We start from the raw sequence: 57,671 nt of genomic DNA, 5'->3' as shown, positions 1-57,671 counted from the left end.
GCGATCGATGGTGCCAAGAGCACGATGGCGATATTGAAGATCAATGAAGCGGCTGAAACCGGGGAAACCGTTGTCATTCCGATTCTGGCCTAGGTATCACATAGGTCCGCTAGTAGAAAAAGGGCGGGATGATCCCGCCCTTCTGGTGCCTTAATGCTTCACTGCAATGTTTCCGAAAATGAGTGCATTTAAGCGTTATTGTCTTGTCCGGTGCGCAGCAAAGCCTCCATAATAGCCTCCCTGACGTACGGTGCAACGAGCTGCTGGCCTTCGCTATTCAAGTGAACGCCGTCATTCTTGTCCGTGAATGCCCGATTGTACCATTCATCATCCCACCCGACTGCTTCTCCGGTAATCGTGTTCACATCGATGAGTCCCGTACCTTTATCGCGGCTGACCCGTTTGACGATGTCACAATAACCGAGCAACCGGCTCTGATTGACATCCGTTCCCGCTACATTGACATGGGTGGCCGCGAATGGAGGCGTCATCAAGATCACCGCCTGTCTAGCTTGAAGAGATGGGTTGTCCCCGCCTATGGAATAGATCTGGTCGACCATATACCGCAGATTGGCTTCGTATTGTTCCGTCGATACCGCCGGAGCTTCAGTCCCCTTGTAGATCGCATGGTCATTCGTGCCTAGCATAATGGTAACGACTGTAGGGTTGAACTGAAGGCACTTGTTGTCCAGATCCGCCCTAACGTGCGCCGTATTCCAACCCGGCACTCCGCTGTTAATCATATTTGCGAAACCAAATTCTGCCCCATTCTCCTGCAATTGTTCAAAATACACCTTAACGCCTTGCCGATAAGCGGTAATCGAATCCCCTAATGCCACATAATTCATTGTACTCACCTGCTTTCTAAGTTTGCCAGCTTGTGATGTTGATAGACTTCCTTACCCACTACACTTCAGCAAAAATAACAATCGGTGCAGCTTCATCCTTATTTATATATAGCGCCCCTATTGCCTCTCGCCAAGCCTCGATCTCTTCTTCCACAAGCGACGCTATGACGTAACAAGACACTCTATCTTTCCCCACGCCCGTGATGGATTCCTGCTCCAGATACTCCAACTGCTCCCGTGATTGAATGTAGTGCTCCACATAAATCTGATGCAGGTAGGCTCGCTCCATCATGCGTTCGGCGACCCGACCCGAACCCAGCACATGTATGGTTGTGATACCCTGTCGCTGAATCTGCTGAATGAGATCGAACAAGATCGGTTGAATGCCGAATGAGTCGGACGAGCGCAAATAATAATTGTACAAATAATAGGGACTATGCCGGGTGAGCGTGCCTTGCGGCCAGTAGGCGTTTAACGTAGAAGGTCCGAAGTTGCAGGCTCGCAGAAACGCTTCTTCCCCCTCGGCAAACCATACTGCCGGAATAGGCTGACAGATCTCGCTGACTTCACCCAAGTAGGAGTCTTGATGCTTAAGGTTGCCCAGGTACCTCGCTTCCTCTGGCGAAGGCATCGTGATCACGCGGTGGATCGGCTTGTACCACTCTCTCGGATTGAGGATGTCGGTGACGTTAGGTTTGACTTGACGCAGAGCCTGACAGCTCGCCTGAAAAGCTAGCACTCCCCTGTGGCACGCCAGCTTATTGCGCAGCTCGGCAACGTCCTGTTCGAGAGGCGCCAACATGGGAACCACTTTCCCATCCACATCCCGCTCATACCCGATCGTGGTGCCGAAATCCCCCATCAGCAGCTCTTCCAGGAAAGCCGGGCTGCGGACAATCGCTTGTCCGAGGTCGCCGTTACGGTCAACTCCCCCGAGATGACACCGGACATCCATCCCACGCAGGTGAAGCTTCTCCAACCCAGCACCGCCGACGGCCAGCAGATGGATCATTCGCGAAGTATGGCCCCCTGATTTCCAGGCATACTCGATATTCTTCTGAATCGTGCCGTGGAACCCGATATCCACAGTTACGAGCTGCTCCGGGTTAGCACATTGCTGCTGCAAATACTCGTTCAGCAACCGGCGGTGGCGCTCCAGGGAACGCTGGATCAGATCCAGAGTACGCTCAGACAAGAAATAGCGTTCCACCAGGCCAATGACTGATTCACCAGCATTATCGATTATCGTCCTGCACTCGGACACGGTCAGATCCAGCCAGTCATGCAGGGCTGTACATTCCTCCTGAATATCCAGCACTCGGAACAGTTCTCCAATCTTGCAGTCCGTTCCCAGAAGCTGACCCAGCTCACGCGCTCCAAACCGCTCTAGCGATGCCAAGTAAGTCGCTTGTCTGGAAACGTACAGAGGCTTAACTGAGAGCGCCAAGCCCCTTTGTCGAGCAATCTGTTCCAATAGTGGTGCCAACAGGACGCCTTCGCGCATCAGTGGATGAACTTCATCACGCTGCTCTGCTATGCAAACATCGATAACCCACTCGCAATAGGACGTCAGCATAGGTCCCAGCGACCGTACTCCGAATTGGTAAAAGAACTGCTCCGACTCCGACCTACTGACGATATCTGGATCGATCGTACATTCCGTTAACTTGGTTAACGATTGAATGGAACGCAACACGTTACCGTGACGAATCACATCCCAATGGTAGGGGCGTTCGAATGTGCTCGGAATGACTTGGTAATGCAGAGCTTGGATCGCATGGATTGCTGCCCCGTGAATGTCCGAACGAAGCTGATCCCCGATATGGACAATCGCTTCAACCGGGACATTCGGGTACCGCGACAACAGCCGCTCGAACAACCCCCCGGATGCTTTGCTGCACTTCTCTTCGCTGGATACCAGCAATAGATCGTAGCAAGTCTCGTCCAGTCCCGACGCGTGCAACAGCGCCCTCAACTGTCGGGAGGACAAATACATGTCTGATAATAGCACGATCTGCATGTCTCTAGCCCGTGCCCAATCGATAAGGGACGCCATGTTCGGATTCAGGAAACAAGCCGATCGCTCCTGTTCAAGCTCCAGCTGCAGCAACTGCTCCTGATCCCCGAGGCTCACCGGCAGCTCCTCATAGATTTGCTCCAATGTCACCTCGTCGTACCCTGCCACGCCAAGCTTCTTCCCGCGCGCCTCTCTCTCCGCCTGCATGCGGATGAGCCGGAATTCGTCGGGTGTTCCCGCACTCTTCCATAGTCCGGCGCGTTCCGCTGCTTCCGCTGTCTTCACGAACACATCCGTCGGATCGGACACAGTGCGGAATAGGATGGTGTCGAAGATGTCCAGGGACAGCAGCTTCTTATGATGTAGAGATTCCTCCAATGCACTCAAGTAACAGTCCGATTTCCACAGCAGTGAGGAACGTGCTTGATAAAGGGATGACATGATTTGGCCTCCGGTTTTTTCCGATCCTAGTAGTGTGTAGAACCACGTTTATCTTTTTATTGTGACACAGGCAGAAGGAAGGATACAAGAGAAAAAAGAAGATGAAGGCTACTGCGAGCTTGATCGGCAGTACTGTTCTCCCCTCAACCGGGTTATAGGCAGTACCTATTACGATGATCATGTTCATATATTGGACTTATTAGGCAAATCGACTAGACTGAGATCTATACCAATGTTGGAGGAGGATGCGTCATGTTAGCTACACATTTATTATCCGCGTGTGGAATTGTGTACCGGGACAGTTCCGTATTGTTGGTTCAGGTCAATTACGGCAGGAACAAGGGCCAATGGATGCTCCCGGGTGGATTCGTGGACCAAGGTGAATCGTTGGAGCAAGCGGTTGTGAGAGAAGTTGCCGAAGAAACCGGACTTCTAACCGCCCCCAAGCGGATCGTCGGCCTTCGGAACGGAGTTAGACGAGTGGTGGATAGACAGGATAATGTAGAGAAGGATGAGACGAGCGTCTACGTTGCCTTTGAAATGACCTATCTCTCTGGAGTGCTGCAAGCCCAAGATGACCAAGAAATATGCGGGGTGGCCTATGCGCCGATCGCCGAGGCGTTGGCCCGTCCAGACGTCATTGAGTTAACTAAAGTTTTCCTTACCTCTGCCATTGAATCGAGTGCAGGATTATCCCCTTATCGCCGACCGATTCAGACTCGAACCGACTACCAATCTTACGATGTGTACGTATGTGGAGATGCTTACAAAGACTGACATACCTGCCGGATTTTTTGTTTGACAGGAGCCGAAAAATCAGTATGATAATAAAAGTACGCTTCAACCCGTACAGGCTGATGTAGCTCAGAGGTAGGCCGTGTAAGATAGTAGCGACATGGTCATATACTACTCAGCAAGCCCGGTTAGTTAAACGGTATAATAGATCACTCGTAATGATCAGTTGGCAGTTCGATTCTGCCATCGGGCATAAGGAGGCGGCCAATGTAATTTTGTGGCCGCCTCTTTCCTTTCTAAAAATCATAAAATTTGATCAAGCCTATCCGTCCCTCGTTTTAGTGCAGCAGACCATCGATCGAGTTCGCGGCTGTTCAATTTATCGTTGTACAATAAATATATTTACTGTTGGAACCTCCGCAAAAGGGTATGCATGGTTTGTTACTTCCCTGTTTATTTGGCTACAATGTTGTTATAGGTCAAGAAACGGAGGCAACCTCAACATGAGAATTCAACTGGGCCGCTGTCTGCTTCATGAACGGCTGCTTGAATCCGGCATGACGAAAGAAGCACTAGCGCAAGCTTTATTTTATAAGCCACAGCGCATAACTGACTATATGGAAAACAAAAGGGTTATGCCGCTCCAAGTAGCGATCACAATTGCCGATGCCGTCGGATGTGACGTACACGATCTGTACGAAACGAACCGAATAAACCAATCCGTTCCGAACCCGTAACTAAGCGGCGGGCTCTCCGATACATGATCTAAAATGGCCATCCTTTGCAGGAATGGGAGCAACCGCCCGATAAATCCCCGGATACACCGCCCAGAGCTTTTTAGCAGTGCTTGTAACGTTGTATGCAATGTGTCCCTGTCAAGGGACTACGGCAAAATCTACAGCGTTTTCCGCATGAATTCCATAATATACTTTTCTTTAAAGCTAAGGCTGTCATACAGATTTCTGGCATAATTCCCGACAACACACCAGAGGTCGACTTTTGCACAGCCACGCTGATAGATCTCGTTGCATAAATACATAACAAACTTTCTTCCGATCCCAAGCCCCTGAAAGTCTGTACGGACGGAAATACTGCTGATTTCATTACCAGAAATGCAGCTATAAGCGACCATTTCCCCATTTATTTCGTAAACAAAACGGTTTTCCGCATCCTCTTTCCATGCTCTTCGTTCTTTTTCACTGGGCTGGGCAATCACAGAATCGGGAAAGCACCCCGACACGGACGCGCATTTCATGAAAAGCTGTGGCATACAGCGACTGACTGGTAAGATAGTCTTCGTCCGTATACGGCCTCACCGGAAGCTTCTCCAGGGGAAAGGGATCGCCGGTTCGCTGCAGTAAAGCCGATGAAAAGTATTTGTCATAACCGAGCTTGCGCGCAAACGCAAGAGATGATGGATGACCAGCACGAAAGGAACTCCTGACTTTTTGGGTTCCGCCCGCCCGCAATTCGGTTTCAGCATACTTTACCATTGCAGAACCTATTCCTTGCCTGCGAAACTGTGGAGCAACAAACACAGTTAAATAGGACTGAGACCCAGGCTCGTTCACTTGAGCCAGTGCAACAAGCTTATCATCAATAAACGCGGTAATAAACAATTCCGGCTCTTCAGCAAGCACCCGAAGAATGTTTTCACCCGCGTCGACGTCATAGCTTAATAATTCTCTTACGACATTATTATCTTTTTCACTGAAGTGTTCGTATCGGATACCTGCAATATTCATCAGCCTTCTATTCCTCCATGTCACCCCTCTCCTTTGTTTGGCGACGCCCACACCAAATGAATGGTATTAAACTTGTAGCGTTCCATATGATGTATATGAATCGGGGACTGCTGAAAAATATGGATCATATTACGATCCAGATGGCAGCCGACAACGCGTAGGAATACCGGCTCGATGATCTTTTGGGTGCTGCCAATCAATCGGTTTGAACTGAGACCATGCTCCATTAACAAAATTTGACCGCCCGGCTTGCACCACCTGCTAAAAGATTCCAACACTCTAACAGGATATTCGTAACCGCAAAAGGATAATGTCGATACGATGGTATCAAATGAGTTTTCAGGAAACGAAATAGATTCAATATCGGATTGAATGAATGTGGCACGAACTTTGCTAGCCGTGGCGGACTCTCTTGCCTTGGATAACATAGCACCGCTGAAATCGACAGCAGTCACATCCACATCTTTGGGGTAAAAGTAAAAATTCGCTCCGGCACCAACAGCTACCTCAAGAACCTTCCCCTTTGCACTCCCGATCAATTTTTCCCGCCATTTCCGTTCCGACTGCTTCTTCCTTCTCATTTCGTAAATATTGGATTGATTATCGAATTTACGGATGAGTTTCTCTTTGTCCATAGTACCCTCCTCCAATAAGCGACGATCAGACTTTGAATAACTTAAGCAGAAATGACTTGGCTCAGTTCATCCATGCTTAACGTAGTCAGCTTCTCCCGTAAAGTTTATGAACGAGAGACCATTTGTTTTTCTGTCTGACAGTAGCGTATCATCAATATTGTCTTCTTATTGAATTTCTTGCATGTACAATTAATTTAATTATTCGTGAAGAGATTAAACTATCCTGCCCGTGAAAAGCAACGCACTCTCGTAATGCGTAGGTCGTAGGTTCGACTCCTCTCATCAGCATCGCACCACCTGGGCAACAACGCGGCTTCTCGTCAACGAGGTGTCGTGCTGTCAAGCCAACATTTCATCACAACATACATTCTAGACTTCACACATAACCAATCTATACCTAGGAAGGGGGAGCACAAATGGACAAGCTGGACTTAATCTTAGAAAAGCTGGAATCCATGGATACCAGGTTGGATTCCATGGATACAAGACTCGATTCACTGGAGCAGTTCAACCAAGTCTTTCAAGTAAAATTGGATGCACTGGACGAGCTGAAACAAGTGGTTTACGCCCTGCGACACGGTCAAGAGGAGACAAATGCCAAACTGGATGGCTTGACGCTAGATGTTGCTCGAGTTCAAGTTGACGTCGTAACGCTCAAGGAATCACAAGATCGCCAGAATAAAATTCTGGAATCGCTCGCCTTACGGTCACTGGAGCAAGAAACGGATCTACGTGAGTTGAAAAGGGTGAAGTGATTCAAGTCCTCATTGCTGTTGATTCATCAGGTGAGCAGTAAGCAAGCGTGCAAGTGTCTGCAACTGACCTACTGTAGCTAACAGGATTTCCTCCATATAAATTAACCATATACATCTGATTTTGCCCTATTAGATGGAATTCCTCCCGCTAATTGTTCCAATTTGCGCTTAATAACCACTCCTCCTCATCCGCTGAAATAGATGGAGCTTTTCCAGTTAACTCGTCGTGAGCGCGCACCCGCCCGACAATGTTGTCTCCACTCAATACAACATCCAAGCAGCAGAAAAAAGAAGCCTCGCGGCTTCTTTTTTGTTGATGTATATTTTACGGACTGAAGGAGATGTTACAAGGTTGACAGTCACTCGCTTGGAATCCTAACGACGACCTGCCAGGGATTGCTCAGCGATTTGTACAAGTTGCTTAGTGATTTGACCTCCAACCGAACCATTTTGGCGGGAAGAAGTATCAGCACCCAAGCTAACGCCCAGTGTGCTAGCAGCTTCCATTTTCAATTGGTCGATTGCATTTGCGCTTTGTGGTACGAGCAAAGTGTTATTTGCCATGTGTAGTCACCTCCTTTCTTGCTAATGTTTTTATATTTTTGTTTCAAAGCCCCTATAATATGCATGAGGGTATCGAAAATTTTTTTCCAATTTTTGAAAATGCATGTTCGGACTGTGCGGAGCCTGCCTTTGCTATGGTACAATGAGTCCATTAAAGCCAGATGCCGCAAGGAGGCCCCATGGAAATAACGAAAATTTCACCCCGTAAAATATACGAGGAAATCGCCGAGCAGATCAAACAGCAAATCGTGAATGGTCGCCTGCAGCCCGGACAGAAGCTCCCTTCTACTCGCGAATTGACGGAGAGCTATCAGGTAGGACGTTCCACGATGCGCGAAGCGCTGAGTATGCTAAAGGCGATGGGATTAATTGAGATCCGCCAGGGTGAGGGTTGTTTCGTACGAGGCATGGACGATCGGGAGCTGGAAGTTCCGCAATTCGAGCATCTATTCACGAGCATGGAGGCCGTATTCGATCTGCTCGAAGCTCGCAAAGCATTAGAAATGGCGAATGCAGGATTAGCTGCGGCCAAACGTGATGACAAGGATCTGGAACGGTTCGAGCACATTCTCGCCGATATGGACAGTGAGCTGGGAACGGAGGCTGTCGGGGAAAAGCAAGATATGCGCTTTCACCTTGCGTTAGCTGAGGCTACACACAATCCGATTATGGTGAAGCTGTTGGAAACGATTTCGGCCCAGGTTGAAGTCACGATTCGGGAAACCCGTCGATTGCAGCTATACCGCAACAAGTCTTTGACCCAACGGTTCTGGCTGGAGCACAAAGCGATATTCGAAGCCATCCGTGATCAGGATGCAGCCCGCGCCCAAGCGGAGATGCAAAGCCACCTCCTCTACGTCGAGCAGCAGATTCGCGAATATTTGCAAGGAAAGAAGCAACCGGAATGAGGAGAGTAGGCGATCGCCTAGCCTAGAAGGGGTAAAAAAATGCAACAAACCTCTTTTCAATTCACCAGTTGTCTGATAACCTGATAATAATATATATAACAGTCGGTCGGTACCAACCAAGCAAAGCTCAAGCAAAAGTACAAGTCTCAACATACCCGACCGTTAACATAACAAGGAAAGCAAGGTGGCGTACCCTATGAAAGTTTCTCTGTTCATCACTTGTCTCGCCGATCAGCTGTATCCGGAGGTTGGTGAAAGCGTTGTCCGCTTGCTGCATCGCCATGGCTGTGAGGTTGACTTTCCCGAGATGCAGACATGCTGCGGCCAACCCGCGTTCAACAGCGGTTACCAGGATGAGGCCCGCGAAGTAGCCCGACAGTGGATCCGTGCTTTTGAACACAGCGACTATATCGTCTCCCCCTCTGGCTCCTGCACCGGCATGGTCCACCACTACTATCCCGATCTATTCAAGGATGAGCCGGAGTGGCATCGCAAGGCAGTTGCGCTAATCGAGCGAACGTATGAGTTCTCGCAATTCCTCGTTCAAGTGCTTGGAGTGAGTGATCTGGATGCGAAGTTCCCGCATAAGGTGACCTATCATCCTTCCTGCCACGCTATGCGACTGCTCGGTGTCCGCGAAGAGCCACTCCAACTGCTGAACAATGTCAAGGATATGCAGCTCGTTGATCTTCCGAAAAAAGAAGACTGCTGCGGCTTCGGCGGTACGTTCGCGGTGAAGATGGCGGATATGTCCGAAGCTATGGTATGTGAGAAAGCGGCGCACGTCTGCGAGACCGGTGCTGAGGTGCTGGTCGGAACGGATATGGGTTGCCTGATGAACATTCAAGGCCGATTGAATAAGGAAGGTAAGCCGATTCAGGTCATGCACCTGGCCCAGCTTCTGGAAGAGGGGGTGAAAGCGCGATGAGTGTGTCTGCGAACACCGGTCATCATCACAAGGAACACAAAGCACCCTCTGAGCTGGAATTGATCGGTTCGGGGTTGAAAAAAAGGACGGAGCTCGCGTTAGACGATCCCTTCCTGCGCAAAGCGGTCGCGTTCACTACCGACAAGCTGAAGAGCGGTAAGCAGGGAGCTACCGACGAACTAGGCAATTGGGAAGATTGGCGGGAACGCGGCCGCACCATCCGTGAGCATGTCGTGTCCAACCTCGACTACTACTTGTCTCAATTCGCGGACAATGTGGCAAAGGCTGGCGGGAACGTGCACTTCTGCCGGACCGGCGAAGACGCAGTCCAGACGTTCATGGGCATTGCGAAGCAGCACAATGCCAAGCTCGTCGCCAAGGGAAAGTCGATGGTGTCCGAGGAAATCCACCTCAACCACCGGTTGGAGGAGGAAGGCATCGAGGCGATCGAGACCGATCTTGGCGAATACATTCTGCAGCTGGCGCGCGAGACGCCCTCCCACTTGATCATTCCGGCGATCCACAAGAACAAGCAACAGATCGCCGATCTGTTCGGCGAGGAGGCCGGACATGAGTTCCCTGCCGAGACGAAGCCTTTGGCCGCGTATGCCCAGCAGCGGCTGCGCAATTATTTCCTCGAGGCCGACATCGGCCTGACCGGGTGCAACTTCGGCATCGCCGAATCCGGCACGATCACCCTCGTCTCGAACGAGGGCAATGCCCGGATGGTGTCGACGCTTCCGAAGGTGCACGTGGTGGTCATGGGGATGGAGCGCCTCGTGCCTACATTCGCCGACGTGGAGGTCATGCTGAACCTGTTGGCGCGCAGCGCCACCGGGCAGAAGCTGACGACGTACACGTCGTTCGTCACCGGCCCACGTCGCGAAGGCGACCTCGATGGGCCGGAAGAGCTGCATGTGCTCATCCTGGACAACGGCCGATCCGCACAGCTGGGCGACCCAGTGTTCCAGGAGGTGCTGCATTGCATCCGCTGCGCAGCGTGTCTGAACGTATGCCCGGTGTACCGCCACGTAGGCGGGCATACGTACGGCTCCGTGTACAGCGGCCCGATCGGGGCCGTGCTGACCCCTTTGCTGCAGCAGGACATGAAGGAAGCCGGGCAGCTGTCCTACGCCTCCAGCTTATGCGGAGCGTGCTACGAAGCTTGCCCGGTCAAGATTCCGCTGCATGACATGCTCGTGCAGCTGCGTAACCGCAAGGTCAAGATGGGATTGACGCCGGCGTTAGAAAAGCTGGCCTTCAAGATATACGCCACTACATTCGGCAATGTGAAGTTGTACCGCACCGCTACGAAGGCGGCTTACTATATGCAGATGCCGCTCGTTCAACAGGGCTCGATCAAGAAAGGCATCGGTCCATTAACCGGCTGGACGCAGTCCCGCTTCATGCCGATGAAGCCGAAGAAGTCGTTCCGCGATCGCTGGGCTGCACTTCAGCAAGAGCTGAAGAACGGCGACGCCTCATCTGAGCCGAAGAAAGGAGACGAACACCGATGAGCGTGAATTCAGGATCAGGGCTTGAGCAAGGAAAGGCGTCAGAATCAGGGCAGGCACAAGCCCAAGGCCAACGAGCAGGCGTCATACATGGGCGTGATGCTTTCATCGGTCAATTAGCCAAACAGTTGGGCCGCCAAGCCCCCTTGACGGCACCACCCGTACGGACTGTGACCGGGGTTCCCGAGCATTATGCCGCAATCCGTCCTGATCAACAGCAGAAGATTGAGTTATTCACCCGCAGCTGGACAGCGCTGACCGGCAAAGTGTGGGTCGTCTCTGCTGCCGAGGCCGCCGAAGCCATCCCTGCGCTCGTGCGCCAAGTGTGCGCCGAGCTGCAGATCGACCGGGTGACCCGTTGGGAGCACCCGGACCTGCAAGAGCTGCCGCTCGACGCAGCGCTCGCGGACGCAGGCATCGCCGTCGTGCCATGGCGCGCCGACGGCGCAGACCACTTGCACGCGCCGCATACCGTCGGCACGTCTGCCTCTAGCGCCGCAGCGGATGCCAGCGCAACCGCAGACGCGTCCGCACCTGCACGAACAGCTACGGACGCCCCGCCGACCTCCACGGGCGCCGTGCCTTTAGCGGCCACCGCCAGCCGCTGGAGTGCACGCAGCCCGCTGCTGCAAGCCGCCGAGCGATCTCGCCTCGGCGTCGTGTGGGCGGACTACGCGCTCGCCAACACAGGCACGCTCGTGCTGAAGGCACACGGCGGCCGCGGTCGCTCGGTCAGTCTACTGCCCGAAGCCCTGTTCGCCGTGTTCCACGCCGACAAGTTAGTCACCCGCATGGGCGAGGCGCTGGAACGAATCCGGGAGGAGTATCCCGACGTAGTTGACCTGCCCTCTTCCATCAATTTGATCACTGGTCCTAGCCGAAGCGCCGACATCGAGAACGATTTGACAATCGGCATTCATGGGCCTGGAAAAGTGTTCGCGGTTATTGTCCAATCCTGATGMATCGTCTATACTGATAAACATGAAATCATCTTTTTACGAGTCGAAAGGAGATTTGAAATTATGAAATTGGTTACGATTCAAACGAAACAAGGCTCCCAACTCGGAGTCAAAACTTCTGAAGGCATCCTGAATGTTGTCGAGGCACTCTCCATCGTCTCAGACTCTAACGCTCCGCAAACGACACATCAGGTCATCGAAGGCGGCGCAGCGGCCTTGAAAGCTCTGCAATCCTATGTGGATCTAGCACTTGCTGCCTCCGCTTCCGATAAAGCCAAATTCATCAAGCCTGAATCCAACATCACCTTCGGTCCATCCGTACCCAAGCCTAGCAAAATCATCTGTGTAGGGCTCAACTACCGCCGACATGCCGAAGAAACGAATGCGAAGATCCCTACATCGCCGATTTTATTCAACAAATTCGATAACACCTTGACAGGCCATCTGGCTGATATTCCTTTGCCTAGAACGTCCAGTAAAGTCGATTATGAAGTCGAACTGTGTATGGTAATCGGCAAAACCGCCAAGTATGTAACCAAGGAGCAAGCACTTGATCACGTATTCGGCTACACCGTCGTGAACGATATCTCGGCCCGCGACCTGCAACTGCGCACGTCCCAATGGTTGTTAGGCAAGAGCTGCGATAGCTTCAGCCCACTTGGCCCTTACCTGGTAAGTGCAGACGAAGTCGGCAACCCGAATGACCTCAACCTGAAGCTCAGCGTCAACGGTGAAGTTCGCCAAAACTCGAATACGTCCGATATGATCTTCCACTGCGACGAAATCGTGAGCTATATTTCCCAGCACATGTCGCTGTATCCAGGAGACATCATTCTGACGGGTACGCCGGAAGGTGTCGTGCTTGGTTACCCGGAAGAGAAGCAAGTGTACCTGAAAGACGGCGACGTTATGGTCGTGGAAATTGAGAAACTCGGAACCTTGCAGAACCGTATGGTGAACGAGCAATAATCTGCACAACACATAAACCCCCTTCAAGAGACAAGACGTGCTGACTGAACAGCGCCTTCGTCTTCTTGAAGGGGATTTTTTATATACCACTTGCAGCAGCTGCCTCGTCAGTGTTAACAGTATATTCATGACGGGAACGAGCCATATTATGAACATGGTTCTATTCAGTTACTGAGCTCGGAAAATGTGGCACTTATTGCAACATTTCTGGTCTGAATTGTGTGGAAAAGAGGAAATGTGGAACTTATTGCAACCTCACCTACCGCTTCCCTTCCAGCAATGTTTGCTCGAACAGCTCTGCGGGAAGCGGCTTGCCCAGCTGGAAACCCTGCACCTCGTCGCACTTGTGCGTACGCAGTACCTCGATCTGCTCCTCCGTCTCCACGCCCTCGGCCAACACGTTCATTCGCAGCGAGTGTGCCATCTCAATGATCGATTGAATAATCGTCGCTTCTTCGGCCAATCCTTTCAAATCCCGGACAAACGAACGGTCGATCTTGATCGTATTGAACGGATATTTGCGCAAATTACTGAGCGAAGAGTAGCCTGTTCCGAAATCGTCGATTGAGATTTGGATACCCAGCTGCTTGATCATTTGCATCTTCTCGATGACTTTCTCTTGATTGTGCATCGCTACACTTTCTGTTATTTCCAGTTCCAGGTATTGCGGAGACATCCCGGTCTCGCGCAAAATCCGGATCAGCATTCCAATCAGGTCATCCTGTCGGAATTGCAGCATCGATAAATTCACCGCCACCCTCATAGGCGGGTAGCCCTTATCCTGCCACGCTTTATTTTGCCGGCACGCCGTCCGGAGCGTCCATTCCCCAATCGGCACGATCATGCCGGACTGTTCGGCAAGTGAAATAAATTCGTTCGGAGAGATATAGCCCAACTCGGGATGCTGCCAGCGAATTAACGCCTCCACACCGACAATCTCACGCGTGTCCATCTTGATCTTCGGCTGATAATGCAGAAGGAATTGTTCATGCTCAACAGCTCGGCGAAGTCCTTGTTCCAGCTCTAATTTGCGTGAGGAGGTTGTGTTCATGTGGGGATTGTAGAATCGGTAACTGTTCTTCCCTTGTTCCTTCGCCTCATACATGGCCGTATCCGCATTCTTGATGAGCAACTCCGGCGTGTCACCGTCATCGGGATATAGGGCAATGCCGATGCTCGCTGTAACGAAGATGGTCTGATCCTGGATAATGAACGGCTTGGCAATATTGGCCATCATCCGCAAAGCCACAATAGCAGCTTGTTCATGTGTTGTATTGGGCAACAGCACGATGAATTCATCCCCGCCCAAGCGGGAGATTGTATCGGTATCCCGTACGCTCTCGGTGAGCCGATAGGCTAACTCCTTCAACAGCAAATCCCCTACCGGATGTCCCAGCGTATCGTTAATGTGTTTGAACCGGTCCAGATCGATGAACATGATCCCAACATGAAGCTGATGGGTGTTGGCCAAGCTCAAGGAGTGGCTGACCCTATCATTGAATAAGTTCCGGTTCGGCAGTCCGGTCAGCACGTCATAATAAGCCATCTGCTTGATGGCATTGTCCGCACGCTTCTTCTCAGTTATATCTCTCGCGATCGTCTGGATGAACGATTTCCCTTCATTCTGGATCAGGATGGAATTCGCTTCAATATCGATCGTCTCTCCATCGAACCGCGTGATCCGGATTTCCATTGGACCGACATCTTCCTCCGCATACTCGATCGCATGCAGCCATTTCGTAATGTCCTCCTTGCGCTCGTCCTCCACCCATTCATAGACCGATCTTCCTACCAAATGCTTGCTGTTGGCTACTCCCACGGTGCGGGCAGCGGCTTCATTAGCGAATATTATTTTCCCATTGCGATGTACAATAATCGCCTCTGGTGAGAAATCGACAAGCCGCCGGTAGCGCTCTTCGCTTTCCTTCAGCGCCTCTTCCACTTGCTTGCGCTCGGTAATATCGCGAATGTAAGCTGTATATTGAGGCGTACCATGATTCTTTACTCGAGTAACGGTAAGCTCGACCGCGAACTCATAGCCATCGGTATGCAAGGCATACGTCTCGAACCGATTGCTCACAACACCGTCCACGAGCAGCGCCAGAAACTCCCGAATTCCCCCATACATAGGATGTTTGGAAAGCACGATCAATTGATCGAGTTTCTTACGGAGAAGCTCTGCTCGGCCATACCCGAACGTTCGCTCCACGGCTGGGTTAAACTGAGTAATGTTGCCGTCCGCATCCACCATCAGAATACAATCCACGGCTGATTCCAGAATGGAACCGTTGAAGGCAACCTGTTCGGCCAACCTTTTGTCAGCAAAGTAAGAACTGATGAGGACGATCTTCAATACTATCATGCTTCCGATCGCAATATACACAGCCAGCACCGATGGATCCAGTGCCAGATTAGAATGGTTTGGCATGGTTGGTGATTCCGTGAAAGTAGCCGCAGCCATACCTATATAATGCATGCCAATGATGCCAAATCCCATAATGATGCCGCTGCCAATCTTGATCAGATGCATGAACAGGGAGAGGTTGTCCCTGAACCGAAATGCAAGTAGTAAGGCTACGAGCGACGCGCTAACGGCAATCACAATCGAGAGTGCGAACAGTCCCGAAGAATATCGGATGCTGACCCCCTCCATTGCCCCCATCCCGATATAGTGCATACCACCGATCGCTCCGCCCATGAACACGCCACCGACGAGAAAACGTTGTAAGCTAAATGTAGAGCGACTCGCCGCATACAGACCTCCTAAGGAAGCGACTATCGCAACGGCGATGGAAACTAGCACTAGCATCGTGTTGTATGTCACCGTCACAGATATCTGAAATGCCAACATAGCAACGAAGTGCATCGCCCAGATGCCAACGCCCATAGCGACAGCTCCACCCATCAGCCATGTTCTGCGCTTCCATCCCTCTGATAATGTTACCCTTCTTGCCATATCTAACGCCGTGAAGGACGACATGACCGCAATCATGTAGGATAAGACGACTAAGTATACATTGTAATTCCCAGTTAACTCGGAGTGGTCCATCCGGCATCCCTTCCATTCTACCTTCGACTATCAAACCTCCCATAGATTTGAAGATGACTCCCAGCCCCTAGCCAATCTCGCATGCGATTGACAATGACTCTCAGTCCCTATTAGTAGATGTTAAAAAGGGTGCGCATGTGCTAGACTGTTGCACGATTTTAATAGATTTGCTCGTTTGGATTGTGGTTCGGGCACAAAGAAACCCCCAGCTTCTTGAGCTGGAGGCATGTTTACCACATTATACTTACATCCCTAGATTCCTATACTCATGGTCAACAATCGAATAGAGGAAGGAATTGCACCATTGGCCCTTCGAGAACATATGCTCCCGCAGCAACCCTTCCCGTTGCATCCCGATCTTCTCCATCACTTTGTATGATCCGGTATTCCCCGGCCGACATGTCGCATAGATGCGGTGCAAGCCGAGCTCGCCGAAGCCGAACTTAAGCATCTCAGTAGCCGCCTCCGACGCAAAGCCTTGTTGCCACACCGTTCGGCTGAAGCAGTATCCGATCTCGCCATTACTGCCCTCCGCATGAATGCCGCAGCCACCGATCACCTTGCCATCTTCCTTACGGACGACAGCCAGTTCGTAGCTTACGCGCGGCATCTCCTGCTGCATACGCCAGACACGGCCCAGGAAGTCATGCGTCTCCTGCTCCGTATTCGGTCCCCATAGCATAAACCGGGTTACTTCGGGGTCGGAGGCGTACTCGTGCAGCGCAGAAGCATCCTCAGGAACGAAATCCCGGATGAGCAATCGGCCCGTTTCCATACTGAATCCATTCGCCATCCTGCCACCTCTCCCCTGTAGTCCGGCCATTTCACCAACTTATAATTCGAACGAGCTCTTCAATGAGACGATCCGATTGAACACGATATGATCAGCTGTCGAATACTTCGAATCTACATTAAAGTAGCCGTGGCGGAAAAACTGGAATTTGTCTTGCGGTTGAACGTCCTTCATCCCGGGTTCTATGTACCCTTCCACAACTTCGAGGGAATTCGGGTTAAGTCGGTCCTTCAGCTCTGCATCTTCATCCGCATCTTCCTTCACTAACGCTTCGAACAAGTAGAACTTGGCCGGAACCGCAAGACTTGCTTCTACCCAGTGAATCGTTCCCTTCACCTTGCGCGCATTGAAGCCCGACCCGCTCTTCGTCTCCTTATCGTACGTACAACGCAGCTCGATTACATGACCGTCTTCATCCTTGACGACTTCCTCGCATTTGATGAAGTAAGCATTCTTCAAGCGTACTTCGTTACCGGGGAATAAGCGAAAATATTTGTTAGGCGGGTTCTCCATGAAGTCGTCTTGCTCGATGTAGATTTCACGCGAGAACGGGATCATGCGGTTGCCCATCTCAGGATTCTCCGGGTTGTTCTCGGCTTCCAGCATCTCGACTTGACCTTCCGGATAGTTCGTAATGACGACTTTAAGCGGCCGCAGCACGGCCATCGTACGAAGCGCCTTCAGCTTAAGGTCTTCGCGGATGAAATGATCCAGCATCCGTGGATCGACCAAGCCATTGCTGCTCTTGGATACCCCTGTCTCCCGACACAGATCGCGAATCGCTTCCGGGGTCACCCCTCTGCGCCTCAACCCGGACAACGTCAACAGACGAGGGTCGTCCCATCCGTCGACAAGACCTTCCTCGACAAGCTGACGCAAGTACCGCTTGCCCATAATCGCATTCGCTAAGATCATCTTGGCGAACTCATATTGGCGCGGCTGTACGTCCATCTCGCATTCGCGGATTACCCAGTCATAGAGCGGGCGATGGTCTTCGAATTCGAGCGTACAGATGGAATGGGTAACACCCTCCACGGCATCCTCGATCGGGTGAGCGTAATCATACATCGGATAGATGCACCATTTGTCACCGGTATTGTGATGATGTACATGTGCAATCCGGTATAAGGCCGGGTCCCTCAGGTTGATGTTCGGGGAACCCATGTCGATCTTGGCGCGCAGCACCATAGTTCCGTCCTTGAACTCGCCCTTGCGCATCCGTTCGAACAGATCAAGGTTTTCTTCCACTGACCGATTGCGGTATGGACTATCCTTACCCGGCTCCGTCAGTGTTCCGCGCATTTCACGCATTTGCTCCGCTGTCAGCTCATCTACGTACGCTTTGCCCCGCTTGATCAATAGAACCGCACGGTTATACATCTCATCGAAGTAATCGGAGGCGAAGTATAGCTCTTCCCAATCGAAGCCCAGCCACTTCACATCTTCCTTGATCGCTTTCACGTATTCGACGTCTTCCTTCACCGGGTTCGTATCATCGAACCGCAAGTGTGTTCGGCCGCCGAACTCGTCTGCCAGTCCGAAATTAAGCCAAATCGATTTGGCGTGCCCGATATGCAAATATCCGTTCGGTTCCGGAGGGAAGCGCGTCACGATCTGGTTGACTCTACCTGTGTTCAGATCGTCCATTACGATGTTTTTTATAAAATTTGACGATGTCGGTTTTTCCATGTTTCCCAGCCTTCCCCTTCCTCAAAAATGAATATACCCACTATCATACACCAAACTAGCACCAAATAAAAAGAAAAAAGGTGACCCTTAGACGCCTTCTCTAAGACATTTCCAGCCGTTCCATGTCCATGCATATTTCATGCTGCCACTCCGTGTCGTTCGTCATGGAAGCAAGCAGCGACAAATTGGCATACGAGGCCGCCTTCCATACATACGCCGCATTCGCAGCCATACAATGCTGCAATTCCAGCGTCTCCGCCGCAGTAAGCGGACGGCTCCGTTCCAGGATCCACAGCTCGGCGAGCCTCTGGTGAATCGCCTTCACTTTCATCGTCTTCTCCCCCTCTCCCTAGCGTAATTGTTGTTATTACCATCATCGCCAGCAAGAGGAGTGCCTAAACGCGATTAATAAGTCATAATACGACGGTACATCGTCTTATCCTTCAGCTTCTTGAATAACGCACGGGATGGGATAAAGTTGGCTTCAATGATCCATATCCTTCCCTTCGAATCCAGGCCGAAGTCGATTCCGACTGATTGGATGTCCTCGAAGGAAAGCTGAAGATTGTGTACCAGATGAAGGGCTATCCGGTCGAGCTCTTGCTGGATACCGTTCATATTGCCAGTGTCTATAGATGAACGACGCAGCGCCGTTTCCAGTGGGAGCACATAGCCACTGCTTCTCTTTGTATTCGTAATAATGAACCCTTTGCCACCGACCTTGACCAGCATCCCGGTCACATTCCACTTCGATGCTCGCCCGGTATGCCTCTGAACCATGACACGGAGATCGAACAGTCGGTCATCGATGTTCGCCAGATCAATACGCTGCTGAATAATGTAAGAACGCTTGATCTTCTCGCTCAACCACGCGTACAACTTCTCAAAATCATCTATCACGTGAGTCGCCTGATCGGCCTGAATTTTGAACTTGTTGGCGTTCTGCTTGCGGATCAGCATGACACCGTCCCCCCCGGATAAGCCGTTGGGCTTCAAGATACATTCCGAAAACTTCTCTGTCGCCTTCCTTAGATTAGCTTTATTGAACCTGAAGGTCTTTGGCAAATACTTCTGCAGCTCCTCGCTGCCTCGCATCACTTTGTATTTGTTCCATTTTGTATATAACAGTCCCATGTAATTCCTCCATTTGATGTACTCTACACCTGATTACTCATCGTAAGTATTATATGAATGGAGGCTTGATCGAGAAACAACGCAGGAGCGGAGTATGCAGCAGAAGAAAAAAGGCATCCAAAGGGAAATCCTTCCCTTCGATGCCTATTTGACGAAAATGCTATTGTGTAACCTCTATAACTTGGTGCTAACAACGTACACAACCGAAACGACGAGAAACGCCGTGACGAACATCGAAGCCGCGAATCTGGAAGTAATGGCGGATGGGACCGAAACAGTAGATGCAGCAGTTCCAGTAGTACTTGCAGCTGACAGCTTCTTCAGCATCTTGCGGCCGAGAATGGAAAGAACAACGATGGACAGCAATATAATCATGCCGCCTCCCCGTTCCATGTAGACCATCCAGAAAGGTTTATCATCGCCTAGACCCATCTTCATAATCATCAAGCCTCCACTGAGGAGAACAATGAACGAACTTGGGTGGGTCAACAAATTGAATGCTTTGACGATTTTGCGCACAAGCACTCTGCTCTCTTCCGAATGAAGCTGACGCCCTAGCATGATCAGCATGATGCCGACCGCAATCAAGGAACCTAGCCACACCGCCATACCTGACAAATGAAGAAATAATAAAAAGCCGAACATTGAGAACCGCCTCCTAAAATCGTCCTTAAACTAATCACCCTCACATTAGTCACACATGACTATATGAGCACAAAAAAATTATGCCATCTTTTGACCTCATAGTCAAGCATGACTATAATGGGAGTATTACGTAAACGAAAGGAGCATGCCGAATGGATGAACGGGAGTTGTTAATTCTAGGGCTGTTGATGGCTCAGAGTCAGCACGGCTATCAAATCAACGATTTTATCGAGCGGAATTTGGGCCGGGTATCCGATATGAAGAAGGCGACCGCCTATTCGCTGCTCAAACGTTTGAATCAGTCCGGCTACGTCCATGTTACCGTCGAGCAGGAAGGCAACCGCCCTCCCCGCCAAGTATATACAATTGCCCCTGAAGGCGAGAAGCGCTTCTATGACCTGCTCCATACCGCTCTGTCCCATACCGAAGATATGACCCCCTCCGGTGACATTGGGCTAATGTTTCTGGATCATCTTCCGCTCAAGGAAGTCATTGACAACTTGCAGAAGCGAGTGGATAAACTGGAACTGGTGCTGCAGACATATGCCCGCGGAGCTAAGCACGGCAATGGCCTTGGAGTTGATCTGTCGATCGAGCATCGGGTTTACCTGATGCAGGCCGACCGAGATTGGCTGTTGACTGTAATCGGGCGGCTGAAGGAGCAGGGTGCTTAATAGTCAGGCGAAATCTAACCAGTTTACGTAAGGAAGGGAGCTCGCAACGCGAGCTCCCTTCTTCGTAAGCCAATCAAACATTCGATAAACAATCCGAATCCGCCCTCTACTTCCGAAAAGTTGTAAAAGTGCAGGATTTTCTCCCCCTTCCTGTTCAGGGCTAATGGATTGCTTAACAATATTGAACTTTCGGATGCAAACGGATCAAAAATCATATATTTTTGCAGGATTCGTACGAATGAGCTCCACAACAATCGGGCAACCTCCGGTTCCCCCGAAAACTTAAACTTCTATAATACGCAAAAAAACCCGACGCTTGCGCGCCGGGTTCTTTATTCGGGTCTTACAGTTTTACTACGTTCTCAGCTTGTGGACCACGGTTGCCTTGAACTACGTTGAACTGTACGCGTTGACCTTCGTCAAGAGTTTTGAAGCCGTCTCCTTGAATAGCGGAGAAGTGAACGAATACGTCGCTTCCGCCTTCAACTTCGATGAATCCGAAACCTTTTTCTGCGTTAAACCATTTAACTGTACCTGTTTGCATTTGTAAAACCTCCAATAAAGTTTTTAACATGTAATTCCTATTTACGCGGAGCAAATAAAAAATTCACACATTGGAAAAGGTTCCATACCAACCTGATGATAACCCTTTACATTATGCGAATTAGGCCCTCATATTATGCGATTGAGTTCATTGTAGCACAACCTCCTAAGAATAGCAAATCCTGAAATGACTTTAAAAACAACTCTCCGGCAGACACCGAACCACGCAACTTCAAGCCATCTGCCGCCCTTTCCTACCCACTACTTCACTGCCGCAGCACGCTCCATCACCTTAAGCGCCTCCCGCTTGCTAAGCGGAGCAAGTGGATGATTCGCAACGAAAGTGCGAACGGGATCCGGTGCAGTCTTGGAATATTCTCGCAGTGCCCATCCGATCGCCTTTTGCAAGAAAAACTCCTTGGACGCCGCACACTTCAAGATCATCGCGAACAATAGCTCCACATCGGTCTGTTCCTTGTACTTCAACTGAAATAAAATCGCGGTACGCTGCAGCCATATATTCTCACTATGTATCCATTTGTCCGAGTAAGGCCTGATCATATCCGGGTTCTTCGCGAGCAATGGACCGATTAAGTTCGATGCCAGTAAATCAACTGTGTCCCACCAGGAATTGGTCGTGATCGTATACTCCAGCAATTCAATGCGTTCCCTTGGGGCATTCTTCCTCAATCGCATCAACAGGCCCATGGCGAAATATTGATACTCCCGTTCAGGAAACTGCCATAGCGTTCGGACGACCGCTTCCACTTCCGATTGATCAGGCAGCCCATGCTGCTTCAGGAAACGATCGGTGACGATCTTGGCCTGCGGGGTTGGAATACCCAGGAACTCGAACTGATCACGCATGTATCGCTTCATGGAAACTGCCCGTTCTGGATCCGCATTCCCTTCCATCTCGTGGCGAAGTGCTGCGATATATGCGTTCTCCATCCTATGATACCCCTCTCGAATTCTTCCCAAACCATCGGTCCTTATTGAATTCTCCACGTCGCCTTCAAATCCTGTCTGAAGTAAGGTAAGATTAGAAGGTAGTTCACAACCTTAACAAAGGAGTTGCTCGAACGATGCACAATGACGCTATATTCAAACAAGCACAAATGATCCGTAACATGGTGCTTGGCAATCTGGTAGATGTGACGGAAGAAACAGCGAATCACATTCCTCAAGGCTTCCGCAATCATTTGCTCTGGCAAGCAGGACATATCCTTACCTCCCAGGAAGGGATGGTTCTCGGCTTGGCTGGCCTCCCGCAGCAGCTTCCGGAAACGTACAAAGCTCTATTCGGCACTGGCACGAAGCCTGAAGATTGGACAATCGAGCCACCCACTCTTGGAACCGTCCTTGCCCAACTGCGTGATCAACCGAGCCGATTGAAGGAACTGCTTGCCGACAAGCTGGACCAACCTACAGCCATTCCTTTCAAAATCAAGGAAAATGCTTTGGATACAATCGGTGAAGTCTTGATCTTCTCCTTGTTCCATGAGGGCATGCACGCTTCGTCCGCACAAGCTCTGAAGAGAGCAATCGCCGCTGAAACCGGGGCTTGATCCAGTCATCCGTCTAATAAAACCAGGGACTCTAACCGAGTTAGATGGTACATTCCATCGATCGGCTAGGGTCCTTATACCTTATGGACTTATCCCTTCCTCCCCGCTTGCAGGGCGGCTTCAATCAGACGGTTCACGGCCTTCACGTCTACACTGGATACGGGACTATCCTCCACCCCGTACTTATCCTTCAGCTTGGCAATACGATAGACGCTCTCATCCAACCGTTTCTCTGATATCGTCCCGTCCGCCACGCGCTCCTTCAGAGTTCGAAGAACACTCAGCTGTTGCTCGTAGTCATGGCCGACCAACACGATATCGCTGCCAGCCAATACGGATTTCACGGCTGCAGCGCCGATGTCTTGATGCTTGGTTATGCCGCCCATCGTCATGTCGTCGGTAATGACCACCCCGTTGAACTTCATCTCTTCGCGCAGCAAGCCAGTGATTACTTGTGGTGACAAGGACGCAGGATTCTCCTCGTCAAGCTGCGGCAACAGCAGGTGACCAATCATGACGGCATCCGTCTGCTGCTTGACCGCTTCCGTGAATGGCTTCAATTCGAAAGCTCTCAGCTCCACCAGGCTCTTGCGGATGACCGGCAGATCGAGATGCGAATCGACGGACGTATCTCCGTGGCCAGGAAAATGCTTCACGACCGGTACAACTTGCTTCGATTGAAGTCCCTTCATAACCTGTAGTCCATGCTTGATGACTGTCTCAGGATCAGCCCCGAAAGATCGGTTACCGATGACAGGATTGTTCGGATTGCTGTTCACGTCCAGCACCGGGGCGAAATCCATGTTGAAGCCCAAAGAGCTCACTTCATCTCCTAACGCTTGTCCAATCTGGTAGGAATACGCCGACTTATTCACCCGTCCGACTTCCTGAGCCGTTGGAATCTTCACGTACTCTGCCGGAAAGCGGTCGACTCTTCCCCCCTCCTGATCGACACTAAGCCATAGTGGTAGCGCGTTGGATCGATTCGTTTCCTTCAATTGGTTAAGTAGAGCTTGGGTTTGCGCAGCGCTGGTGATGTTGTCTTTGTATAAAATAAACCCGGTGACCCGATACGATTCGATCATCTTGCGGGCATGTTCCTGCATTGTGGTCCCGTCTAGACCGACGAGTACTAGTTGACCGATCTTCTCATCGACCGTCATCTTAGCGATCCTCATCTGAATCTCATCGACAGGCGTCGGAGACGGAGTCGGGAGCGGTGTTGTGATGGGGGTTGGACTGCTTGCCGCAGGACCTGAAGGACTTGAAGGCACTGCACCTGTACCCGATTTCCCACAACTGATGACGAGCAAGCTAATGAGCACGAAAAGCATTATGGCGATGTAGACAGATGAAGCTTTGTGTATTCGTGGCATAAGTTTCCCTCCTTGGGAGCAATATCTCCACAATCGGTCTTTCCCATACCGGACATTATAGAAGAACCCGCACAGCGCTGCAACGATGCCATGCAGCAGCTAGACGTAAACAACGTTCGTGAACATCCCTCCGGCATACGTTTTCCGTAGCACTTATCCCCTTTGTTTGATAAGATAAGAAAATGAATAAATTGATATGGTTGGGATGCTTGTCGTACTTAATCAACGGACTCGCTCACGTAGTAATCGGCCCTGTACTGGAGCCTATGATCAGCCATTACGGGGTCAATTACTCAGATGGCGGGCAGTTGATAATGAATCAGTTTTTTGGCTTTCTTATCGGGGTGCTGATCTCGCCGCAGATTCTGCGCAGATTGGGCCGACGCATGACGATCGTCATGGCGCTCGGCTGTCTAACTGCAGCCGAGACGGTATATAGTTTCCTTCCTCCATGGGGATGGATGCTAACGGTCAGCCCTGTCGCCGGGTTCGGCTTCGGGATCGTAGAATCGGCCGTCGGGGCCATGATACTTTCGGTGATCGTAGAGAAAAAAGCTTCGGCCATGAGCCGAGTGGAAGTGTTTTTCGGTGTTGGGGCATTAGTGATGCCCGGTATAGCTGCTATCTTGCTTAGACAAGGACTGTGGGAGTTATCGTTTCCCTTCGTTGCCGTCCTGTCATGCATTACGATGTGCATGTGGCTCTTCATGCCGTTTGGTAAAGCGACAGACCGGATGCTGCAAGCCGGAGCTGTTACCGCAGCCGATATGTCGGACACAACAAGAGAGGGAATAACCGAGAAACCGACAACGGTTCGCCCAGAGAGGAGATATACGCTTTCCATGCTTATTGCGGGGTCTCTGTTCTTCTTCCTCTATGTAGGCACGGAGATGAGCTTCGCCAATTACATTCCGTCCATCCTTCAAACTACGTCCGGTCTGAACGAGTCTACCGCAGCGATTGCCGTCAGCTTGTTCTGGGGGGCGATGGCGATCGGCCGCTGGTTGCTCTCCTTGATTGCAGATGGGATTCGGTATACTCGGTTCCTATTGCTTACTTGTGCCGGAACGGCAATCGGGCTGGGGCTAATCTCGCTAACTAGTTCCGCTCCTCTGAACCTCACGCTCATCATCATACTCGGCCTGATCATGGCTGGCATGTTCACGATGGGACTGATCTTCATCAACGAGGCATTACCAGGGACGACCGAACGTACGACCAGCATACTCATTGCTTTCGGCGGTTTGGGTGGCGCGTTTCTGCCCAAGATGACAGGTTCGATGATGGATCATTTTGCACCTGAAAACTCACTCTTGCTGCTGTCCGGATGCGCTCTAGCGATGCTGATCGTCGTAGGAGTTGCCGTACGATTCGCCCGTAAGAAGAGTGGCACACCTCTAGTGCAGGAGCCCCAATCGTATATTGCTGCAAAGGATTAAACGTGGTACAATAAATTAATTGGTATAAAAGCCTAAATTTCTCGTATACTAAACATGTCCTTATAGAACTGCCCTGATCGGGCAGTTCTTTTACATTAAAGTCTACGCCAGAATGGCAGGCCAAAGGAGGAAGTTGACTTTGTACTACTCGAAGAAGAATGTGGAAGAAGTTCAACAAGAGGAAACCAATGTATGGATGTGCAGTACCCCAGGCTGTTCGTGCTGGATGCGTGAAAACTTTTCCTTTGTCGAAACTCCGCTTTGCCCGATTTGCAAATCAGAAATGGTCAAAGATATGAAGATGCTTCCTGCGCTTCTGAATACGAACAAACGTCATTAACTTCCGGCATAGCGCCCCTTACTCACACAACCAGATTTGACGGGTCAATCTGCCTTTCCGTATCTCACTGCGATCCAGGATGTGGAAGCCGGCTTGAGCAAGTTCCCGATCAATGGATTGCGTGGTAATAATGACGACGCGACCTGCGATCCTGCGAACACATGCCAACAGCTCCAATTGATCTGCATCGCTAAGCACCGAACATACATTATAGGGCAGATCGACAATGGCCGCATTATAGGCACCAACTACGTCTCGCATGTCCTGCAGTCTAACAACATCGGGATACCCGAAATGCGCTAAATTCGCCCTTGCCCCTACGATGGCAAGCGGATTCAGATCGCAGCCTACGATATCGATGCCCATCGACAACGCTTCTACAATAACAGTCCCGATGCCACAACATGGATCGATTACTTTCATTCCCTGCGGACGAGGGACCGCAATATTCGCAACGGCTCTAGCCATTCTGGTGGTTAGGGCCGTTGAATATTGACGGGGCTTATCTTTGTGCCGCAGCCATACCGCCTCGTTGTCCCGGCAAACTCCCAGCAGCCAACGCCCATCTACGGTGCGAATAACCCCATATCGCCGATCCGGCGTGCGCATCTCTGCCTTCCCCCGAACCTGCGCTCCGATCGATCGTTCAATCACTCGTTCCTCCTCGTACGTGACTGCAACGTCTCCTCCGCTTGCTACGTATTGAATCTTGAACGTCGCTCCTTCCAACTGCAAGGCACTCGCCTGATCGGCCAACTCCTGCACCGAATGGCCTTTCAGATCAACATCTATCCGTTGCTTGACGAAGGGACTGCGGCTCGGATCGAGCTTGATCGAACTTTCTACATAGCCTCCTTGTGGTTCGAGGCCGAATAAGGTTCGCAGTTCCATGCGACACAAGGGCAGCTCGTCTTCATGGCAGACGTACGTGTAGATGTAGACCGGCTTATTGCTTGGTTCAATGACCATCTGAAACGACTCCTTCTGACCCTGACAGCCTGGTTCTCGTTATTTGTACAACCCTATGGAATATGCGACAATACAATAGATATGGAACCCTTCGAAGAGGAGCACCTCAGCATGAAACCAAGATTCGCCGCCATCGTAAGCGCCATTCTGCTCGTATACGTTGGCATTCATTATTTTGTAGGCTGGAATGTGCTAGTGTTTCTGAACCACGTCTTCCATCTGGAGCATACCGGATTGTATTGGCTGATCTTCTGGTTCATCTCCTTCACTTACTTGTTGTCCCGTCTAGCCGAACGTTTCCTCCCCCACGCTCTTGTTACGTTGTTCAAAATAATAGGGTCGTGCTGGATGGCCGTGTTGTTCTACCTGTTCCTGCTACTACCTATTGCGGATCTGGCCGCGCTGATTCTTCATCTCGCATCGGTCGACGCTTCCACTTATGTCCCGGTGCTAGGTACCATCGTCAGTATCGCCATTCTGCTCATTGTTATCCAGGGCGTATGGAACGCATGGACACCCATTGTTAGAACGTATGAGATTACAATCCCTAAGGCGACCGGCGATCTGCAAGAGCTGCAAGTCGCGGTAGCTTCCGATCTTCATCTGGGCGCGCTAGTGCGCAAATCCTACTTGAACGTGCTCGTGAGGCGGATGAATGCCATGAAGCCTGATCTCATCCTGCTGCCGGGAGACGTGCTCGACGATTCCCTTGAACCGTTCATCCGGCAAAACATGGCTGACTCCATGAAACAATTAAAAGCACGATTCGGCGTGTATGCCGTCTTGGGCAATCATGAATATTTCGGCGGCCATATCCAGGATTATGTGCGTCGCATGAAGGAGATCGGCATCGAAGTTCTGTTGGACCGCGTCGTCCGCGTAGCCGATCACTTCTATATAGCCGGTCGGAAGGACAAGACAGCTGAACGCTCGACGTCAGAGGGGCGATTAAGCCACGAAGCGCTGCTAGCCGAGACGGACAAGGCGCTGCCCATCCTCATGATGGACCACCAGCCGTTCGGCTATGACCTCGCTGCTGCCAGCGGTGTTGATGTACTGTTGTCCGGCCACACCCATCGCGGTCAGATGGCGCCGAATTTCTTGATCACCCGTCGGCTGTTCGAGCTCGACTGGGGCTACAAGCAGAAGGGCAATATGCACGCGATCGTATCTTCGGGATACGGCACGTGGGGACCGCCCATACGAATAGGGAGCCGATCAGAGATTATTCGATTGGTGATTAAGTTTGAGGCACCCGAGTAATCGCAGTTGTCAAGCTGAGGGATAGAAACCTCGGGTCGCTCTGGATGTGTGGGACAGCTCCAGCCGTTGTTGAAATCGTGTTTCCTTGGATTGGATTGGTTGGTTGGAACACGATTTCAAAGACGGCCCGTTCCTTTCCGCTTGTCCCACACATCCTTCCGCTCTCGGTTTTCACCTGAGCTTACTGCCAGCACCCGATTATTCGGGTGCTTTGTTTGTTTAGGGAGTAGTAGTAGAATGGCCGGGCTCGGACGCCTTCGGTTTCTTGGTGCGCGGGGCGAAGCCCACGGCGGTCGCAATAAGCGCGACGCCGTTCAGGATGAAGACGATAGGAATCGAGATCCAGCCTCCAAGCGCACCACCAGCGATAGGGCCTGCCATCGTCCCTATCTGATTGGCCGATTGATTCAAACTGAACGCCCGGCCGCGGAATACGGCTGGCGTAGCCTGCACGATCATGGCGTTGATCGACGGGTATACAGCTGCGAAGAAGAACCCGTAGACGAACCGGAGCGCACCGAATCCGATTAGACTGTGGAAGAAATATTGCAGCACATTGCCGATTCCGCCTCCGATCAATCCGATGAACAGCGTGTTCTGGTACCCGATCCGCGCCCCGATCTTCCCCCATATCGGGGCGGCTAGCACGGTCGAGATCCCCACAGCGGAGAAGATGAAGCCCGCACTCAGCGATGCTGTATCGTGCGACGCCCCCAGCTTCAGCACATAAATCGTCAGCAGCGGCTCCAGCACCATGACCGAGGCTGCGATGATCATACTCATCCCGAGCAGCCGCATGAACCGGCGGTTGGCCCCGGCTTCCTTCAGATCATCCAGTACGCCGGACCGTGTGGCGTTCCGGTTGAAGTTCGTCTCCTTCGCGCCAATCCAGGCGATTAATGCTGCCACAAGCACGACGACACCAGACAGTACGTACGATTCGCGATATCCAAAAAAACGACTACTCACACCGCCGACCAACGGTCCGATAATCCCTCCAGCCGCCCCCGCCGTCGATATAATGCCAAGAGCGTAACCGACTTGCTTCTCCGGTGTATTCGTTGCAACCAGAGCGATCGAGGATGGAACGAACCCGGCCAGCAAGCCCTGTAATATTCGGACGCCCAACAACTCATAAGGATTGGTTACGAAATAAGTCAGCAAGTAAAGAACAGCCAAGCTGAAGCCAGACCGTAGAATCATCGGCTTGCGCCCGTATTTGTCCGCGAGTGAGCCCCAGTAAGGGGCAATTAAGGCGCTAGCCAGAAACGTAATGCCGAACGCAAATCCCGACCATGTCTCCAAATGGTTCTCCACACCCAAATCCCGGTTCAAGAACAGCGGGAGAAAGGGAACCGACATGGAGTAGGCCATGCTGCAAAAAAAGATACCCGTCCATAATACGTACAAATTGCGTTTCCAAGACAGTTCCATAAGCCCTCCTGCATTTAAAGCCGTCTGTCCATTATAGCACCTTCGATTGCAAAAAAACTCTATGAATCCCCGTCTGGAGAAATCATAGAGTCTTATTCGAGTCTAAGTACACAGCACTTTCTCCACAATCTCAGCCAGCTTCGGTCCTTCGAACGGCTTAACTATGTACGACTTCGCCCCGTGCTTGATCGCCTCAAGCACTTGCTGCTTATGCCCCATCGCCGAGATCATCACGACCTTTGCCGCCGGGAACGATTTGAGCAGTATTTGCAGCGCTTCGATCCCATCCACACTGGTCATACTGATATCAAGCGTAACGAGATCGGGTTTATGGTTGATGTAGATCGGCAGCACTTCGCGCCCATCCGACGCTTCGGCAATGATTTCATGGCCGGCGCGTTCCAGGGCTGACCGTATGTTTTTGCGCATAACTGCTGAATCGTCCACTATCATTATTTTTGCCACTGTACGCCCTCCTAACAATTAGTCCAGGTGCACCGCCAGAATACTGGCTAGCTCCGCTTTGTGCTCCATCGGAATATAAATAAGTCGAAACGAACCGTCCTGCGACCCATACGCTTGTACGTAGGATCGTTTGCATTTGGCGCGAATCTCCGCTTTGGTGGTCAGAATCATTAAAGGGTTCCCTAAAAAAATATCACGCAGCTCCCGGTCTGTCAAAGCATTCCCCGTGATCACATTCGCTACTTCCGCCACGACTTCCGCCGCATACTGAGCTGCCTCGATGTCCGTGATGCTCTCAATCATGAACTTCCTGGCTATGCAACGGGATAACCCTTCCTCCACGGTGAACAGAAATCCGCCTTGCATCGCGCCGCTTATCTGGATGAACGCTGTTACATCCTCGAGCTTATGCTTACCTTCTGTTGCCGTTGCTTGGATCTGCTCGATGGAACCCAGCCCGAGTTGCTGCAAATACCGTTCTGTTGATGCTCGAAATAGCTGGAACAGCTCGACTTCCTGTTCTACGCTAGTGTTGCTTTCCAAGTGTGTTCTCCCCCTCATTCCCTTGATCTGGAAGCAGGAACACGAATGATGTTCCGGCCCCCGCAACGGTCGTCACCTGAATCTCGCCACCCAGGCGGTCGACCTCTTCCTTCACGGCAGACAAGCCGATTCCCCGGCCCGCCCACTCCGATACTTTCTTAGCCGTAGAGAACTGCTCCCGGAAAATAAGCTGCAGCACCTCGTCGTCCGTCATATTCGTCTGCCCCAATCGATCACCCTGGCGGCTTGCCTTCAACCGAAGGGCAGCCAGATCGATGCCTCGACCGTCATCACGGATTACGATGCGGAGTTGGCCTCCTTGTCGGGACACCTCGATCGATACCGATCCACGCCCATCTTTCCCGGCAGCAAGCCGTTCCTCCTCGCTCTCAATGCCGTGAATCGCGATATTGCGCACCACGTGCACGAGCGACTTGGCGAAGCCATAGTAGCGCTCCGTGTCGACCTGGACGTCGCCTCCGTGCAGTTGGACCGCGTGAAGCAGAAGACCCTTGCGCTCCGCCAGCTCCTGCAAGTACGGTGGGTACTGCTTCAATAGCGTCTGGATCGGTTTGTACCTCCAGGCATTTATTTCTGCCAACAAGCGGTAGTCTTCATCCGTACTTGCTTTCGCTTCTACCCAGCGCTCCAGCTCCCGCCATTGCTTAATCGCGATCTTGACCGACTGTCGCTGCCCCAACCCCTCGAACGCGTCGCCCAGCATGCCCTTCAGTACCGCTTCTTCATCCTTCAGCCACGTATCCATCCGTATCGAGCTGATGCAGGTAGCTAGCTGGTCCGTTGTGAACCCATCCGGTCTGCCTAGCAGCTCCTGCAAATCCGATTCCAGATCGTGCAACCGGGATACCATTCCATCAATTCGCAGGAAGCCGAAGCTGCCTTTGAACGTATGTACGGCGCGATAGAGTGCCAGCGCCTTCCCTTCCGGGCTATCCTCGCCGGCGATCGTCTCCGCCGCTTCCGTATGATGGAATCGTTCGAAATCCCGAGCGATGTCCGCGTAATCGTCAGCATGAACGACCGCCTGCACCATCATCTTCAGCCGATTTTGTTCTTCCTGCATCTGGAGCTCCAACCGCCGTTTGTCCGTAACGTCGGTCAGCATGAACATGAGCGACGCCACGAGGCCAGTATCACCCGAAGGAGCAAACGGCTTCACTTCCACAAGCAACGTGCGGTCCATGATCGTCACCTCATCTGGCAACAGCGATAACATCAATTCTCGCTTTATCTCGTCGGTCTCTGCGAAATATTCGCTTAGAATCGAAGTCAGTACCTCATCTTCTGACGAATCCCCAGGACACAGAAGCTCCGCAAGTAACATCCCGGCAATATCCTTCGTGAACATACGTGTGCATTCCACACTGTACTCGTCCTTCACTTTCAAATCCGGCCCAATGGACAAAAATCCTTGGTTCGCGTTGTCCAGCAAACTGCGAATCGCGGCCGTACGCTGCTCCACCGTGTGCTCCAGCACTTGATTCCACTGCATAATTTTCTGGATGGCAATTACGATCTCCGCTTCCGCGTGCAGCACATGCTTCGGAATCGCTTCGACCGAACGACCAGCGGCGACTTCTTCCAACGATGCAGTAAAATGGCGGAGCGGCAAGATGATACGGTGCCGGAGCAAATAAATGACCAGGACGAGCAGCAGCACCAGAATGCCAAGCGAGATTAACCCTATCGTACCGAGTCCGTCCACCGCCTGCGCGGTAGATACAGACTCCACTTGTGTATGAATGATGCCGATCGACTGACCTGCCATGTCTTTGAAGGGGGCATCGACTTTAACGAGATAATGTTCCCGTATACGCTCCATCGAGAATTGCTCTTGATCCGCTTGACCACGGCCTAATTGTAGTTGCAGCGTCTCTTCACTGATTTGTTCCGAGGACGTGATATATTGGCCGGTCTGGGTTAGTAGAGCAATATCAGTCTGCAGCCTATGCCCAAGCTCCTTCATAATATCATCGTCCAGGAAACGTCCGGTGATGAGTAATCCAACAGCCTCACTCTCGCCTTGATCTCCCGTTACTTGCGAGACGGCTACAACCGCCACCCCTTTAGAAGTTTGCAGGATGCCGGAGAATGCCTTCTCTTGCTTGAACCGCTCCAGCAATATTCCGTACTGCAGCTTGCCTGTGAATTCCTTGACATCCCCTGCCTGCACAAGTATGTTACCCTGCAGATCGGTTTCTGCAACGAAGTTCACGTTCGGCACGACATCCGTCATGTCCCCGATGTTCTTATTCAGCCAGGCAATATCGTGAGTTAACACCGCTTGCCTGTTCGCTTCCCAGTAGCCGTTCGTAATGGTGACGCCTGATATCGTCTCCCCTAAGGTTTCAATCGACATTTGCGCCGCATGGTTGGCCAGAATCGACTTTTCTTCCTCTACCTGCTTCAGTCCGGCGAACGTATGGATGTAGAAATACGCGAACAACGCCATGATCGGAACAACGACTAACAGCACGATCCATAGTAACAGTTCCACGGTAAAGGAACGCTTTCGGCGGACGTGTTCTTCCAATCCAATCCCCCCGAATCGAGTCAGATCTATATCTATGTACCCAGATATATATTCTACACCCCTATCCACAAACCCTTTTAATCCATCAAAAGTCCTATTAAAAGTCAATCATTCGACTAAATACGGCATAGCAGAGAAATACGAATACCTCTGAAGCAGATCACTCCAGAGGTTCATGGTGTTCGAATTTAGTTGGGCACATAACGTCTACACTTAGTTCGCTCTTCAGTACTTTCTCCACAAAAGAAAGTGGAACGAACACGTTGCCATCCTTCAGCTCAGGCGCTTTGCCAAGCTTGATAAGCATCTTCGCGAAGAATTTCAACAGCGGTGGAGTACCATCCCTTTCACCAAATAACCCAACAATGAATAACTATTCACGGATTAGCTTACGTCGGACAGACTCCTAGCGCTTAGGGTGTGCCTTGAGCCAATCCAGCACGTCTTGAATGTTGTTCACCGGGACGATTGTCAACCGTGCAGACCCCAGTCTTGCCTCAGTTTCTTGCCCGGAGGGGACGAAGAAGACATCAGCTCCAGAACGGTCGATTGTATAAGTTTTCTGTTCAATGCCGCCAATGCGTCCAATCGAACCATCCGGATTAATCGTTCCTGTTCCCGCCATCTTGTTACCGTTCGCTATACCTCCCGGGGTCAACTGATCGATGATTGCGAGTGTAAGCATCGCTCCATGAGAAGGGCCGCCTTCATGAGCCAAGTAGTCGTGGAACGTTACTTTGCGAGGCAGATCGTACTCCAACTCGTCCTCGATCTGTATACCGAACGCTGCCTGATCGGCATTGTCTGGATGTACCTTCGTACCTACGCGCAGCAATTGCTGTTTGCCGTCCCGCTTCACGCTAAGCGACACTTCCTCCCCGGGACGAACGCCGAGCATGAAGGTGGTCAACTCTTGCGACACCGTGATGCTGCGACCATTCACTTCGAGGATTACATCCCCCGGCCTGAGCTTCCCTTCCGCTGGCCCGTCGGCCAGTACGGCGGACACCTTCACTCCATGCGGCACCGCACCCTTCCCAAGTCCCAACTGACTGAACGCAACCGCACTGCCCAGTTTGTCAGCCTCTGTCTTCAGGTCCCGCACGAGGCTGTCGTAGGCACCGAGCGACATGCCCAGCTTCTCCTTCGGCTCGAACTTATAATGCGGGAACAGCTTGGCGAATAACCAATCCGCTGGAAAAGCTGGCCGCTCGAAGACGAGCACGCCAATCATCGGGCCGTGCGCGGTCCCGCCCTCGGCGGCGGCATACCGGCTCATGTTGATTGTGATGCCGGGGTACGTCACTATGTAGGACGTCGGCCATCCCAACGCCAGCAAGAGCAGCGCGGTGGCGGCCGTTGCGGCGAGGCTGCGCCATGGGATGGCGCGGCGCCGTCTCTCTGTCAGCGCGAGGTCGAGCGCTGCGAACAGCCAGGCCGCGCCGAGCAGGCACGCGGCCCACACCAGCCGGCGCGGCTCCATCAGGAGCGCGCCGAACACGGCGGCGGAAGCGGCGAGAACCGCCGCTTTCGCCAGTACTGCCGCTCCGGCTTCGAGCCGGGAGCGGGGGGTTGCCGTCGCCGCGGCGACGGAGGCGGGCGCGGCGGCGCGGGCCGCAGGCGCGCGGGCGGCAGCAGCCGCGCCGCCGCGGCGCAGGGCCGCGAGGCCGAGGATGGCGGCAGCCATCCAGGCCAGCGGGACGAGCAAGATGGCGTAAGCCAGCGGGTCGATCAGGTCGATCCAGAACAGCTGCTTTCCCCCGCCCAGCCGGATCGGATCAGGAATCCAGATCAGTTCGCCCAGTAAGAAAATAAAGATGGCCCACGCCATCCCGAATATGTATAACCTCGTAATTCGCCTTGTCCCGCGCTCCATAGATCGTTCCTCTATTCGCAAAATTTATTGTTATTTGGTTCAACACAATAACCAGATCATAACGTGATTAAGCTTAACCCGAACGGACACAGAAGCTCTTATTTGTTGATTTTAGGGTCGAATCGCTTCCTATCGGACCCTGGATCCCTTATTTGCCTGTCATGCAGCCCTAACGCATGGAATTGTGTGAAATAAGGACTGCTGAGTCCGTAAGGATCGTGCAACAGATGGGTATACATCAAATAAGGTCTCTGGTGTCCGTTCATTTGGTCGAGATCTGATTTAGGTTTTGAGCCTCTTCTTTTCCACTTAATCTCATTGTAACGAAGTACGGTGCCTTTGACCATTTCAAGTGGAGGATGCGGTATAATACTTGTAGAAAGCTGTGTATGAGAAGGAAGAAGTGGAGGCGATACGATGCAAGTACGCACCCCGTTGAACCAACAGCAGAAACAGCAGAAACAGCAACAGCAACAACAGCAACAACAGCAACAACTGCAGCAGGGCCAGCACTTGCTGATGAAGCTAGCGCTCACACCGGAGCTTCGACAATCACTTCACATCCTTCGGATGTCCGCCACGGAGCTGGATAGCTATTTGCAGGAGCAGGTGCTGGACAATCCGATGTTGGAATATATGCCTACTTATGCGGCTTCATCCGACTTTTACAGTCCGGTCGACAGCACGCTGGAGCAGTGGCTGATCGATCAATTACACCTAATTCCGCTCTCCCCCGCTGTTAGGAGGACCGCCGATTATATAGCAGGCAATCTCGATGACAATGGTTACTTGCCGTTATCGCTTGAGGAGATTGGCTCCGCTGCCCGCCAGCCCCTGGCCGTGGTTGCCGCCGCTCTGGAAGTCGTGCAGTCACTTGAGCCCGCTGGCGTTGGCGCACGATCCGCGAAAGAATGCCTGCTGCTTCAGATCCGTAGAGATCGTGATGCCGCGGCTGGTGCATACGAAGCTGTGAACGAGCACCTGCACACAATCGCGCAGGGCAAACTCAAGGAGCTGGGCGACCGACTGGGCTTCCCTATTGAGCAAACGCAGGCTATCATCGAGTATATCCGTTCAACGTTGAACCCGCGTCCGGGACTCGCCATCGGCAACGTTAGCAAGTCGGAATACATCGTACCGGACGCTTACATTCGATTATCAGAAGCAGGCATCGAGGTTGAGATCCATAGACAGGCCATTATTCGTCTGACCGTCAGCACGCAGTTGGATGCTGCAGGCCAAACATCCGATGACGATGTCTCCCTGTACATTCAGGAGCGGACTCGGGCCGCCCGTGCTGTTATGCTCGGATTGGAGCAGAGGGTCACTACATTGACACGGGTCGTCGTGGCACTGGCCGAGGAGCAGGCCGCCTTCCTCGAACACGGCCCTATCGCGTTAAAGCCGCTTCAATTGAAACAGCTCGCCTTGAAATTAAATTTACACACCTCTACAATTAGTCGGGCCATCCGGCAAAAGTATGCACAAACACCCTATGGATTATTTGCGCTCAAGCAGTTTTTATCAGGTGGTGTGCCCACCTTCAATACAGAGGTTGCAGTATCCTCCAGTCAGGCTATGGAACGCATTCGTAGCTGGATCGCCGCTGAGAACAAGAAGAAGCCATACTCCGACCGCCAGCTGGCGGAATTGCTGGCTCAAGAAGGCATTCGCCTCTCTCGTCGAACCGTTATGAAGTACCGGGAAGCACTGCGCATCCTCGCTTCTCCATATCGCAGGGTCCGGTAGTAGGTATGAAACAAAAGCTGTGCTCGCCATAACATCCACACTCAAGGCCTCTTGGCTACCCTCGAGTGCGCCGAGATTACTGCAGCTCGGTTTTTCCGCGCTATTCGCGTCCACACAATAAAAGCCTGTAAAGAGCGGACACACCGCTCCTTACAGGCTTTACTTCCCTTCCGTGCATTAGCCCACCATCATGTGAATTTCCGCTGGCTTCTCGCCGCCGGCCGCTGCATTCTTAGGCTTACGCAGCAACAAAGCAATAAGCGCACCCACGATACCTACCAAGGTCAATACAAGGAACGTATCGCCGAATGAGAAAGCCCAAGACTGGACAGGCGTATTGGCCGTATCAGCCGTATAGGTCTTCATCCGGCTCATCACGATCGTCGACAAGCCCGCTACAGCGAAGGAGGTCATCACCTGCTGCGCGGCGTTCGTGAGCGAGGTAACACGACCGACGAGATTTTGCGGGGCCGACTGAATCAAGTGCGTATTCAGAGGCATCATGGAGATCCCCATCCCGGCTCCCAACAAGGCGAGCGGAATCATCATGCTGACAACGCCATCTTCCGCATTCACGCCGGACAACAAGTAAGCAGCCCCGGTCGTAATCAGCATGCCGATTACGACGAGTGGACGCGCGCCTAAGCGGTCGAACAGCTTACCGCCGATCGGCATGAACAAGCCTGCTGTGATCGCTTGCGGCAGCATGATCAAGCCGGTATCGAAGGCACTGTATCCCTTGGCTTGCTGCAAGAACAGCGGCACCATGAACAGCGTTCCGAACAATGCGATCTGCGAGATCCACTGGACAATGATACCTTTTGTGAAGTCTCCAGAACCGAACACACGCAGTTCTAACAAAGGCTGCTTACGACGCAGCTCGGCAATGGTGAACAAGATCAAGGCCACTCCACCGATGACAATACCTGCAATCGTCTTCGTCGAAGTCCAGCTCGTTCCTCCTTCACTAACCCCGTAAGATAAGGCCGCGAATGCGAGCGGAGCGAGCAGCATGCCCAGTAAGTCGAGTGTCGCTACAGATTGCCGTTCAATACTAGGCAGCGTCTTGATCCCGATAATTACGCCCACGATTCCGATGGGAATGTTAATGATGAAGATCCACTTCCAGCTGGCATAATCAACCAACCATCCGGCCAACACCGGACCAAGTGCAGGAGCGAGCAGAATCGGGATACCCATCATCCCCATTACAGCCCCAACCTTGCTCGGAGGACTGAGTCGGTAAGTAAAAGCCATAGCGATCGGCATAACCATCCCGCCGCCCAAGCCTTGAATAATTCGGAAAATAATAAGCTGGGTAATATCTGTCGCCAAAGCGCAGAGCAACGACCCTGCTGTGAACATGGCCACGGAGAGCAGGAAGATCCGTTTCGCTCCGAATCGGTCCGACAACCACCCCGCAAGCGGGATGACCGCAGCTTGAGCTAGTGCATAACCCGTCACGGTCCACTGTACGACCGATAACGTACTTTCAAATTCCTGACCCAATCCCGGCAAAGCAACATTGACGGCGGTCCCGTCCAGAATAACCATGAATAAGCCGACGATGATGGCAATCAGTGGTGCAAGAATGCTCTTGATAGAGAACGATTCATCGGCACCCGAAGACCCTTTCACAGTACTTGTTGACATCCAATCCACTCCTATCCGATTGTCCCGCTACACGCGCTGTGATCTCTCTCATCCATTGACCGCCCCCCCAATAGAGGGTACAATATAGACACTCGGATCTTTACATTCCACGTCAGCTTATGACTTTTCCGGACAATTGTCCGTTTAATCTGGATGTTACCGGACAATTGTCCGGTTGTCAATACGGAACCAAGCTATTTTACAAAAAATGAGAGGTGGGGCCATGACGATGCGCAAAGAACGAAAAGATGCTGTCGAACATCGTGCACTCATCCTGAAGACCGCTCAAACCTTAATCGCCGAACATGGCTTGGACGGAGTCAGCATGCATCAAATCGCCAAGTCAGCTGGGATCGGCCAAGGGACGCTATATCGGCGTTATGCGAACAAGAGCGATCTCTGTCTGGACCTGATTCAGGACAGCAGCCAGTGCTTTATCGAGCAAATAGCTGACACCCTGAAGCAGTCGGAAGCGCTTCCTGTCATGGAACGAATGGGCTTCGTTCTGGATGGTTGGTTGGACTTCATCGAGGAAAAGTCGCAATGGCTCGGTACCATTCAGTCGTCCATTGGCTGTGAGGATCGTAAGTTCTACTATCAATCTCCTATCTATGTGTTCATGTATGACACTTTGAAGCGCCTGCTAACCGAATATGCCAAGAAGTATGATCGGCCTGACTTGAATCCAACATTCACTGCTCACGTCGTCCTTTCTTCCTGGGATCCGAACTTATATGTACTTTTGCAACAAGATCTCGACTATACGCCCGAGCAGATCAAGCTCAGCTTCCGGCAGCTATTCCTGAAATCATTGGCACCCTAATACGAGAGGACGGCAACGATGCAACCTTCTTTCAAGTGGAAATACGTCGCCTCTCTAGGTTTGGTCGGAATTACAGCTCTGCTGTTCGTATTGGCCTATATGCGTGAACAGGAACCTCTGCCCACTCAGCCGTTAAGCGGTCAAGGTACGGAAGCGATTGTCGCCCTCAAGCCCAACCCCCAGGATATAGTCGCCTTCTGGAGTGATCAAGTGAAGAAGGCAGAACAAGCCGGACAACCGGACATCGTGACCTCATATCGAGAAAGAATGGCTGCATATGCGCTTGGTGTACCGGCCTCGCTACCCGTTGCAGCTTCTGGGACGCCCGCCATCACGCCTTCCACTTCCATCGAATTGTACGCCCGCTCCACCAGACTAACGCAAACATCATCATCATCATCATCATCATCATCATCACCAACTCCAACCGTATCGGCATCTACAAACAAATCACTTGCGCCCTTAGCCAAGCACGAGCCGGCTTCCGGCGTCTATATCGGCATGCTCGGGGCGGATCGCCGGGTCGGCTACGATGTGAACAAGATCGAAGGCGTCTACGGGCGCAAACATGCGCTCTACCTCGCTTATGTAGGCTGGCGTAAGGTGCAGACCGATACGAATACGTACTTTCCAGCACGTACGGCGGAACGAGTAAAGGAGTTAGACGGCGCACTTCAGATCGGCTGGGAGCCGCGTTATGGACTCGATGATGTGCAGGATGATGAATACGTCCGCCGGTTCGCTCGGGAAGCCAAAGCTTCYGGCATACCGATATTCCTCCGCTACGGCTCTGAGATGAACGGCGCTTGGGTGAAATGGCATGGGGAGCCGCAGAAGTACATTGAGAAATTCCGGCTGATCCACGATATTATGGCCGAGGAAGCACCTAATGTGGCGATGGTCTGGTCGCCTAATTTCTGGCCGCCTGACAACCTCGATGAATACTACCCGGGTGACGCTTATGTGGATTGGGTTGGCTTCTCGTTGTATGCGAGTCCATTCCAGAACGGACAGGAGTATTTCAAGGGTACGATGGTCGATACGTTCGCCCCAATCTATGCCCGTTATAACCACAAGCCGATCATGATCTCCGAAGGTGCGATCGCCCATACGTTCCTGCCGACCAACAAACCGTATTGGACTTGGGCCGAAGGACAGCTGAACTATATGTACGGTGTGCTCCCCCGTCTGTTCCCGCAGGTCAAGGCGATCACGTACTTCAACTTCAGCCGGGCTCAGGCGCAAAGAACGAACGGCGAATACGTGTATGACCTGGGGGAAAATCCTTTCATGGACGCAACGTACCAGCGATTAATCGCATCCAATTGGTTCGTGAGCAAGGTCGAGACAGGGGGTAACCCCGCTCCCTATCAGTATACGCCCGTAACCACCCGCTCCCTGCCAACGGGAAGACAGTCGGTGCTCGTCTACCCGAAGGTGGAGAATGAACAGGGAGAATGGCCGTTTGCCGTCGCACTCTACCAGGGCAAGCAGCGACTCGGGGTCAGCTATGAAGCACCTTGGGAGATAGACATCCAGGTTGATGCCGCCTCTGCTGCCGAGCCTTGGTATGTAGTGACCTACAACGTCAAGCTGGAACCGATCGCCATCGCATCGGGAACCGTGAAGCCCTAATTGTGCAAAAAGCCAGCAGTCCGCGGTCAACTTCGCGTACTGCTGGCTTTTAAATTAATCCAGAACTGGCGACCATTCCAGCAGGGTGACGCTATAGGAAGGAAGGAACTGCAAGAAGGGCGCCGTGCTATCCACGATCCGTTCATCCCGCAGGTCGAGACGATGATCGTCATCCACGGTGTATATCTTCAGGCGGCAAGGCCCGTCCAGCTTCTCCAGCGCGATGCTGTGCTGGCGTGCATTCCCGCCATAGCTGGTGATGAGCGCAGCCCCGCCTCCAGCCCCATCCATACCAGCCAGGCTGTACACATTGTGCGCCTTCTCGTCTACAACAGTCCGCACTCGCGCCGGATGCTGCATCATCCGTTGGAACGCTTTGAACGTATAGTATGTTCGCTGCGGCACGCCGTGGTAGTCGAACAAGCCGCAGAACAAGGCCGAAGGCTGGCCGTCGTAATAATTGGCCTCATCGACCGGGGCGTCCTGGAGCAGTGTCAACACCGTGCCGGTAAAGGCGGCCCCATGTGCGTTTTTCTGCTTGTCGAAGTTGCTCTTACGCACGTATTCGTTGCCGCGGCTCCAAATCTTCGTAAAATCGGATTCCAGGTAATTCCACTCGTTCAAGTGGCTCTCGGTCTCCGTATAGCCGTGCCGATCTAGCTCCGTCCGCACATGGTGTGCATGCTCGACGATCCGGTGCGGATCGGCTGTATATGTGTGCCAGGTAAAGAAATCAATGGGCAGCTCCCGCTCCTGGCAATACGCCAGGAAGCCTGTTAAGAACGGGAGCTTGGGCCGCGCCGCCGCATAGCCTCCCACCTTCAAGCTCGGATCGTACGCCCGAATCGCGTGAACGGTCGCCTCGTACAACTGGAACAGCTGCAATGGCGTCCCGGACCACATACGTTCGTCTAGATCCGGCTCGTTCCACACCTCCCAGTACTGAATGTTATGATGGAACCCATCTGCCCAGCCTTCGTTGTAATGACGAATGATGTTCACACAGATCTCGGTCCACTTGCCATAATCCTCGGGAGGATGGACATAGTACTTCCGCTTGGTATGCTCGATGCTCTCACCGAGCCGGTATACGATCTTAGCGCCGGTGTCGAGAATCGTCTGCAAATACTCATCCGTCCGCGAGAAATCATAATTCAATGGATCGGCTGGATCTTTACTAAAATCAGGAAAAATCGTGTGAATGTCACACTCCCAGGCATGCGGCCAGTTCGGATCGTGGATACGGACGAGCGGTATCCCCGCCTCCCGGTAATAATCCGAGACATCGATCAGCGACCCGTAGCATACTGGTCCGTTGTTAACGCCATGAAGTGCTTTTATACTCCCCAGACGTTCGTTCAGCAATATTCGAATATCTGTCATCTCATTCGTCCTCCCATGATGGAATGATTACTCATTCGTGTTGCAAGCGATATAATTGTCGCGGTACTCCTGCGGCGTCACGCCGAATTCCTTCTTGAACACCTTGATCAAGTAGGGAGTGTTCAAATACCCGACTTCCTTCGTTATTTCGTATATTTTCAAATCGCTATGTTTCAGCAAGTGAACGGCTTTCTCCATTCGGACCCGGTGCGAATATTCCTTGATACCTTCACCGGTTTCCAGCTTGAATATTTTGGACAAATACACAGGATGAAGGTTCACTTGATCGGAAAGCGCATAGAGCGACACATTGTCGGCCAAATGCGTGTGGATGTAATCCTTCACTTGGATCACAACCGAAGCCCGTGAGCTGCGAATGTCCTCGGTGTTGTCCTTGGACAGCTTGCGGCACAGCCTGAACGTCCATTCCCGCATCCGGTTGATTGAGAGCATGGAAGCCTGATCTGGCATACCGTCTACCTCACCGATTCGGTCCAACAGCTGACTTAACGTCTCCCCATTCACATGCGCGTAATGATAGCAGGCGAAGGCAACAGCATGATACAGCTCCGCGAGCAGTTCAGGTGAATCGTTCCATACTTGATCGAGCTCGGCGAACACCGCCTCCAACTTACGACTGACCTCTTCCCACATGCCTGCCTCGAACAGATGAATGATCGTCGGGGGTTCATGCAGCGTCTTCAAGGTCGGAACTGACTCATTCTCCACAATGTCGTTCACGGTCATGAGCAGCCCAACGTCCTTGCCGATCCGACGCCTCATCGTCTTGACCACGGATTGATAACCGACCGTAAGACCACCAGGGAACTCGACCGGATTGCCGATCACGATCGATACATCCCCGTGCAGGTAACGCGCGACCAGGCTCTGCAATTGACTGCACAGACGGCTCAGCAAGGCGTCTCCCTCCCCGCCGGAATAATCTTCCTTGGGCTTAAGGGCCAAGACGACATACTCGTGCCGGTCTCGGCATGACCAGAGCTCATAATACAAACCAAGTGTCTCCTCAGCCATGTTCACGATTGAGTATTCGATCAATAGGCGATCGCGTCGATTGTATTGAGCGAACTGACCCTCAAGCCGAATCAAGACCAGGGTAACCGATTCCCCGGATGCGAACGGGATGCTGATCAGCGGCAGTACGTCTCCATCCTCATACCGGTTGCCTTCGAGCAGATTGACAAGCAATTCGGATTTCAATGCAGGTTGATGCTCCCGGAGCAACAGCGAGGCCCGCTGCTGCAAGGCGACTTCCTCCCACTCAACGGTCAGCTTCCGGGTCACTCTACGAATCGTTTCCGTCAAGCTCGCATCACTAACCGGCTTGAGCAAGTAGTCCGCCGCATTCAACTGGAGCGCACGCTTGGCATAAGCGAATTCCTCGTAACCGGTTAGCACGATAACTTGCGTGTTGGCCGAATACTTACGAATCTGCTCAATCAACTGAAGGCCGTCCATGCCGGGCATGCGAATATCTGTAATGACGATATCGATGACATGCCGCTTGATGAGCTCCAGCGCCTGTCTGCCCGAATAAGCACACAGCACCTCCTCAATGTCCAGCTCAGGCCATGGAAACGTATGGGCCAGCGTATCTACAACCGAGGGTTCGTCATCCACGATCAGCAATTGAAACATTTGAATTCCCCTCCTCTAGCTGCATGACAACCGTTACTCTCACCCCGCCGTTCGTTCCGTGTGCGAACAACAACCCCGATTCCTTACCGTAAGTGAGCTTGATACGTTGATTGACATTCCATAATCCAAAACTCGAACCGCTCTCATCTTCGTTCTCGCTGCGGTTCACGATGCTGTGCAGCTGTTCCAGCTTGTCGTTGTCCATCCCCACGCCGTCATCTTCGATGAACAGCTTGTAAACTCCGTTCTCGACATGGCCCGTGATCCTAACGGTTCCCTTGCCCTCTTTCGGTTCGATTCCGTGCAAGATCGCGTTCTCGACCAATGGCTGCAGCAAGAGACGCGGGAGGACGAGGTTGTTCATTTGCTCAGGTACGTCGATGTTATATGCGATTCTGCGCATGCGCAGGTTCTGGATTTCCAAATAATTGACGATGACGGAAAGCTCTTCTGCGAGCGTAGCCGATTGGTTGCCGAGCCGCGTCGTATAGCGGAAATAATCGCCCAAGTTCAGCGACATGGCTACGATGGCTTCCTCGTCTCCCATACGCGCCATGTTTTTAATAAAGAACAGGCAGTTGTACAGGAAATGCGGATTGATCTGGGATTGCAGCTGCTTGAGCACCGCTTCGCGGGAACGGAGCTGTTCGGCGACGACCTTCTCCAGCAAGTCCTGAATTTGTTCGGTCATCTCGTTGAAACGATCGATCAGGAATACGAATTCCGTGCCTCCTTGCAGTTRCACCCTTGCCCCATAGTCCCCTCGTTTAATCCGCTGCACATGGCGAACGATAGCCAGGATCGGCATTTGCACCGCACGGTATAGCGTGTAGGACGCCAACAAACTCAGCAGCAAGAGAAGCACCGTGGAGCCATAGAACAAATTGCGCGTCTTGGTAACCGGCGACAAGATGTCTTGCATCGGGACAGAATCGACCAAATACCACCCCAAATTATTCAGCACCATGTAGCTCGCAAGCGATTCCCTGCCGTTCATTTCAGCTGTGAAATGAATGTCGGACGTCTTCAAGGTCTCTCCGTTCAGCTTGCGGATCAGATCGTCCGAGCTCGACTTGTTCAACGTCCGGTTGCCGATGACCCCATACTGGGGATGGAACAGGAACGGATCTCCCTGTCCGTCCGCCTTGTATTGATCCAGCATGTCCTGCAAATAAGCAGTCGTAAACGAGGTACGGGTGATCAGACGGGCGGTCGACGGATTGGCGAAAGCGGTGATCGGATGAACCGAATACCAGACGAATTCCGGTGCAATCGACTTGCCATTAGCAGCTGTTCTATACTTCCACCCTTGTGCAATCTCCTTCACCAACTGCTCCTCGGAGTAATAGACCGATGAATCAGATGTGGAGATGATTTCCTTCGTCATGCGGGAGAACACTGTGATATCTGTATTCCATCCGCTGATTCCGGCATGCAGCGTAATGTTGTCCAGGATCATGCGCAACAGCTTCTGTCGGTCGAAGGTGGACCCGGACTGATGCTGGAACTCGAGCTCCCGAATGGCCGCATCGTTGGAAATGGTAATGGCGTTGATCGAGATCTGATTCACCTTCTCCTCCATCTGTTGATGAAGGAATTTCAACTGGCTCAAATTGTTCGTTTTCATTTCATCTTCAATCACCTGAACCGCTGTGTGATTCGACAAGGCGAACAGCAGCACGACTGGCAACAGGATGCCTATAATCATGCTGACGATTTTGGTGAATATCGTCACTTTTCGATCCAACCGCTCTCACCTCTCCCCTCGTTTCGTAACTGCTTCGTCTACTAGCCTTCTGTCATGAGGGGCGGTACCCTGCTGGGTAAAGGAGGAGCGTTAGGACGGAAAAGGGACTCCTCGTTGAGGAGAAGCCCCGTCACCTGATTCGTTATTTGGTCGCCGCGCTCTTATACCACTCATTCACTTCTTTGGTAATCGTATCTCCGCCCTGCGACTTCCAAGTTTGAACGAACTTGTCATACGCTTCAATCGGCTCGTCGCCGAACACGATCTTGCTGAACGTCTCCATCTCCAGCTTATTCAAGTAATCGCCCTTGTCCGTCATCGTCGCCGTCGAGCCGCCCGTGAATTCATTCATCCGTCGATTCTCGCGTTGGTTCCAGACGTTGCCCGAAGATTGAATCTCGACCGGCGGTGCGAGCTGTGACCAGTAACGTTCATATGGCGTTTCCGGCTTCCCATTTTTCCCTAGGTTGACTAGCGCCTTAATATTTTGTGAAGGAATGCGCGGCCCTTGGTTCAACAGGCTGTAGAAGAAGGTGCGAACGCCTCCACCCGGAATCTTCGTCAGGTCGTTCGTGACTTTGCCGTCCACCATATCCCAGTCATAGCCCTTGTGCCAGCCGTTCTCGAACTCGCTTCCCGCTTTCGGATCTGCGAAGTTATCGAACAAATAATTGGCATAGGCAAAGTAAACTTCCGGATTTTTCATTTCCTTACTGATGAACGTAGCGCCGGCATAGGGGTGGGTGGCAAAATATGTGCCTTTGCCGTTCGCTCCAACCGGAAGCATCGTCGTGGTCAGCTCAGCCTTCGGGTTGTTCTTGGTCAGATCGCCCATCGGCCAAGCCTCGGACCAGTAAGGACCGGTGAAGCTGCCCGCTCTCCCGGCCGACACGAAGGAGCCTGCCTTCGCTTCATCCCACACCGGGGCTTCTTGCGGAATGTAGCCTTTGGCTACCCAGCTCTTCAGCTTCGCCAAGCCTTCCTTGACGCCCGGTTGAACCGATCCGTAAGCCAGCGTTCCGTCCGCTTGCTTGGCCCACATTCCTGGAATCGCTCCGTATGATCCGAATAACCAGCTGACGCCAAAATGATTGCCGTATGATTTCTTAAAGCCAACGGAAAGACCAAATGTGTTCTTCTGCCCGTCACCGTCCGGATCCTTGTTCGTGAATGCATCCAGCACCTTCTCGTAATCATCAATCGACTTAGGCGCCGTTAAGTTCAATGTCTTCATCCAGTCGCCGCGCAGCCATAGCACCGGATCGTTGTTGTAATCGTAATCGAGCTGCGGAATGCCGTAGCGATTGCCATCCTTGGAGAATTCGTACCAGACCGACGGATCTTCTTTCATCGCTTTCTTCCACGTCTCGCTGGCGTACTTGTCGAACAGGGCACCTGCATCCTGGAAGCGTCCGGATTCAATAAGCAGCCGCGCCATTTCACCTGTAGCATTCACGACATCGGGCATCTTCTCATTGGCGGACAGCGCCAGCTTGAGCTTCGTATCGTAGGCGTTGTTCGAATTCACGACCGACCATAAGTTCTTGATCTCAATGCCCAGCTTGTCTTTCGCCCAACGCGAATGCACGTTATCGTCAATCGTCTCGCCATTCTTGAATGTAGCTGCAGCTGGAACGCCTCTTACGGTTGTAATCGTCACCGGAGGGTCGAACTTCCCATTTGCGGTCTTCACCGAGGACTTGCTCTCTTCCTTCTTACTGTTGCCGCTGTCGGACGAGCAGCCGATCGCTGCTCCTGCCAATGTAACTGTGAGTGCTGTCAGCACCACCTGTTTCGCTTGTAATCGCACGCGTGCTTCCCCCTGAACTGGTTAGGATTGTACTTACACCCACATCGTAAAGGAATCACACCTGCAGGGAAATAACACAATCTCAAGACGGAATGTGCTTTTTTCAACATCGCCTTGCTGTCTTCACACAGCCTTTACAAAACATCATCCGGTGTTAAGAAAACGGTATATAGCTCGGCTCGGGGCTATGCTAGAATGTGGGCAATTGCTAATTCAGCCTACAAAGAGGTGCTACGATGAATCACACCGCTCATCCGGGAGCTTCCCTTCCACATGTTCGGAAAAAGACGATAGGGCAGAAGCTGCGCAAAACTTGGGCCTTCCATTTCATGCTTATGCCTGCCGTTATTCTGGCCTTATTGTTTCACTACTTGCCGATGTTCGGCGTTGTGATTGCGTTTCAGGAATACAAACCTTACTTGGGTATCAGCGGCTCCGACTGGGTCGGGATGAAGCACTTCCGGGCCATCTTCGAACGGTCGGACAGCCTCCAAGTTATCTGGAATACGCTGTTGATCGCCTCACTGAAGATCGGCTTCATGGTCATCGTCCCGGTCGGGTTCGCCCTGTTGCTGAATGAGGTGCGCAAAATGGCGTTCAAGCGGGCCGTGCAAACACTCGTCTACTTGCCTCATTTTCTCTCTTGGGTCATCTTGGGTGCCATTCTTGTCGATCTGCTCTCTCCGGAAAGCGGACTCGTTAACCGTGTGCTGCAGATGTTCGGCATTGACCCGATCTTCTTCCTGGGCAAAGGCAACTGGTTCCGCTTCACCCTGGTCACGAGCGAGGTGTGGAAAGAGTTCGGATTCAGCACGATCATCTACCTGGCTTCTCTCGCCGGCATTAATCCTGAGCTGTATGAAGCGGCCGAAGTGGATGGCGCGTCCCGTTGGAAGCAGACGCTCCATATTACGATTCCGGGCCTCGTGCCGATCATGACGGTCTGCGCCACCTTGTCGCTCAGCAGCATACTCAGTGCCGGTTTCGATCAAGTATACAACTTGTACAATCCGCTTGTATATGACAAAGGGGACATCATTGACACCTACGTATACCGGGTCGGTATCCTGAGTCAGAAGCTGAGCTTCGCAACCGCGATCGGCCTGTTCAAATCGATCGTGAGCTGCATCCTCATTCTGTCTGTCTATCGCATCGCGCTCAAAACGGCCAACTACCGGATCTTCTAAGGAGGAGTTCTCTTGTACCACAAGACGTTATCCTATCGTCTGTTCACCATGTTCAACTACGTCTTCCTTGCCACCATCGCCTTCTTGTGCGTGCTGCCGCTAATTCACACGCTGGCGGTCTCGTTCAGCGGGCGCGCGCCGGCCAACGCGAACCTGGTCGGGCTGCTGCCGATCGACTTCACCCTGGACGCCTATAAGAAAACGTTGACTAATCCGAACTTCCTTCACTCCCTCTGGGTGTCCGTCCAGCGAACGGTAATCGGGACGATTACGGCCATGGTCGTCATCTTCCTCGCCGCTTATCCCCTGTCCAAGGATTCACAGGCGTTCCGCAGCCGGACGTGGTACTCCTGGTTTTTCGTCCTAACGCTGCTGTTCAGCGGGGGGCTCGTGCCCACTTATATTGTTATCCAGAAGCTCGGTCTGATGAATTCGATGGGTGCGCTCATTCTGCCGGGAGCGGTCGACGTGTGGCTGCTCGTGCTGCTGCTTAACTTCTTCCGCAGCATCCCGGTCGCCTTGGAGGAAGCGGCCTTGATCGACGGAGCCGGGCAATTGAAGATCTTGACGCTCATCTACCTTCCGCTGTCCCTGCCGGCGGTCGCGACCTTATCGTTGTTCAAGATGGTGGGGCATTGGAACGCCTGGTTCGACGGGTTGATTTACTTGAAGAACATTCAGGACTATCCACTCGCCACCTTCCTCCAGACGATTCTGATTCAGATCGATTCCACGCAGCTATCCTCTCTGGGCCGGGAGATGGAGAACATCTCCAACAATACGGTGAAAGCGGCGCAAATCTTCATCGGGGCGCTGCCGATCTTACTCGTATATCCGTTTCTGCAAAAGTATTTCGTCAAGGGCATGGTCGTTGGGTCCGTGAAGGAGTAAGGGGAGGTGGAATGCGCAAGAGCAGCTCCCCGTTGCCATCAGGCATAGAGAACTGCTCTTCTGTATTACATGGTTTGCCAAGCTGCCCCGTCCAATTATAACTCTCGCTAAACATCTCAATTACAAGACGCGAGTTATTCTTCTTCACCGTCTACTAATCACTTGATTTTTACATTTAATGAATCGAATTGTGAGTCTGCTCGAACTGCATCTAACCCATTCCGGGGCAACTGAACATATTGTTGATTAAGAACATCATAAAGTCTATTTTCGGTCTCATTCACGAAAAACAGCAAAGTAATAAAATCTTTAATATTCGCTGTAACCAGAATGGCATCGTTTCGAATAACATCAATTAATATACGCGCATCCGAAGTTCTCAAATAATCCATGCTGTAACCAGGTATATTCAATAGATGCCGATACTTGTTGCTTCGAATAAAATTGCTGAAATTACGTAATTCATATTCGATTTCAGTGGATAATTCGAAATCGTCGACTTCAACAGCATCAATAAATGTTGTAATTTTCTTTTTCTCTTTTGAACTAACAATTCGACTTCAACTTCTTTACTAATCATAAGAATTGCTTTTCCTTCGCCAGCATCTTTTGCTATTCCAGACCAAAACAGTAGACAATTATCTTTGTATTGTCGCTTTCTTGTTAGTTCAGTTACTTCGCCTGGTTGTGCGGCAGGCACATTGTCGGACATATACCGAAAGATATTCGTATCTATCAAATAAGTTTTTACATCGTCCGACATCTCTCACTAATCTCTCCCTACTCTTCTTCAGGTGCTTTTGGGTCCTTTTCTTCCCAAAAATCAATCATAGTTTCCGCCGCTCGTCGACTCCTCAAAAAGGTTTCTTGTCTTTGTCTCAGAAATTCACTCCAGTTGTGGTCGTTAATAAATTGTTCAGTTGGAATTCTCCATGTACTGTTCTCGCCAGCAACTTGGTGACCTATGAATTTCTTATCGTTCAAATGACGTCGTACCATTTGAACAGTAATGCCCTTAAGCTTAGCAACTTCACGAACGGTCAGATATTCAGGAACGTCCAACGGAACAGGTGTTACCGGACGTTTAGTACTAATAACTTGAAATTCCATTTCAATGCCCCGCAGAGCCTCTCGAACTCTTTCTTCGACAGCACGTACCTCTTCATCGCTCATTCGCTCACGAAGACGTTTTGAGCGTATCATGATCTGTTCTTGAAGACCCAGTACATGTTCAAGATACTGCAACTTCGCGTACTCTCTAGCCACATCCGTAGTGACACCTTCTGCTTCCAGGTTAACGTAACTCAATAGTTTCGTCATATTGATCACACCCCCATGCCTCCATCTTAACAGAAATCAAACAGAAATAAAGGAAAATATAGAAACAATGGAAACTACATTATCCATTATATTCATATTTCTGCTTGTTATTCAGTTTTCCCTAATACCCACAAACAGCCCTTGCCCTTATCCATCCGGAAAAGGCAAAGGCTGCTTTATGTCACGTCTGTCTGTTCCGTTACTCCTTGGATAGAATCAGCTCTGTATAGCCGTTATAGGCGGTAACCGCAATGCCGTTCAGGAACAAGATGTCTGTGATCCCCTTCTCCTTGACGAAATCGAGCATATGCGTCGTGAAGTGCCGCGGGTCGATAAAGAAAACTTCCTCGAAATGAGGCAGCAGGAACGGTATGAACGGATTGCCGTAAGAATCTTTAATGACCAGAAGCTTCTTGCCGTTCTTGTTCTCGGTCTTAATCTCTCCCCAAGGCGAATCACCTTCGAGAAACACCTGATAGCCCCCGCCCCCATGCTCGGCATAGCTAATATCCACGACATTGCGGTCAAGCGGGACGCCATCGACCCAGAACAAGGAATACTTATACGGCACGTAGGGCTTGTAGATCGTTATCGTATCCGGATTTTTCTTCAGATTGACATCAAGCGTCGCCGAATAAGCACTGCCCAGATAACCTTCCAACTGCTCGGTTTCGTATTTGCTCAATGGTACTGCCGTTTCTCCGATCCGATCCATAAAAGCTTTGTACGCATAATAAGCTCCCAAGGCAGTCCAGTGATGGTCCGATCGGAAATAGATGTATTCATCCGCGTGTTTGCTCAGCTCTTTGTGCGCATCGATGGTGGTCACGTTCGAGTTGAACACACGATTAATCTGGTTAATTGCTTCCTTCTGCGGGGTCGAAAGTGCCTTGTATTTGTCCTCCTTCACGAACTCAACCGGAGTAGGTGCGAGTAAGGAATACACCCTGATCTTCGGATCAATCGCTTTCTGGAACCCGTTAATTGCGGTAGCATAAGACTCTCCGTAAGCAGGTACGTAATTGAACAGAGCCATCGCCCGGTCTTTCAGCACCAAGTACCGTTCAGACTCGGTATCCTGCACGGCTTTGGCAGCATCCGCGGATGGTGTCGAGGTTGGAGTTGGACTAGCTCCAGCCGGCTGCTGGGTTTCCGCCCCCGAAACTGGCGCAGCAGGAGGGTTAGTCGCCGAGCCAGTCGGTTGCCCGGATACAGGCTTGTCCGCATTCCCAGCGCCCTTCGCCAGGTCTTGGAACATATTGTTTCCACCCTTTTGCACCACGATGGAAGCTCGGTCCTCCCCACCCAATCCGCGTAAATCCTTGATCTGACTCCCCGCTTGTACCAGCTTATCCCGGAACACGAAATGATCGGCGAAGTAATTGTCGAATTCCTTGAAATACTGCCCGCTCAGCAGATGGGAGACGGAGAAGCTTGGAAACGACCGGAGCGTCCGCTTCTCCAGCTTCGATACTTCCTCCCCCTTAGGAAGAAACATATTCATCATGAATAGGGCAAACAGAGGAAGCAGGAAAAGCAGCAGGTTCACTTTTTTCATCGGTTTCGTCCTTTGAGTGTTAGAATCGGAAGTAGAGAAACGGATTGTACGTACTCCCCACTAGAAGTGCGGTAGCAGCAGCTAGAATGACTAGGTTAATGACCGGCGTTACAACGTCGCGAATGGACAGCGGATTGAGCCTGATCTTGCGCAGAGCTGCCGCGACCAGCCAGCCCACGAGTGGAGTTGAACCCACGATGGCGATCACGAACAGCAGAGCATTGCTCTTGAATACAATACCTAGCTCGGTCGTCGACCAGGAAGCACCGGATAGCCCGAACATAACGCCCAGGAAGCGCACCCCTTCCGTGAGGTCCGTGAAATAAAACCAAACCCAGCCCACAAGCATCGCCACCGTTAAGTACAGATGGGAACAAGCGACAGGCAGCGCTCGGAACACCCGATCCAGCAGTACGCGCTCCAGGAAGATCAGCGCTCCGAAGTACAGACCCCAGATAATGAAGTTCCAGCTCGCCCCGTGCCAGAATCCGGTCAGGAACCAGACGACGAACAAATTACGCAAGTACATGCGTTTGTTGCCACCTAGCGGTATGTATACGTAATCGCGGAAAAACCCGCCAAGCGAGATGTTCCATCTTCGCCAGAACTCGGATGCCGATCTGGAAATGTACGGGTAGTTGAAATTTTCCCGGAGGGTGAAGCCGAACATCTTACCAAGACCAATCGCCATATCTGAATAGCCAGAGAAGTCGAAGTAGATTTGCAGAGCGAACAGAGAGATACCGAACCAGGCGCCCAGTACGCTCGTTCCTCCTGCTCCCCCTTCCAACAGATTGGAGGCAACTTCGCCGATGTTGTTGGCGATGATTACTTTTTTGCCTAGGCCGATAATGAAACGGTTAATGCCCTCCGAGAACATCGGCAACGAAAAGACGCGCTTGCGAATCTGCTCTTCGATATCGACGAACCGAATAATCGGGCCTGCAATCAAGTGCGGGAAGAAAGAGACGTACAAGAGCATCTGCATGGGCGACTTCGGGGCTTTCAGCGCCCCCTTGTACACATCGACGGTGTAACAGATGATCTCGAATGTGAAGAATGAGATGCCGATCGGCAGCGCAATGTCTTTGTACGGAATGGACACGTGCAGCCAACTGCTGAGGTTGTCTAGCAGGAACCCCGTATATTTGAAGTAGCAGAGGACGACGATATTGATCGTGACGGACGTGAATAGCAGCGGCTTGGCCAGTTGGGTGTGCCTGTACTTCTGGATCAAGAGGGCGAATTGGTGGCCAACGAGCGCACAGATAATCAGCAATACGATCATGGTCGGCTCCCCCCAGGCGTAGAAGGCGAGCGAGAATAGGATCAGCACCCAGTTGCGGTAACGGATGCTCTTGGCGAGGAAATATACGATTAATAGAATGGGTAGGAACAAATATAGGAAAATGAGACTCGAGAATACCAAGCTTATACGCTCCTTCAGGCCAGCGGTGTTTGTACGACAAGTTGTCAGCCAAAGAAGTATTCTACATGGATCGACAAATTCCTTTGTGCGGCGGACGCTGGCAGTTGTCAACTGCCTATCAACAGAACGTATAGGCGTGTTTATTGGCTAATGTTTGTCTGATCTCCCAGGTACCAGGAAACTTGTTGAAAGATCTAATCCTGGTTTGGGCTTTTTGCTTCGTTTTAAAAAATGAAATACCATTGAATTCTCCTTAGCAATAAATATTCACAAACCCAAGAATTTTATCATAAATGAAAACCGACCTTGTTATATGTTGCCCCGTCTAGATGCCATGCTTTCAATTACTTTATCTAAGGACTTTTATTTTTATTTTCAAAAAGTATCTTCAAATCTTCAGGAACTATAACTATATCTTGAATCTTATAATCCTTCCCTGGTGAATGATTCACTAGTACCATTTTTCCATTGCCTAATGTAACAAGCGTATATGATCTATAATCAGCAACAGGGTCCTCAATCTTCTTAAGTGCCTTAAACATTTCCTGCGTTGCTTCTGATTTGCGCTGAATACTAAATAAAGATTGAAAATCCTTGAAACTATTGAAGAAAATTGCCTGTTTCATTTGAATTGATGTCTTAATAGGATCGGATTACTTAGCCTTTGAACAAGAAACACATAATATTATGAGAAAAGTCAATAGCAGCACTTTAATTAATCGATTATTCATCCTTTCATCTCCGATTCAAAGAGTTTGTAAATAAGTGCAACAATTTCCCTAATGACCGAATTTCCGGCCGCGATTTGGTTGGGTAGTACTGGGTTGTCTGCTGAATACGCTTCCTCGAAATCCCTTCAGGCGACCAAGGTTGGCGCAACCGGACGCAGCGTGAATACGGTTTATATGATGGGGATGCCTTCATTGAGTTTGCTATCACACCGCTCATTTCAATTCTCTTGCTTTAAAAATTCTTCTTTAATTTCATCTTTTGGATCCCAAATGGACCAAGCTGCTTCTAATAGATTTCCTTCATTATCTCTGAAATAAAAATATTTAGCTTCTCCTTTCCCAAGTGTATGTAAATCTTCAACATCTAATCCTTTATCCATTAACAATTTATGTGTGAATTCAATATCGGGGCAATTAAGAGCCATAATTGGAAAGGGCTTTCCGTTCCTTGTTATTTCCAATGGTTGTTTATCCTTTGTTTCAATCAGTAATAGCACAATAGAATTTTTATGTGGGTGATGTAAGACTGCTATAAAAGAGCCTCGGTCTTGAAACTTATTCGTTAATTTAAATTCCAAGTTCTCTGTGTACCATGTAATGGATTCATCAATTTTGGTTGTTGGAACATACACGTAGCCGATACGTGAAAATGCAAATCCTTGATTCATTGGAAACACTCCTTTTGGTTTATGGTATTAATCGCTCTTGCATCCCTTTCAGTTAACGTTGTTGTATTCACGAACCCGAAAGGCTTAAAGGAGCGTTAGCGACTGGGTGGCTCCGCCACTTAGCCTTGCAGGGTTGTCTGCCTGATAACGCTTCCTCGAAAACTCCTCTGGTAGATCAAGGGCCATCGACCCGCAGCGTGAATGTGAAGTTGCCTACTTCTTCGAATGAACATCCAATATAATCTCCACATCATCCAATTTGACCCACAAGTTTTCTTCATCATATCCAGAAACAACTCCACGAACTTTATTCTTTACATGTATATATTGGCTTCCGTTTTTTTTAGAGCATGTTTCATAATCTACAACTCCATATATATCGCCTTGTAAATTAATTATTATCCCTTGGGGATAAATACATTCGATTGTCCCTTCGACTACTGTTCCAACAATAATATTCTTCTTGGTTCGTTTCCAAATATCTAAGTATGTTTGATTTTCATTCTCCCATTTAAGTTCAAACTCTTGTTTAGTGATTTCATCTTCAGGAACAAAATCTATATTCGTTTCAGACAAACAAAAGTGTTCTACTTCGTAAGGCCGATTTGATATTATAGTTCGGTCATTAATTATAGTGATTTGTCTATAAACAGTTCCATCATGGTCAATTTCAAAATAATAAGTGCATTGATCTTCTTCTAGAAATTCACTTTTCATGTATCTTAAACTCATCCGTGACAACCTTTCAAAAGGCAATTTCATATAACGTTGTTGTGTTCCCGAATCCTCACCGCCTTAAGCCAGTGTATGCTGGCGGGCCGGCTTGCCGACTTGAGCGGTGCAGGGTTGTCTGCCTGAATCCTCTTCCTCGAAATTCCTCGGGCAGACCAAGCGGCGTAAGCCCCGAAGCGTAGATACGGTGTTATGTGATGCCGCTTCTTCATTGAACAAGCCTTCAAAGTAGTTGATTAATTTATTATCGTTCTTCTACTATATTCTCTTCAAGTTCTCTATTATTTCTTAATTCTGTTAGTTTCTTTCTTCTTAGTAATAATGCTATTGCATATATTAATATACTCAGAACGAGAGCAATGAAACCTAATAAAATCCCTATCATTGGAAAAGTTTCTATTGACCATCCTATATCAGCTGAAAAGCAAAATATTAACCATAGAAAAACTCCAGCAATATACAGAGAAAGACTAATAATGCTAGATGTAACGATAGATACCAGAAATAATCCGTGTCTAATATAAGATTTACRAGCAGCTAAGTATCCAACAAAAATCGGTAAAATCAAATATAGTAAATAAATTGTTAGTCCAAGTCCTTCAATTTCCAATAATGTTATCCCCCATTATTTAATCTTCTCTTCTTGATCTTATCATTGTATGTATTTATATTTTTATTATATTATTTAAGCGGTTTCACATAACGTTCTTGTATTCACGAACCCTCACTGGCTTAAGGGGCGTAAGCCCCGGGTCCAATGGACTTAGCCAGTGCAGGGTTGTCTGCTGATTCCGCTTCTCCGAAAAGCTCCTTGCAGACCAAGGGCTGTTAGGCCCACCGCGTGATACGGTGTTAGACGAAGGTTCAAATCTTCCTCGAGTTTACTAGAAAAAAGTTCTTCAATTGTGTTATAAATAAGTCTTTGATCATTCGGAAATAAAATATCTCTATGAAAGTGACCGAAATACCATCTTCTATATGTTAATCGTTCCTTAATATGTTCCAAATATTTACTCAATTTATCTTCTTCAATTCCAGTGTCCAGTGAATCGTTCAGTAACTTCAAGGTCGAAGAAGGACAAGTATGTGTTATTACAAAATCGACCTTCCAATTATGTTGTTCCAAATTCTCTAGACCTYCAAAAACTCTTCGGCCGACGGCATTTCTCTTGGCCACCAATTTATATTTTTTTCCTATACTCTTTATCATGAGATTGAGCTCCACCAAAAGTGAATATCTTAACCCTTAATAGTAAATACTTGACCTCTCATTAAATGAATAATGTGTTCGTTAATCCTATGTATCTTCCCACCCTTCCAATGC

General features: G+C 50.9%; 55 protein-coding genes and 1 tRNA gene (1 of these 56 running past the window's edge). 20 read left to right on the top strand and 36 right to left on the bottom strand.

Annotation, left to right across the window (positions count from 1 at the left end; translation table 11 throughout):
* Window positions 1–93, top strand: the 3' portion of a protein-coding gene (locus AC1DWB_RS05520) for a hypothetical protein (RefSeq protein ID WP_477540037.1). Its footprint begins 90 nt before the window's first position; 93 of the gene's 183 nt are visible here — the last part of the coding sequence; its start codon lies off the left edge, out of view; the stop codon is at window positions 91–93.
* Between the two features lie 95 nt (window positions 94–188).
* On the opposite strand, the gene AC1DWB_RS05515 is transcribed toward AC1DWB_RS05520, so the two are convergent.
* Together AC1DWB_RS05515 and AC1DWB_RS05510 are read right to left on the bottom strand one after the other, a co-directional pair.
* The gene (locus AC1DWB_RS05515) at window positions 189–848 is read right to left on the bottom strand and encodes an SGNH/GDSL hydrolase family protein (RefSeq protein ID WP_477540036.1); all 660 of its coding nucleotides are present in this window, start codon (window positions 846–848) and stop codon (window positions 189–191) included.
* A 58-nt stretch (window positions 849–906) separates the two neighbouring features.
* Window positions 907–3,306 carry a hypothetical protein gene (locus AC1DWB_RS05510; protein WP_477540035.1) on the bottom strand — a complete coding sequence of 800 codons (2,400 nt, stop codon included), beginning with the start codon at window positions 3,304–3,306 and terminating at the stop codon, window positions 907–909.
* Between the two features lie 252 nt (window positions 3,307–3,558).
* Between AC1DWB_RS05510 and AC1DWB_RS05505 the strand changes: the two genes are divergently transcribed.
* From AC1DWB_RS05505 to AC1DWB_RS05495, 3 genes are all read left to right on the top strand, one after another.
* Window positions 3,559–4,083 (top strand): NUDIX domain-containing protein, encoded by a 525-nt coding sequence (locus AC1DWB_RS05505; protein WP_477540034.1) that lies wholly within the window; start codon window positions 3,559–3,561, stop codon window positions 4,081–4,083.
* Window positions 4,084–4,223: 140 nt separating this feature from the next.
* Window positions 4,224–4,294, top strand: a tRNA-Thr gene (locus AC1DWB_RS05500).
* Between the two features lie 250 nt (window positions 4,295–4,544).
* Window positions 4,545–4,778, top strand: coding sequence for a helix-turn-helix domain-containing protein (locus AC1DWB_RS05495; RefSeq protein ID WP_477540033.1), 234 nt, complete (start codon window positions 4,545–4,547; stop codon window positions 4,776–4,778).
* A gap of 158 nt (window positions 4,779–4,936) precedes the next feature.
* On the opposite strand, the gene AC1DWB_RS05490 is transcribed toward AC1DWB_RS05495, so the two are convergent.
* From AC1DWB_RS05490 to AC1DWB_RS05480, 3 genes are read right to left on the bottom strand one after another with little or no spacing between them, the layout of a single operon-like run.
* A complete protein-coding gene (locus AC1DWB_RS05490) occupies window positions 4,937–5,257 on the bottom strand; it encodes a GNAT family N-acetyltransferase (RefSeq protein WP_477540032.1) in 321 nt (106 codons plus the stop codon).
* On the bottom strand, window positions 5,238–5,786 hold the full coding sequence (locus AC1DWB_RS05485; RefSeq protein WP_477540031.1) for a GNAT family N-acetyltransferase: 549 nt from the start codon (window positions 5,784–5,786) through the stop codon (window positions 5,238–5,240). The genes AC1DWB_RS05490 and AC1DWB_RS05485 overlap by 20 nt, the downstream gene beginning before the upstream one ends.
* A 20-nt stretch (window positions 5,787–5,806) precedes the next feature.
* Complete coding sequence (locus tag AC1DWB_RS05480; protein ID WP_477540030.1) at window positions 5,807–6,421, bottom strand: class I SAM-dependent methyltransferase; 615 nt, start codon at window positions 6,419–6,421, stop codon at window positions 5,807–5,809.
* Between the two features lie 416 nt (window positions 6,422–6,837).
* Between AC1DWB_RS05480 and AC1DWB_RS05475 the strand changes: the two genes are divergently transcribed.
* Window positions 6,838–7,176, top strand: a complete 339-nt coding sequence (locus AC1DWB_RS05475) for a hypothetical protein (protein WP_477540029.1) — start codon at window positions 6,838–6,840, stop codon at window positions 7,174–7,176.
* Window positions 7,177–7,551: 375 nt separating this feature from the next.
* Here AC1DWB_RS05475 and AC1DWB_RS05470 read toward each other — a convergent pair whose 3' ends face one another.
* Window positions 7,552–7,740, bottom strand: a complete 189-nt coding sequence (locus AC1DWB_RS05470) for a small, acid-soluble spore protein, alpha/beta type (protein WP_477540028.1) — start codon at window positions 7,738–7,740, stop codon at window positions 7,552–7,554.
* 179 nt (window positions 7,741–7,919) lie between these two features.
* On the opposite strand from AC1DWB_RS05470, the gene AC1DWB_RS05465 reads away from it, so the two are divergent.
* The 5 genes from AC1DWB_RS05465 (at window position 7,920) to AC1DWB_RS05445 (ending at window position 13,018) form a co-directional block, all read left to right on the top strand.
* Window positions 7,920–8,648: a FadR/GntR family transcriptional regulator gene (locus AC1DWB_RS05465; protein ID WP_477540027.1), complete on the top strand. Its 729-nt coding sequence runs from the start codon at window positions 7,920–7,922 to the stop codon at window positions 8,646–8,648.
* Window positions 8,649–8,844: 196 nt separating this feature from the next.
* Window positions 8,845–9,576: a (Fe-S)-binding protein gene (locus tag AC1DWB_RS05460; RefSeq protein ID WP_477540026.1), complete on the top strand. Its 732-nt coding sequence runs from the start codon at window positions 8,845–8,847 to the stop codon at window positions 9,574–9,576.
* Window positions 9,573–11,093 carry a LutB/LldF family L-lactate oxidation iron-sulfur protein gene (locus AC1DWB_RS05455; RefSeq protein WP_477540025.1) on the top strand — a complete coding sequence of 507 codons (1,521 nt, stop codon included), beginning with the start codon at window positions 9,573–9,575 and terminating at the stop codon, window positions 11,091–11,093. The genes AC1DWB_RS05460 and AC1DWB_RS05455 overlap by 4 nt, the downstream gene beginning before the upstream one ends.
* Complete coding sequence (locus AC1DWB_RS05450) at window positions 11,090–12,049, top strand: LutC/YkgG family protein (RefSeq protein ID WP_477540024.1); 960 nt, start codon at window positions 11,090–11,092, stop codon at window positions 12,047–12,049. Before AC1DWB_RS05455 ends, AC1DWB_RS05450 begins: the two co-directional genes overlap by 4 nt.
* A gap of 63 nt (window positions 12,050–12,112) precedes the next feature.
* Window positions 12,113–13,018 carry a fumarylacetoacetate hydrolase family protein gene (locus AC1DWB_RS05445; protein ID WP_477540023.1) on the top strand — a complete coding sequence of 302 codons (906 nt, stop codon included), beginning with the start codon at window positions 12,113–12,115 and terminating at the stop codon, window positions 13,016–13,018.
* A gap of 259 nt (window positions 13,019–13,277) precedes the next feature.
* On the opposite strand, the gene AC1DWB_RS05440 is transcribed toward AC1DWB_RS05445, so the two are convergent.
* The 6 genes from AC1DWB_RS05440 to AC1DWB_RS05415 form a co-directional block, all read right to left on the bottom strand.
* Window positions 13,278–16,067, bottom strand: coding sequence for a bifunctional diguanylate cyclase/phosphodiesterase (locus AC1DWB_RS05440; RefSeq protein ID WP_477540022.1), 2,790 nt, complete (start codon window positions 16,065–16,067; stop codon window positions 13,278–13,280).
* A gap of 244 nt (window positions 16,068–16,311) precedes the next feature.
* Window positions 16,312–16,860: a GNAT family N-acetyltransferase gene (locus AC1DWB_RS05435; protein ID WP_477540021.1), complete on the bottom strand. Its 549-nt coding sequence runs from the start codon at window positions 16,858–16,860 to the stop codon at window positions 16,312–16,314.
* Window positions 16,861–16,899: 39 nt separating this feature from the next.
* The gene (locus AC1DWB_RS05430; RefSeq protein ID WP_477540020.1) at window positions 16,900–18,549 is read right to left on the bottom strand and encodes a glutamine--tRNA ligase/YqeY domain fusion protein; all 1,650 of its coding nucleotides are present in this window, start codon (window positions 18,547–18,549) and stop codon (window positions 16,900–16,902) included.
* Window positions 18,550–18,649: 100 nt separating this feature from the next.
* Window positions 18,650–18,880, bottom strand: coding sequence for a DUF7667 family protein (locus AC1DWB_RS05425; RefSeq protein WP_477540019.1), 231 nt, complete (start codon window positions 18,878–18,880; stop codon window positions 18,650–18,652).
* Between the two features lie 74 nt (window positions 18,881–18,954).
* Window positions 18,955–19,683, bottom strand: coding sequence for a YheC/YheD family protein (locus AC1DWB_RS05420; RefSeq protein ID WP_477540018.1), 729 nt, complete (start codon window positions 19,681–19,683; stop codon window positions 18,955–18,957).
* Window positions 19,684–19,857: 174 nt separating this feature from the next.
* A complete protein-coding gene (locus tag AC1DWB_RS05415; RefSeq protein WP_477540017.1) occupies window positions 19,858–20,328 on the bottom strand; it encodes a hypothetical protein in 471 nt (156 codons plus the stop codon).
* A gap of 152 nt (window positions 20,329–20,480) precedes the next feature.
* Between AC1DWB_RS05415 and AC1DWB_RS05410 the strand changes: the two genes are divergently transcribed.
* Window positions 20,481–21,002 carry a PadR family transcriptional regulator gene (locus AC1DWB_RS05410; RefSeq protein ID WP_477540016.1) on the top strand — a complete coding sequence of 174 codons (522 nt, stop codon included), beginning with the start codon at window positions 20,481–20,483 and terminating at the stop codon, window positions 21,000–21,002.
* 343 nt (window positions 21,003–21,345) lie between these two features.
* Here the strand turns inward: AC1DWB_RS05410 and AC1DWB_RS05405 are convergent, their stop codons facing one another.
* Together AC1DWB_RS05405 and AC1DWB_RS05400 are read right to left on the bottom strand one after the other, a co-directional pair.
* Window positions 21,346–21,546: a cold-shock protein gene (locus AC1DWB_RS05405; RefSeq protein WP_284642949.1), complete on the bottom strand. Its 201-nt coding sequence runs from the start codon at window positions 21,544–21,546 to the stop codon at window positions 21,346–21,348.
* 260 nt (window positions 21,547–21,806) lie between these two features.
* Window positions 21,807–22,496 (bottom strand): DNA alkylation repair protein, encoded by a 690-nt coding sequence (locus tag AC1DWB_RS05400; protein ID WP_477540015.1) that lies wholly within the window; start codon window positions 22,494–22,496, stop codon window positions 21,807–21,809.
* A 134-nt stretch (window positions 22,497–22,630) separates the two neighbouring features.
* On the opposite strand from AC1DWB_RS05400, the gene AC1DWB_RS05395 reads away from it, so the two are divergent.
* Window positions 22,631–23,113, top strand: a complete 483-nt coding sequence (locus AC1DWB_RS05395) for a DinB family protein (RefSeq protein WP_477540014.1) — start codon at window positions 22,631–22,633, stop codon at window positions 23,111–23,113.
* Window positions 23,114–23,202: 89 nt separating this feature from the next.
* On the opposite strand, the gene nagZ is transcribed toward AC1DWB_RS05395, so the two are convergent.
* Window positions 23,203–24,489, bottom strand: a complete 1,287-nt coding sequence (gene nagZ / locus AC1DWB_RS05390) for a beta-N-acetylhexosaminidase (RefSeq protein WP_477540013.1) — start codon at window positions 24,487–24,489, stop codon at window positions 23,203–23,205.
* A 182-nt stretch (window positions 24,490–24,671) separates the two neighbouring features.
* Between nagZ and AC1DWB_RS05385 the strand changes: the two genes are divergently transcribed.
* Both AC1DWB_RS05385 and AC1DWB_RS05380 read left to right on the top strand, forming a co-directional pair.
* Window positions 24,672–25,928 carry an MFS transporter gene (locus AC1DWB_RS05385; protein ID WP_477540012.1) on the top strand — a complete coding sequence of 419 codons (1,257 nt, stop codon included), beginning with the start codon at window positions 24,672–24,674 and terminating at the stop codon, window positions 25,926–25,928.
* 112 nt (window positions 25,929–26,040) lie between these two features.
* Window positions 26,041–26,268 carry a cold-shock protein gene (locus AC1DWB_RS05380; protein WP_477540011.1) on the top strand — a complete coding sequence of 76 codons (228 nt, stop codon included), beginning with the start codon at window positions 26,041–26,043 and terminating at the stop codon, window positions 26,266–26,268.
* Window positions 26,269–26,286: 18 nt separating this feature from the next.
* Here AC1DWB_RS05380 and AC1DWB_RS05375 read toward each other — a convergent pair whose 3' ends face one another.
* The gene (locus AC1DWB_RS05375; protein WP_477540010.1) at window positions 26,287–27,237 is read right to left on the bottom strand and encodes a TRM11 family SAM-dependent methyltransferase; all 951 of its coding nucleotides are present in this window, start codon (window positions 27,235–27,237) and stop codon (window positions 26,287–26,289) included.
* A 111-nt stretch (window positions 27,238–27,348) separates the two neighbouring features.
* Between AC1DWB_RS05375 and AC1DWB_RS05370 the strand changes: the two genes are divergently transcribed.
* Complete coding sequence (locus AC1DWB_RS05370; protein ID WP_477540009.1) at window positions 27,349–28,500, top strand: metallophosphoesterase; 1,152 nt, start codon at window positions 27,349–27,351, stop codon at window positions 28,498–28,500.
* Window positions 28,501–28,719: 219 nt separating this feature from the next.
* Here the strand turns inward: AC1DWB_RS05370 and AC1DWB_RS05365 are convergent, their stop codons facing one another.
* From AC1DWB_RS05365 to AC1DWB_RS05340, 6 genes are all read right to left on the bottom strand, one after another.
* Window positions 28,720–29,934: an MFS transporter gene (locus AC1DWB_RS05365; RefSeq protein ID WP_477540008.1), complete on the bottom strand. Its 1,215-nt coding sequence runs from the start codon at window positions 29,932–29,934 to the stop codon at window positions 28,720–28,722.
* A 102-nt stretch (window positions 29,935–30,036) separates the two neighbouring features.
* Window positions 30,037–30,399 carry a response regulator gene (locus AC1DWB_RS05360; RefSeq protein WP_477540007.1) on the bottom strand — a complete coding sequence of 121 codons (363 nt, stop codon included), beginning with the start codon at window positions 30,397–30,399 and terminating at the stop codon, window positions 30,037–30,039.
* Between the two features lie 18 nt (window positions 30,400–30,417).
* A complete protein-coding gene (locus AC1DWB_RS05355) occupies window positions 30,418–30,942 on the bottom strand; it encodes a chemotaxis protein CheX (RefSeq protein ID WP_477540006.1) in 525 nt (174 codons plus the stop codon).
* Complete coding sequence (locus AC1DWB_RS05350) at window positions 30,926–33,496, bottom strand: ATP-binding protein (RefSeq protein WP_477540005.1); 2,571 nt, start codon at window positions 33,494–33,496, stop codon at window positions 30,926–30,928. Before AC1DWB_RS05350 ends, AC1DWB_RS05355 begins: the two co-directional genes overlap by 17 nt.
* A gap of 160 nt (window positions 33,497–33,656) precedes the next feature.
* Window positions 33,657–33,821, bottom strand: a complete 165-nt coding sequence (locus tag AC1DWB_RS05345; RefSeq protein WP_477540004.1) for a hypothetical protein — start codon at window positions 33,819–33,821, stop codon at window positions 33,657–33,659.
* 81 nt (window positions 33,822–33,902) lie between these two features.
* Window positions 33,903–34,979 carry a PDZ domain-containing protein gene (locus tag AC1DWB_RS05340; RefSeq protein WP_477540003.1) on the bottom strand — a complete coding sequence of 359 codons (1,077 nt, stop codon included), beginning with the start codon at window positions 34,977–34,979 and terminating at the stop codon, window positions 33,903–33,905.
* Window positions 34,980–35,789: 810 nt separating this feature from the next.
* Here AC1DWB_RS05340 and rpoN point away from each other — a divergent pair.
* Window positions 35,790–37,121, top strand: coding sequence for an RNA polymerase factor sigma-54 (gene rpoN, locus AC1DWB_RS05335; protein WP_477540002.1), 1,332 nt, complete (start codon window positions 35,790–35,792; stop codon window positions 37,119–37,121).
* A gap of 177 nt (window positions 37,122–37,298) precedes the next feature.
* Here rpoN and AC1DWB_RS05330 read toward each other — a convergent pair whose 3' ends face one another.
* Window positions 37,299–38,789: an MDR family MFS transporter gene (locus tag AC1DWB_RS05330; RefSeq protein ID WP_477540083.1), complete on the bottom strand. Its 1,491-nt coding sequence runs from the start codon at window positions 38,787–38,789 to the stop codon at window positions 37,299–37,301.
* A gap of 214 nt (window positions 38,790–39,003) precedes the next feature.
* On the opposite strand from AC1DWB_RS05330, the gene AC1DWB_RS05325 reads away from it, so the two are divergent.
* Window positions 39,004–39,597, top strand: coding sequence for a TetR/AcrR family transcriptional regulator (locus AC1DWB_RS05325; RefSeq protein ID WP_477540001.1), 594 nt, complete (start codon window positions 39,004–39,006; stop codon window positions 39,595–39,597).
* An 18-nt stretch (window positions 39,598–39,615) separates the two neighbouring features.
* On the top strand, window positions 39,616–41,232 hold the full coding sequence (locus AC1DWB_RS05320; RefSeq protein ID WP_477540000.1) for a glycoside hydrolase family 26 protein: 1,617 nt from the start codon (window positions 39,616–39,618) through the stop codon (window positions 41,230–41,232).
* A 54-nt stretch (window positions 41,233–41,286) separates the two neighbouring features.
* Here the strand turns inward: AC1DWB_RS05320 and AC1DWB_RS05315 are convergent, their stop codons facing one another.
* From AC1DWB_RS05315 to AC1DWB_RS05300, 4 genes are all read right to left on the bottom strand, one after another.
* On the bottom strand, window positions 41,287–42,615 hold the full coding sequence (locus AC1DWB_RS05315; RefSeq protein ID WP_477539999.1) for a GH39 family glycosyl hydrolase: 1,329 nt from the start codon (window positions 42,613–42,615) through the stop codon (window positions 41,287–41,289).
* 27 nt (window positions 42,616–42,642) lie between these two features.
* Window positions 42,643–44,274: a response regulator gene (locus AC1DWB_RS05310; protein WP_477539998.1), complete on the bottom strand. Its 1,632-nt coding sequence runs from the start codon at window positions 44,272–44,274 to the stop codon at window positions 42,643–42,645.
* A complete protein-coding gene (locus tag AC1DWB_RS05305; protein ID WP_477539997.1) occupies window positions 44,249–46,021 on the bottom strand; it encodes a sensor histidine kinase in 1,773 nt (590 codons plus the stop codon). The genes AC1DWB_RS05310 and AC1DWB_RS05305 overlap by 26 nt, the downstream gene beginning before the upstream one ends.
* A gap of 142 nt (window positions 46,022–46,163) precedes the next feature.
* Window positions 46,164–47,831 (bottom strand): type 2 periplasmic-binding domain-containing protein, encoded by a 1,668-nt coding sequence (locus tag AC1DWB_RS05300; protein WP_477539996.1) that lies wholly within the window; start codon window positions 47,829–47,831, stop codon window positions 46,164–46,166.
* Between the two features lie 236 nt (window positions 47,832–48,067).
* Here AC1DWB_RS05300 and AC1DWB_RS05295 point away from each other — a divergent pair, with 236 nt between their 5' ends.
* Entirely contained in the window at window positions 48,068–49,018 is a 951-nt protein-coding gene (locus tag AC1DWB_RS05295; protein ID WP_477539995.1) for an ABC transporter permease, read from the top strand.
* A 12-nt stretch (window positions 49,019–49,030) separates the two neighbouring features.
* Complete coding sequence (locus tag AC1DWB_RS05290) at window positions 49,031–49,909, top strand: carbohydrate ABC transporter permease (RefSeq protein WP_477539994.1); 879 nt, start codon at window positions 49,031–49,033, stop codon at window positions 49,907–49,909.
* Window positions 49,910–50,318: 409 nt separating this feature from the next.
* Here the strand turns inward: AC1DWB_RS05290 and AC1DWB_RS05285 are convergent, their stop codons facing one another.
* The 9 genes from AC1DWB_RS05285 to AC1DWB_RS05245 form a co-directional block, all read right to left on the bottom strand.
* Window positions 50,319–50,672: a PIN domain-containing protein gene (locus AC1DWB_RS05285; protein ID WP_477539993.1), complete on the bottom strand. Its 354-nt coding sequence runs from the start codon at window positions 50,670–50,672 to the stop codon at window positions 50,319–50,321.
* Between the two features lie 17 nt (window positions 50,673–50,689).
* Entirely contained in the window at window positions 50,690–51,238 is a 549-nt protein-coding gene (locus AC1DWB_RS05280; protein ID WP_477539992.1) for a hypothetical protein, read from the bottom strand.
* A gap of 190 nt (window positions 51,239–51,428) precedes the next feature.
* Window positions 51,429–52,787: a DHHW family protein gene (locus AC1DWB_RS05275; RefSeq protein WP_477539991.1), complete on the bottom strand. Its 1,359-nt coding sequence runs from the start codon at window positions 52,785–52,787 to the stop codon at window positions 51,429–51,431.
* A gap of 19 nt (window positions 52,788–52,806) precedes the next feature.
* Window positions 52,807–54,216, bottom strand: a complete 1,410-nt coding sequence (locus AC1DWB_RS05270; RefSeq protein WP_477539990.1) for an MBOAT family O-acyltransferase — start codon at window positions 54,214–54,216, stop codon at window positions 52,807–52,809.
* Between the two features lie 353 nt (window positions 54,217–54,569).
* A complete protein-coding gene (locus AC1DWB_RS05265; RefSeq protein ID WP_477539989.1) occupies window positions 54,570–54,842 on the bottom strand; it encodes a hypothetical protein in 273 nt (90 codons plus the stop codon).
* 323 nt (window positions 54,843–55,165) lie between these two features.
* Window positions 55,166–55,615 (bottom strand): VOC family protein, encoded by a 450-nt coding sequence (locus AC1DWB_RS05260; RefSeq protein ID WP_477539988.1) that lies wholly within the window; start codon window positions 55,613–55,615, stop codon window positions 55,166–55,168.
* 213 nt (window positions 55,616–55,828) lie between these two features.
* Entirely contained in the window at window positions 55,829–56,332 is a 504-nt protein-coding gene (locus AC1DWB_RS05255) for a S1 domain-containing protein (protein ID WP_477539987.1), read from the bottom strand.
* Between the two features lie 259 nt (window positions 56,333–56,591).
* The gene (locus tag AC1DWB_RS05250) at window positions 56,592–56,957 is read right to left on the bottom strand and encodes a hypothetical protein (RefSeq protein ID WP_477539986.1); all 366 of its coding nucleotides are present in this window, start codon (window positions 56,955–56,957) and stop codon (window positions 56,592–56,594) included.
* A 153-nt stretch (window positions 56,958–57,110) separates the two neighbouring features.
* Window positions 57,111–57,557 carry a hypothetical protein gene (locus tag AC1DWB_RS05245; protein ID WP_477539985.1) on the bottom strand — a complete coding sequence of 149 codons (447 nt, stop codon included), beginning with the start codon at window positions 57,555–57,557 and terminating at the stop codon, window positions 57,111–57,113.
* Window positions 57,558–57,671 lie beyond the last annotated feature (114 nt).

The organism is Paenibacillus sp. P4_E11, from assembly GCF_056401635.1.
The sequence above is the reverse complement of the archived record's forward strand: the minus strand, read 5'-3'. Positions and strand labels throughout refer to the sequence as shown.

Excerpts from the sequence above, each read along its gene's own strand:
- AC1DWB_RS05515 (WP_477540036.1), bottom strand. The coding sequence starts at position 848 with ATGAATTATGTGGCATTAGGGGATTCGATTACCGCTTATCGGCAAGGC.
- AC1DWB_RS05510 (WP_477540035.1), bottom strand. The coding sequence starts at position 3,306 with ATGTCATCCCTTTATCAAGCACGTTCCTCACTGCTGTGGAAATCGGAC.
- AC1DWB_RS05505 (WP_477540034.1), top strand. The coding sequence starts at position 3,559 with ATGTTAGCTACACATTTATTATCCGCGTGTGGAATTGTGTACCGGGAC.
- AC1DWB_RS05495 (WP_477540033.1), top strand. The coding sequence starts at position 4,545 with ATGAGAATTCAACTGGGCCGCTGTCTGCTTCATGAACGGCTGCTTGAA.
- AC1DWB_RS05485 (WP_477540031.1), bottom strand. The coding sequence starts at position 5,786 with ATGAATATTGCAGGTATCCGATACGAACACTTCAGTGAAAAAGATAAT.
- AC1DWB_RS05480 (WP_477540030.1), bottom strand. The coding sequence starts at position 6,421 with ATGGACAAAGAGAAACTCATCCGTAAATTCGATAATCAATCCAATATT.
- AC1DWB_RS05475 (WP_477540029.1), top strand. The coding sequence starts at position 6,838 with ATGGACAAGCTGGACTTAATCTTAGAAAAGCTGGAATCCATGGATACC.
- AC1DWB_RS05470 (WP_477540028.1), bottom strand. The coding sequence starts at position 7,740 with ATGGCAAATAACACTTTGCTCGTACCACAAAGCGCAAATGCAATCGAC.
- AC1DWB_RS05465 (WP_477540027.1), top strand. The coding sequence starts at position 7,920 with ATGGAAATAACGAAAATTTCACCCCGTAAAATATACGAGGAAATCGCC.
- AC1DWB_RS05460 (WP_477540026.1), top strand. The coding sequence starts at position 8,845 with ATGAAAGTTTCTCTGTTCATCACTTGTCTCGCCGATCAGCTGTATCCG.
- AC1DWB_RS05455 (WP_477540025.1), top strand. The coding sequence starts at position 9,573 with ATGAGTGTGTCTGCGAACACCGGTCATCATCACAAGGAACACAAAGCA.
- AC1DWB_RS05450 (WP_477540024.1), top strand. The coding sequence starts at position 11,090 with ATGAGCGTGAATTCAGGATCAGGGCTTGAGCAAGGAAAGGCGTCAGAA.
- AC1DWB_RS05445 (WP_477540023.1), top strand. The coding sequence starts at position 12,113 with ATGAAATTGGTTACGATTCAAACGAAACAAGGCTCCCAACTCGGAGTC.
- AC1DWB_RS05440 (WP_477540022.1), bottom strand. The coding sequence starts at position 16,067 with ATGGACCACTCCGAGTTAACTGGGAATTACAATGTATACTTAGTCGTC.
- AC1DWB_RS05435 (WP_477540021.1), bottom strand. The coding sequence starts at position 16,860 with ATGGCGAATGGATTCAGTATGGAAACGGGCCGATTGCTCATCCGGGAT.
- AC1DWB_RS05430 (WP_477540020.1), bottom strand. The coding sequence starts at position 18,549 with ATGGAAAAACCGACATCGTCAAATTTTATAAAAAACATCGTAATGGAC.
- AC1DWB_RS05425 (WP_477540019.1), bottom strand. The coding sequence starts at position 18,880 with ATGAAAGTGAAGGCGATTCACCAGAGGCTCGCCGAGCTGTGGATCCTG.
- AC1DWB_RS05420 (WP_477540018.1), bottom strand. The coding sequence starts at position 19,683 with ATGGGACTGTTATATACAAAATGGAACAAATACAAAGTGATGCGAGGC.
- AC1DWB_RS05415 (WP_477540017.1), bottom strand. The coding sequence starts at position 20,328 with ATGTTCGGCTTTTTATTATTTCTTCATTTGTCAGGTATGGCGGTGTGG.
- AC1DWB_RS05410 (WP_477540016.1), top strand. The coding sequence starts at position 20,481 with ATGGATGAACGGGAGTTGTTAATTCTAGGGCTGTTGATGGCTCAGAGT.
- AC1DWB_RS05405 (WP_284642949.1), bottom strand. The coding sequence starts at position 21,546 with ATGCAAACAGGTACAGTTAAATGGTTTAACGCAGAAAAAGGTTTCGGA.
- AC1DWB_RS05400 (WP_477540015.1), bottom strand. The coding sequence starts at position 22,496 with ATGGAGAACGCATATATCGCAGCACTTCGCCACGAGATGGAAGGGAAT.
- AC1DWB_RS05395 (WP_477540014.1), top strand. The coding sequence starts at position 22,631 with ATGCACAATGACGCTATATTCAAACAAGCACAAATGATCCGTAACATG.
- nagZ (WP_477540013.1), bottom strand. The coding sequence starts at position 24,489 with ATGCCACGAATACACAAAGCTTCATCTGTCTACATCGCCATAATGCTT.
- AC1DWB_RS05385 (WP_477540012.1), top strand. The coding sequence starts at position 24,672 with ATGAATAAATTGATATGGTTGGGATGCTTGTCGTACTTAATCAACGGA.
- AC1DWB_RS05380 (WP_477540011.1), top strand. The coding sequence starts at position 26,041 with ATGGCAGGCCAAAGGAGGAAGTTGACTTTGTACTACTCGAAGAAGAAT.
- AC1DWB_RS05375 (WP_477540010.1), bottom strand. The coding sequence starts at position 27,237 with ATGGTCATTGAACCAAGCAATAAGCCGGTCTACATCTACACGTACGTC.
- AC1DWB_RS05370 (WP_477540009.1), top strand. The coding sequence starts at position 27,349 with ATGAAACCAAGATTCGCCGCCATCGTAAGCGCCATTCTGCTCGTATAC.
- AC1DWB_RS05365 (WP_477540008.1), bottom strand. The coding sequence starts at position 29,934 with ATGGAACTGTCTTGGAAACGCAATTTGTACGTATTATGGACGGGTATC.
- AC1DWB_RS05340 (WP_477540003.1), bottom strand. The coding sequence starts at position 34,979 with ATGGAGCCGCGCCGGCTGGTGTGGGCCGCGTGCCTGCTCGGCGCGGCC.
- rpoN (WP_477540002.1), top strand. The coding sequence starts at position 35,790 with ATGCAAGTACGCACCCCGTTGAACCAACAGCAGAAACAGCAGAAACAG.
- AC1DWB_RS05325 (WP_477540001.1), top strand. The coding sequence starts at position 39,004 with ATGCGCAAAGAACGAAAAGATGCTGTCGAACATCGTGCACTCATCCTG.
- AC1DWB_RS05315 (WP_477539999.1), bottom strand. The coding sequence starts at position 42,615 with ATGACAGATATTCGAATATTGCTGAACGAACGTCTGGGGAGTATAAAA.
- AC1DWB_RS05310 (WP_477539998.1), bottom strand. The coding sequence starts at position 44,274 with ATGTTTCAATTGCTGATCGTGGATGACGAACCCTCGGTTGTAGATACG.
- AC1DWB_RS05295 (WP_477539995.1), top strand. The coding sequence starts at position 48,068 with ATGAATCACACCGCTCATCCGGGAGCTTCCCTTCCACATGTTCGGAAA.
- AC1DWB_RS05285 (WP_477539993.1), bottom strand. The coding sequence starts at position 50,672 with ATGTCGGACGATGTAAAAACTTATTTGATAGATACGAATATCTTTCGG.
- AC1DWB_RS05275 (WP_477539991.1), bottom strand. The coding sequence starts at position 52,787 with ATGAAAAAAGTGAACCTGCTGCTTTTCCTGCTTCCTCTGTTTGCCCTA.
- AC1DWB_RS05265 (WP_477539989.1), bottom strand. The coding sequence starts at position 54,842 with ATGAAACAGGCAATTTTCTTCAATAGTTTCAAGGATTTTCAATCTTTA.
- AC1DWB_RS05260 (WP_477539988.1), bottom strand. The coding sequence starts at position 55,615 with ATGAATCAAGGATTTGCATTTTCACGTATCGGCTACGTGTATGTTCCA.
- AC1DWB_RS05255 (WP_477539987.1), bottom strand. The coding sequence starts at position 56,332 with ATGAAAAGTGAATTTCTAGAAGAAGATCAATGCACTTATTATTTTGAA.